This is a genomic window from Streptomyces sp. NPDC051172, assembly GCF_040682555.1.
Lineage (GTDB): Bacteria > Actinomycetota > Actinomycetes > Streptomycetales > Streptomycetaceae > Streptomyces.
In genome coordinates this window covers 1-56,186 of sequence record NZ_JBFBBE010000061.1, presented here as the reverse complement: position 1 = coordinate 56,186, position 56,186 = coordinate 1, and the positions used below count along the sequence as shown (strand labels likewise).

Sequence of the window (56,186 nt, the reverse complement as noted above, 5' to 3'; positions counted from 1 at the left end):
TCGGTAAGCCGTGTGCGGGAAAACCGCACGCACGGATTGAAAGGGGACGGAGGAACCGGGCCTGCAAGGGCACCGCGCCTCCAACTACCAATGGCGATCTGTGAGTGGCGGAGGATGCGTTGAGCCACCTTCGGGTGGACCTTCAGGGCGACCAGGAGCGAGCTGCAGGTGTGCCGGGTGTTCCGGAGCGGGATGACCCGGAGACCGGCACGTCGGGCGCGCAGGGCGAACATGCGGGTGAGGTTGCCGGGTTCGATCGGCGTCCCGTACTTCGTGGTGAAGACCAGGTCGCGGGTGCCCTGCCAGAGCTCCCCGGCCGCCTTCTGGTCACCGGTCTGTTGAGCGCGGCGCATGCGGAGTGCCTTGAGGCAGAACTGCGGGAGGGGAAGGAAGTCGTCCGACTCCTCGGTCTTGGTCTCCCGGTGGAGGATCTGACGGCCCGCGCGCTGGATCTGGTGATCCATGTACAGCTCACCGCTCTCGAAGTCGATGGACTTCCAGGTGAGCCCGAGGACTTCGCCACGGCGGAGCCCGAGGCAGAGCACCAGGACCCAGGCCGCGAACAGCGGATCTTCCCGCGCGACGGAATCGGCGAGGAAGCGCCCCGCCTCGACGACCGACCACGGCTTGATCCTGCGACGACGAGGTTTCGGGACCCTGACCAGAGAGGCCACGTTCTTGCTGGTCTCCTCCTCGGTCACGGCGTGGGTGAGTGCGGCCCGCAGGGCGTCGCGCGCTGCCTGGATCACGCGTCGGGACGGATGTGCCTCACAGCACTCCCCGATGGCACAGCAGCGCTGCCGGTCTCTGGGCCGCTTGGCGTCCTTGCCCTGTGTGCAGCACTGGCAGATGCCGGCCAATTTGGTCAGCCACTCGCGTACGTCCCGGACGGTCAGCTTGTCGAGCCGCTTTGCGCCGAGGTGCGGGACGATGTAGAGCCGCACCGAGCCCTCGTACGAGACGTACGACAGCGGGGCGAGGTTGGGCTTCACGATCGAGTCGAGCCAGTAGGAGAGGAACGCCGCCACCGTGCGGTGACGGGTCTGTACGGGGCCCTTGGTGGCTTCGTTGTGAAGCTTGATCCACTTCTCGTGGGTCTCGTCACGAGTCTTGCCATAGACGTACTTCCGCTTGCGGTCGCCCTCTGGGGTGGTGACCCAGACGTAGGCTGCGAAGCCGCTCTTGTACGGGTAGATGGACCCTTCCCCGTTGGCTCGCTTCCCGCTCATGCCGCCCATCCCTCGTCATCGGCCGCGCAGCGGTTCACGTATTCGTCGACCCAAGCGGGGAGGATGCGCCGGTTGCGGCCGACCTTCACAGAACGGATCTCGCCGCTTAGGACGAGCGCCTTTGTCTTGGAGAGGCCGAAGCCGAGCATCTCGGCGACCTCGGCCGTCGTGTGCCACTTGCGCTGGATCGTCACCGTGGTCACTTGGTCGGTTCTCCTTCCGTTCCGGGGGCGGGTTCGAGGGATGCGGCAAGCCAGGCTTCGGCGGAGGACAGGCCGGTTCCGGCGAAGACCCAGTGCGCGAGGACGTACGTCGTGTCGCTGCCGCGCTCGGGATGTGCGGCGGCTGCTTGCGCTCGGCGCCATTCGGCGCGGGCGTCGCGGAGGGCGCCGAGGGTGGTGGAGTAGCGGCGGGATTTGGTGGAGAAGTGGCCGCGGAAGCCGAGCATGTGGGCCCAGGCGCGCAGGCGGAGGTGTTCGAGGCTCTTGCGTGCGCCCAGGTCCCAGGCGGTGCGGATCAGGCGGCGGGCGTGGTCGCTGATGTCGAGTTGGGCGAGTTCGGCGGCGAACTTCAGGGGCGGTCGAGAGCACCGAAGCGCGTCACGGCTACTGGTGTGAATGCTGGACCCACGAACTTGCAGAACCGGAGCGGCCGACGCTCCGGGCATCCTTCGACGCGTACTCCGCTCCTCAGGCCGACAGATGGGTGGCAGTCGCACTGCGCACGATCTCTCCTGCACTCGACCCCGCAGCCTCAGATGAGGCATGGGGGTGGCTGTACCAAGGCCGCATAACGACACGGCAGGCCCTTCTTCGCGGACACCCCTGCCAGGTCTCAGTGACCCACAGCAGCACCCGCATCACCTGGACCGTCCGCCCAGTGATCTTCCTGCCACTCGCGCACGGCGAGCGCGTCGAACTCCCAGCCTGCGTAGATGACTTCAATCCCCGCGTGTCCAAGTGCGGCGTCGCGTCGACTTTCAAATCGAACGAGTGAAACGGGAAAGGCTTTTCGCATCGAACTCGCCGACATGCGCATTGAGCAGCTCTTCGGGTGCGGCGTGCGGCTCGTCTGCCTTGGTCGTAGCGGGGCGCGCCAGGGCGGGGGAGCATGAAACCCTCCGCTACCGGCTGCCGATTCGGGGCGGAGTGACACGATTTCGCAAAGCCTGCACGCACGTGGCCGCCCAGACTGGCAGGATGTCGCGTCACGCACGGAGATCTCCGCAAAGCGGGGTATCCGGGAGAAGGGGGGCGGAGCGTGCAGCAGGCGATCATTTCGCTGCTCGGTGTAGGACTCCTGATTTTCATCGTCGGCCTGGTCGGCGGGACTCAGCCCGTCAAATGGGTGCCCGTCATCAAAGACATGCATCCGCGGGCCCGGGTAGCCACAGCTCTACTCGGGGTCGTAGTCATCGCGGCGGGAGCTGTCCTTATCTATACGGGGCAGACCTCTGACGGATCGGGCAAGACAAGTACAGCGGACGAGAAGGAGTCCCAGAGTCCTACACCAACTCAGAGCGACACAGACACTGCCCCGCCGGATTCTGCAGAGCCAGCCACGGCTTCCGCCACTGTCAGCAGCGACGCCATTGTGGACGACTCGTCCAGCCCGGACGTGTCACAGGACACGGGCAGCGACGCTTACACCCTGTACAGCAAGCACAGTGGCTCCCTCGGCTACGGCGATCACGCCGTCGACTTCGACGCAGCTCCGCCGGCACCCATGCCGCCATACGGCAATGGAGTGGACGAAGACCTTCGAACCGGCCAACCGGAAGGCAGCAAGATCGACATTCGTCTGACCAACGGTCAGACCATTGCTTCAGTATCAACTGACCATTCGGTCAATGACGCGAAAGGCTGCGTAGACCTTCTTTCTGGGCCTACTGCTACGGAAGGCGGAGACAGTGCCACCAACATCCCTGTGGGTGTCGGGGACTCCGTGTGCTTCCGAACGTACAAGGGTCGCATCGCACTGCTGCGGGTAACGTCCGTGAGTAGCAAAGACGCGGCTGACTGGAACAGCGACCATCTGGAGTACACGGCTCTCGTATGGAACGACCCCAACGCGATGACTCAGCAGTGAGTTGCAACTTTCTCTACTGGTTCAAGGCGGCTCGCTCCGCTCACCGCGCGCGGCCCGGCCCCCGGCCGGGCCTGCGCTCCTGTCTCCGCCCCGCTCCAGCCCGGCCGGTGTCCGTGCCGCGCGCATAGCAGCGAGCCGAAGGCCACGAGGCGACTTGCGCACGGGAGCGGCCACGGTCAGAACGATGCCTCCGGCGGGGGATCGGCCGGCACCGGGATGGGGGGCGCCGTTCCCGACTGCGGGTCCGCTGTGGCATGCGTGGAGTGGCTCCCATCCCGTCCACCGTCGACCCAGGCAGAGCCGAGCAGACGCGGCCCATGGCGTCCAGGTCGTTCGTACAGTGGCGCGCTCCACCTGGACGCCATGAACCACACCCGCTCCACGGTGTGTGGGTCGACGGCGGACGGGATGGGAGCTGGGGTGAGTGGTGGGCTTGAGTATTAGTAGCCCGGCCCGCCTCCACCACCGGACGAAGATGGGGCAGGACCGACGAGCCGAGAACGTGCTCGCCAAGCGGTTCACACGCGGGGAGATCGACGCGGACGAGTTCAAACGTCGGCTCGCTCTGCTCCGGGAGCTCCGATGACCCCGTATCGCCGCCGGCCGGTGTGGCCGGCGGCGATACCGAGAAGGGGAATGGGGCCTGGTGGGCCAGCCGGGCGATCAACTAGGGTTGCGAGCGGAAGGCTGCGGCCATAGCGCTCGCTACACTCCGGCGCTCTACCACGCTGAAGCCCGCCCGTTTCGGGCTGGTGCCGCCACAGCATCGCACTCTGCGCGGGCAGGCTGGAACCGTGGTCGTTCCCTCATTTCTGCGCTCCGTAACCCTCGATTTCGAATACCGCGAGTTCTCGGGAATTGTGCGGCCATCTGGCGCATGATCCAAGTGCGGTCGGCTTTGCGCGCCTCAACGATGGCGCTGAAGGGCGGAGCGCGAAGCTTGTGACAGCCGAGCGTTCCGCTGAGTCATGCGTCAAAGAAAGAGAGAGCCATGACGGCAACGACGGAGACCCCCACTCAGGAAAAGGCCGGGGTAGGCCAGGAAGAGCTGGGTGAGGAATCCGCCTTCGGACCGCTTCTGCTGGCCGCGCTTCTCGCACGGCGCGAGGAGCGTGGTGAGGAACCGATCATCGAGCACCCGCTTCTGCTCGCCGCGCTCATGCGGCGTCGTAAGGAGGGTGGTGAGGAGTCGGGCATCGAGCACCCCCTTCTGCTCGCCGCGCTCGCGCGTCGTAAGGAGCGTGGTGAGGAGTCGGGCATCGAGCACCCCCTCCTGCTCGCCGCGCTCATGAACCGCCGTCGGGAGCGCGGTGAGTCGCTCATCGAGCACCCCCTCCTGCTCGCCGCGCTGATGCACCGCCGTCATGAGGAGGGCGGTGAGGAGTCGGGTATCGAGCATCCGCTTCTGCTCGCGGCGCTGATGCACCGTCGTCGGGAGCGCGGTGAGTCGCTGATCGAGCATCCGCTTCTGCTCGCCGCGCTGATGCGCCGCTGAACGAAAACGGCGACACCCCTGCCCCCCGGGCCCCGGCAGTCGCAGGAATCGGGGGGCGGGTCCCATAGGGAAATCGAGACATGAGGACATGAGGAACGACCATGGCAGCTGAGTCCGGCGGACAATCGGAACGGGATCCCTTGGAGAGCTTCATCGACGAGATCTTCGATGAAATGGTGCGTGATGCCGGAATCCCCCATACCGGCGTCGGTGTGAAGCATGGGAAGGACCCGCTTGCGGGGGCCCTGATGGAGGCGGCCGTGGCGTCCCTGTCTCAGCCGTCCTCCCGTTCCTCGGAACTGGAAAGGGTGCTCTTTGCGCAGACCCTCGCGACCGCACTGGCAGACGCTCTCGCACCCGCTCTGTCGGAAGTACTGGCCTCGGAGATCATGAAGGTGCTGACCCACCACGCGGACTCCCGAAAAGGCCCCACTCATGAACCCGCCGGTGGGACCGGCCGAGGCAGCCGTTCCTCCGGAGGCGGCGAACGTTCCTAGAGGCCACGAGTGACCTCCAGCAGGGCGTCGCACCATGGTCCCGGACCACGTCCCCCGCGCGAGGCGGGAGGCGGTGCGCTATACCTGCTCCGTCAGGGGTGGACGGTGAGGGATGTGGCCGAGGGACTGAAGAGAGCGGTCCTGACAAGGTCGTTAGGCCATGGCGCCGCTCCAAGCTGACGGCAACGACGCCGTTGATCACGGCCATCAGCGATCAGCCGGGGGGAGGGCGGAGCCCCCGCCCAACAGCCTGCCCGATCCTACGGATCAGAAGGTTGCACCAGGTAGAGACGGTCTGGCTCCGTGCCAGGCCGTCTCAGTTTCCGTCTCATTCAGCCAGGTTCACCGCCGTACAGACGGGTCCATCGGTAGTGGCAGCCCCGGCGTTCGTCCGTCCATGAACGCAGGTGAACGGCCGGGGCCGCACCCCTTGACCCCACCAACAGACTTGGAAAGCGTGCACCCCATCCGGCGTAGCGTTCTGGTGGCTGACTCACGGGACTGGAGTCGGTCAGCCGTAGTACCCCTCCAGGTCGGCGATGACGTTGACGGCTCCCTGAGCATTGTTGATGCGGATGCAGCCGTCGGCGCCGACCGGGAGCACGGCCAGGACAGGGCGGGTCTCTCCGGCGGCCAGGTTGTCGTTGTAGACGTTCGGCAGGCTGCCGTCGCCGTAGGCCGTCAGATGCGTGACGGTGGTCGGCCCGACACCGGTGAGGTTGACCAGTACCGCGCCGGCGTCCGCAGGGACGCCGTCGACCCCGGCGACCTTCACCGTGAGGGTGCCGTCCGCGCCCAGCGGCTCAGCCGGGGCACCAGTGCCGTTGCGTGTGTCGAGAAAGCGGGTGGGACTGGTCGGTACGAACGGGCCTCCGCCTGTGGTGTAGAGGCTCTGGAGGTCCGCGATCAGGTTGACGTGTCCGCCGCTGTTGTAGATCTCGATCTTGCCGCTGCAGACGGGCGTGACCACCAGGTTGGAGACGGTCTGCCCGGTGCGGTAGTTGAGGTTCGATGTGCTGGGACGGCTTCCGCAGTAGACGGTGACCACGCCGCCGCTGGTGCCTCCCGTCGCAGTGACGTTGAGGGCGGCGGCCACCGCGGAAGAAGCCTCGCGGGGCAGGGTGACGGTCGTGGTGCTGCCCGGCGCGACCTTGCCCTTGGGGGCGCCGATGCCGTAGCGGGTGTCCAGGATCCGCTCGGGTGTGGTGAGGGGTGACAGGCCGCTCAGGTGTGCACCGGTCCTGGGCACGCTGGTGAAGTAGCCCTGCACGTCGGCGATGAGGTCGACGTCGCCGTGTGCGTTGTAGAGGTCGACGTAGCCGTCGCTGCCGACGCGGACCGTGACCAGGTTCGGGTTGACCCGCCCGGCAGTGAAGTTCAGGTTGGAGGCGGTCGGGCGACTGGTGCCGTCCGGGTACACCGTGACGTAGCTGCTCGCGGTGGCGTCGACGTCGGTGACGTTCATGGTCACCGCGGTCACTCCCGAGGTCGGGATGCCGCCCACGCCGAGAACCTTCAGGCGCACCACGCCGCCGGGACCGACCGGCCGCTGGGGTGCGCCCGTGCCATGGCGGGTGTCCAGAATGCGCTTCGGGCTCGTGACCACGTAGGAGGGGCCGACGGTCGCCGTGGTGGTCGCCGTGGCGGTACGTCCGTCGGAGTCGGTGATGTGCTGCGTGACGGTGTACGTGCCGGCGGTGGCGTAGGTGTGAGCGGTGTAGCCGCTGGAGCCGGTGACTGTGACAGCCGCCGATCCGTCGCCGAAAGTGATCCGGTCGCTGGTCATCTGGTAGTAGCCGGTCGCGGTGAACGCGCAGCCCGCGGTGCGGGGTTCGGACGGGTCCTGGCCGCATGAGAGGCCCGCGTCGGGCCCGGGCGGCTGGGTGACCGCGAAGTTGATGAACCCGCCGGTGCCGATCCGGGTGCCGTCGGCTCTGTCCACGTCTACCGCTGCCTGGAGGTAGCCGCTACCGGAGTCCTGCGTGTAAGTGTGTGTCGCGGAACCGGTGGACGACGTGGTCGTGGTGCCGTCGCCGAAGTCGAACGCGTAACTCGCGCCGTCCAGCGAGTCCGACCACGGGTTGCTCACCTTGGCGGTGAAGGTGGTCGGTACCCCGACGTAGGCGGTGTAGTTCGGTGACATGGCGATTCCGCCAACTTTGAACGGGTCCTGGAACTCCATGGCGCCCCGGTCGTACGAGCTGTCACCCGTGCCGGTGTCCGCGACCAGAGGGTCGTTGACCCTGGGTTTGCCGTAGTAGTCCGTGGAGAGTTCTCCGGGGGCGTTGGCGTCGCCCGAGTCGATGAGCGGGGAGTGCTCCGTCAGCCACTCCGTCACCGGGATGGTCAGGTCCGTCTGGTCCAGGTCGTGGGCGCCCTGCCCGGTGCCGTTCCGAAGGGCCTGGCTGGTGGCGTAGGCGGTGCCGCCCCAGTCGTAGTCGGTGCCGGTCGACAGCGGGTTGACCGCGTTGTAGTCCTCGGTGACCTGCGCGGCGGAGGCGGCGTCCACCGTGATCTCGGCCGGTGTGCCGGTGTCGGAGCAGGTAGTGGTCGTGGCGGGCATCACGACGGTGTTCTCCACCGACCCGGAGCTGCCGTCGGTCAGGCTGATCGCGTTCCCGCACACCGTCGAGATGGTGTCGCCGGCGAGGTGGATGCCGGTGGTGCCCACGGCCGTGACGCCGCCATGCACGGTCCCGGCGAAGCGGTCGTCGGAGAGCGTGACGTCCTGTGCTCCGGCCCCGCTGGCGAAGACCGGCCCGCCCGACTGGAAGACCAGGTCCCGGGTGAGCGCGATACCCGAGGAGGAACCGTCGACCGTGATCGCCGGGATGGTCGCCGCCGTGTGGAGGCCGGTTCCGACGGTGGCGAGGCGGTAGGTGATGTGCTGTGAGTCCGCGAAGGCCAGGGCAGTGGTTCCGCTCGCCGAGGCATAGATACCGGCCATGTCGACGTACTGGGCGCCCGAGAAGGTGATCCCCGTCGTCAGCCCGCCCGCCACCTTGACCTCTGTTCCGGTGCTGGCTGCGGCGAAGAATCTGACGGGCGCGTCTGCCGTGCCCTTGCTCGATATGGTCACCGGGGCGTAGACGGTGTTGTTGCCCGCGATGTGAACGATGTCGCCCGCAATCGCGGCCTGCGCGGCCGGCTCGATCTGGCAGAAGGGCTCCGCCTGCGAGCCGGGGCCGGTGTCGCTGCAGTTGGCGGCGAGGTTGTCGACGTACAGGGCCGTGCCGGTGTCCGCATGAGCTGTGCTGGTGCCGAGGCCGCTGAGCAGGACCGCCAAAACGGCGGATGTCACGAGTGGTTGTCCGTGGCGCACCGGGTGCGCTCCCCCCTGGCCGGTGAGGGCGCAGGATCGCCGACGCGCACGGCCTGTCACATCCAGTCAGCTGTCCGCTGGAGCTGAAGCGAGACTAGATCAGCTATAGGAAGGCGAACAGTTGAGCGGGCGCCTTTTACCCGATCTTGGCCGCCCCGGGCCTGCTTGCTGGATGGCGGTCGTCACGGAGTTGGAGAAGCGCCCTCTCTCGACAGTCCGCTCACGACAGGGCCGACTCGTTCCCCCTGGTCTGAGCACCGCACCACAACCGCACCAGATGGAGCGAGAAATAGCGGGGAGCCACGGTGAAAGCAGCCGAGCAGCTCTGTGCAGGTACCGCGTTGGCCTGTCACGATCAACACGTGGCCAACCTGTCGAAGGTCGTAGATCGTCTGGATGCCGTCATGGACCTGTTGGGCCCAGTGATCGGCGTCTTGTTGCTGGTAGTGGGCATTGACACCTACCGCGACGGTGGATCTGCCTGGCGTCGACTGGCCGGCCGCCGTAACCCGAATGCCTCGTCATAGCGAGGCCACACAACCGCCCATGCTCCCGCAGGTGCCTGATGGGACGTTGTCCGGACCAGGCCCGAGGAACTGCGGTACAGCAACCGTCCTCGCCCAGCAGTGTCCTGCAGAGGCCGTCGAGCGACCTGTATGGCCGTCAAAGACCGATCTCTACAGAGCTACGGATCAGAAGGTTGCAGGTTCGAATCCTGCCGAGTGCACACAGGTGAGAGGCCCCGGAGAGATCCGGGGCTTCTTGCGTTTCGGGGGGCGGTGGCCCGGGGGTGGACACAGCGCTCGGCGCCCGGAGCTGTGCTCCGGGCGCCGAGACCCAAGTCGGTCAGCTACGTGACGCGATCAGTGGCCACCTATTCGCAGGTACTGGAGCCGACGTGGTTGTTCTGGCCGCCCGCGTTGCCCTCACCGTTGAGCGCATTGCCCAGGAGGCCGTTGAGCAGTCCGACCTGGCCGAGGATGTCGACATTCAGGTCGTGGGACCTGCACCCGCCTCCTTCATGCATGGGGCTGGCGGGCTGGGCGGTGGCGGTGCCGGTGGCTATGAGGGTGAAGCTACCGAGGATGGCGGCCGCAACAGCGGCCTTGTGAAGCTTGCGCATGACTCCTCCTTGGGTCGAATGGAGCGCGCCATCAAAGATCCACTAAGCGCTCATTTGGGAGGCTAATCCGATATGTCCCGCCGCGCTCTCCGGAGCTGGCATAAGGGGTCAATTACGCGCAACCGGGCGAACCAGGCATCGTTGCTCCGGTCACGTAGCAGGCCCGAATCCTGTTGATTTCACACACATTTGAGGCCTCGAAGGATTTCAGGGCCTCGTGTCTCTTCGGGATCTGACACCGACACAGATGGGCGGACACATCTGGACGAGTGCAAGCGGCGGCCGCCAGGCGGTGGAAGGCCTGAGTGGTGCGGGGACGGGAGATCTCGTCCAGCGGGTGCCGCCGCTCGGGGTCGGCGAGGACCGGGTGTGCCAGGTCCCAGGCGGCGAGCAGCGGGGCGAGGTCGTTCTCGTGGAGGTGCTCCTCGGTCAGGTCGTCCGTCGGGTCGTCCATGGTGTGCCCGTCCGGGAGGGCGGGAGCGGCTTCATGGCGGTTTCCGTTAGTGTGTTCAGGCGGGCGCAGACCTCGCAGGCGCCGGCCTCCGTGTCCGACCGGGCGGCTGGGCGGACCTGGCGTCGGTCCGCCGGGTCGGGACGGCAGGTGACGTAGCCGGCGCGTTCCAGGCGGTTGAGGGTCGGTGTCCCCTTCCTGCCGCGCCAGGCCGTTGTCAGTGCCCCCACTTACTCTCGTGAGCGATGGCACAGTCATGGAAATGCACGGGACTGCGGTGGTCGGGGGACGGTCCCGTGCTGGTGTGGGACGGCGGGCGGGTGAGCTCGCTGCCGTGGGGGAAACGGGTGGCCTTCGGGGTCGCGGACGGGGGTGTGCGGACATGTGCGGGCGCGCGTGGACATGCGTGTCCGGTACGGGCGGTCGTGCCGGGGCGGAGTACGGGGGCGCGGTGCGGGGAGTGTGCACGGCTGGACCGGGCGCACTCGGTGGCGGCCGACACGATCGCGGACGACCCGCGGCCGTACCACGTGTATCTGGCGTGGTTCGGGCCCGGCATGGTCAAGGTCGGGATCACGGCCGAGGAGCGGGGCTCCGCACGGCTGCTTGAGCAGGGTGCGGTGTGCTTCAGCTGGCTGGGGGTGGGGCCGCTGATGGCGGCGCGGCGCACCGAGGAGTTGCTGCGGGCCGCGCTCCAGGTGCCGGACCGGATTCCGTACGCCGAGAAGCGGGCAGTGCGGTCCGGGTTGCCGGTGGCGCAGGCGGAGCGGGCGGCAGAGGTCGAGGGGTTGCACGGGCGGGCGCTCGCACTCGACGGCTGGCCGGAGTCGCTCGCCCGTGAGCCCTGCCAACCGGTCGATCACGCCGAGGTGTTCGGCCTCGCCGACCTGCCGGCCGCCGTCGGCGAGGTGACCGAGCTTGTCGCGGGCGGGGCGGTGAGCGGGCGGTTGGTTGCTGCGGCCGGGCCGGATCTGCATCTGGTGACCGGGGGACGCGTCGTTGTGCTGGACACGCGGTTGATGCGGGGGTGGGAGTTGCTTCCTGTCGAGGGACCTGTAGGAGAGGGCGAACTCACCCTTCCGGTAAAGGAGTTCAAGTGTGGGTCCAGCCCGCAGGACGGCTTGTTCTGAGTTGTCGGTCGAACCTGGACGGGCCGGCGTGCGGCGCCTCGGCCACTCGGTCGGGGTCTCACCATCGTCCAGACGCGGGCCGACCGGTGGGCCGTTGAGAGGCTCGTCGTCGGCAAGAGGATCTGGGCGGAGCTGGATATCGGCCGCCGGCCACGAGCGGCAACCACTATTTCAACAACCAAGATGAGCAGTCAATTAGCAAACCCGACTATCCTCTGGGCTACTCCGGCTGTAGCAGGCTGCCTCCCCTGGATCTGGGTCTGGGGAGACAGAGGAGGAAATGACAGGCATAAAGCCATCCTCCTCTGCCTTTCCCTATCTCACGCGGGGATAGGTGTCATGCACACTGGTTGCCGACACCGTTGCAGTCGCCATCGTCTCCGCCGTGCCGATAGGCGATCGGGCTGGACTGGACCGTTGTGGCCTTTGTGGCGGTGTGGAGGACGGACGGAGCGGCCATCGCGGATCCGGCCGTGGCAGTCGCCGTTGCGATAGCGAAGCCAAGGACGGCACTGATCGCGAGTATTCGTGACATGGATATCTCCAGGCGTGTTTGGGGTTTTGCCTTCTTGTCCATCACTCTGCAGACTCCTGCGGCAGGTTTCATCTCGGGCGCCGCCAATCGTGTGACCCGACGGAATCGTCCTGCCATGTCTCCGACGAGCGGAAATACCTGTGTTCCTGCTCCCGATTCCCCGACAGCCGCTCTCTGGTAACGCCCCGAGAGAATCTCTCCCAGCACCAGGCTGCGCGTGCCGTAACGCGGGATGGCGTCGCACGGTTCACGGGCCACGGCCAGGTACGCGGAGTGCGACCTCGACAACAGAGGCCCCACCGTGGCCCATTGTTGCCCCGTCAGATCCTCACCGTGGACACCCGCCTCCGACCGGGGCGAGCCTCCCGAACCTCACGCACACCAGAACCGCGACCTGCAACTTCACGATGCGCAGTGCTCAATGGGGCAAGAGGAACGGGTGGCACTGATCAGGGAGTTCGGCGTGCGTCGCTTCGTCGCCACGCTCTACCCGCACAAGCCCGGCATCCCCGCTGCGGCTGGTTGTCGCGACCGGATCCTGCTGGGCGGCGACTTTCCCAACATCCCTTATCCGTACGTCCGTCAGTTGCATGCCCTGGAGCGGCTGGGGCTGGTGAGAGCCCACAGGCAGGTACGGCAGGTCAGGAGGTTCCCAGGGTTTGCCTGAGAGGTGCCTGTGCGTTTCTCAGGGAAATCACAGGTTGCCGAAAGGGCGCTCTCAGAGGATCCCGACAGTGTGTCCACCATGACCACGACCTCGCCCCAGGGGCGCACCGAACTGCTGAGGCCGGACGGGAGCCCCGTCCGAGTGCTTGTGGTGGACGACGAGATGTCGATCACCGAGCTGCTGTCCATGGCCCTTCGCTACGAGGGATGGCAGATCCGGAGTGCGGGGGATGGCACGGGTGCCATCCAGACCGCGCGGGAGTTCCGGCCCGACGCCGTCGTTCTCGACATGATGCTGCCGGACATGGACGGGCTCACCGTGCTCGGGCGGCTGCGCCGTGAGCTGCCGGACGTGCCGGTGCTGTTCCTCACCGCGAAGGACGCGGTCGAGGACCGGATCGCGGGTCTCACCGCCGGTGGCGACGACTACGTCACCAAGCCGTTCAGCCTGGAAGAGGTCGTCGCACGGCTGCGGGGGCTGATCCGGCGTTCCGGTGCGGCCGACCGGCGGTCCGACTCCGTGCTCGTCGTCGGTGACCTGACGTTGGACGAGGACAGTCACGAGGTCAGCCGGGCCGGGGAGGGCATCCATCTCACCGCCACCGAGTTCGAGCTGCTGCGCTTCCTGATGCGCAACCCGCGGCGCGTGCTCAGCAAGGCGCAGATACTCGACCGGGTGTGGTCGTACGACTTCGGTGGGCAGGCCAATGTGGTCGAGCTCTACATCTCGTATCTGCGACGGAAGATCGACGCCGGTCGTGAGCCGATGATCCACACCCGGCGGGGAGCCGGTTATCTGATCAAGCCTGCCGCGTCATGAGCGGACGGCGACGACCGCGTCCGCAGAAGCGACGAGCGGGACAGCCGCGCACCCTGCGGGCCCGGCTCGTCGTCGCGTCCGTGGTGCTGATCGCCGTGGTGTGTGCGGTGATCGGTACGGTGACGACGTTGGCGCTCAGGTCGCATCTGTACGGCCAGTTGAACAAACAGTTGGGCGAGGCCGTGCAGTTTGTGTCGGGCGACTTCCGGCCTCCCGACGGGGGCAGGGACGGTGGTGGGCCCGGCCAGGCCAACCAGCGGACCCAGAACCACAAGCGGACCGATCTCAGTGAGTTCGTCAGGCACGGCCCGCAGCACCCCCCCGGCACGCTCGCGGCCAAGGTCGTCAACGGCTCCGTCGCCGACGGCAAGATCGGCAACAAGTCCTCGGCCAACTTCGAGATGAGCGCCGGGGACCTCACCGGCGCCCAGATGACCGCCCTCGGTCAGGTCTCCCGGGACCGCAACCCGCACACCGTGGACCTTCCTGGGCTCGGCACATACCAGGTCGAGTACAGGAGCGGCTACTACGTCGGCTTTCCCACGGCGGAAACCGACGGCAACATCAACACCCTCATCCTCGTCGAAGTCAGCGTCACCGCCGCCGGCCTCGGTGCCGCCGTCGTCGCCGGTTACGTCCTCGTAGGCGTAGCCACCCGCCCCCTGCGCAGGGTCGCGGCAACCGCAACCCGTGTCTCCGAACTCCCCCTGCACACCGGCGAGGTGAACCTCAGCGAGCGCGTTCCGGAGTCCGAGACCGATCCGCACACCGAGGTCGGGCAGGTGGGGGCCGCGCTGAACCGGATGCTGGACCATGTCCACGGTGCGCTGCACTCGCGGCAGCAGAGTGAGATGCGGGTACGGCAGTTCGTGGCGGACGCCAGCCACGAGTTGCGCACTCCCCTGGCCTCCATCCGCGGGTACGCCGAGCTGACCAGACGCGGCAGGGAGCAGGTCGGCCCCGACACCCGGCACGCCCTCGGCCGTATCGAGTCCGAGGCGGGCCGTATGACCCTGCTCGTGGAAGACCTGCTGCTCCTCGCCCGGCTCGACGCCGGACGGCCGCTGCAGTTCGAGCAGACCGACCTCATCCCGCTGGTCGTCGACACGATCAGCGACTCCCGTGCGGCCGGCATGGACCACAACTGGCGGCTCGACCTGCCGGACGAGCCCGCCCTCGTGTCCGCGGACGCCGCACGGATCCAGCAGGTGCTGGTCAACCTGCTCGGCAACGCCCGCAAACACACCCCGCCCGGTACGACGGTCACTGCACGCGTGCAGCGGCGCGGCCCGTGGATGTGTGTCGACGTGGAGGACAACGGTCCGGGGATCCCGGGGGAGTTGCTGCCGCATGTCTTCGAGCGGTTCGCGCGCGGTGATTCGTCGCGCTCCCGCGCCTCCGGGTCGACCGGCCTCGGTCTGGCGATCGTGCAGGCCGTGGCGACCGCGCACGGCGGTGCCGTGACCGTGGACAGCGTTCCTGGATGCACGGTGTTCACCGTGCATCTGCCCGCGCTTGCCCCGGTGGTGCCCCGCCCGGCCCCCGAAACGAATTGGCAATCGCACTCACAGGCAGACCACAGTGCCAACACACGGGTGCAACAGGGCACTTGACCAGAGTCGGTCCCATGCGAACCGACTCTTCTCCCGGCACCCTGCCGGCGCGGGAGCACCTCCCGGCCGGCGACGCCGGTACGCCTGTCCTGGACGTAGTGATCCCCGTCTACAACGAGGAGAAGGACCTCCAGCCGTGTGTGCTGAGACTGCACGACCACCTCAAGCGCACGTTCCCGTACGCGTTCCGGATCACGATCGCGGACAACGCGTCGACCGACACCACCCCGCTGGTGGCGGCGCGGCTGGGGACGGAGATCCCCGAGGTCTCCGCCTTCCGACTGGAGCAGAAGGGCCGCGGTCGCGCCCTGCGGACCGTGTGGTCCGCCTCCGAGGCGCCGATCCTCGCCTACATGGACGTGGACCTCTCCACCGACCTCAACGCCCTGCTGCCGCTGGTGGCGCCGTTGATCTCCGGCCACTCGGACCTGGCGATCGGCTCCCGGCTGGCCCGCTCCTCCCGCGTGGTGCGCGGGCCCAAGCGGGAGTTCATCAGCCGGGCGTACAACCTGATCCTGCGCGGCTCGCTGCAGGCCCGCTTCTCCGACGCGCAGTGCGGCTTCAAGGCGATCCGGCGTGATGTCGCGCAGGTGCTGCTGCCGCTGGTCGAGGACACCGGCTGGTTCTTCGACACCGAGATGCTCGTCATCGCCGAGCGCGCGGGGCTCCGTATCCACGAAGTGCCCGTCGACTGGGTCGACGACCCCGACTCCACCGTCCACATCGTGAGGACGGCGACCGAGGACCTCAAGGGGGTGTGGCGGGTGGGCAAGGCCCTGGCCACCGGGTCGCTGCCGCTGGACCGGATCACCCGGCCGTTCGGCGACGACCCGCGCGACCGGGACATCCAGGACGTGCCGAAGGGGCTGGCCCGTCAGCTCGTCGGGTTCTGTGTGGTCGGCGGTCTTTCGACCCTCTTCTATCTCGTCCTCTACAGCCTCTTCCGCCAGTTCGGCGGCTCGCAGGTCGCCAACGCGCTGGCCCTGCTGGTCTCCGCCATCGCCAATACGGCGGCCAACCGGCGCCTCACCTTCGGAGTGCGCGGCAGCGGCGGCGCCGTCCGGCACCAGGCGCAGGGCCTGGTCGTCTTCGCCATCGGCCTCGCGCTGACCAGCGGATCGCTCGCCGCCCTGAACGCGGCGACGTCCGACCCCGGGCACTCCACCGAGCTGGCGGTCCTCATCGCCGCCAACCTCGCGGCGACCGTGCTGCGCTTCCTGCTCTTCCGCGCCTGGGTCTTCCCGGACAAGAGCGACCGCGAGCCGTCCACCGTGGTGGCCTCGCACACGCCGGAGCCCGGCCCGTCCTCGCCGACGTACACCACGGCCGCCCAGTACGCCCAGCACCCGCAGCCGTACCAGCCGCTCCCGCAGCGTCCGGTCGCGCAGAACCCGTACCGGACCACCCAGTTCCGCGCCGGTGAAGTCGCGGACCAGCGCTGGGAGGACGCCACCATGCATCTGCCGCCGGTGCGCCCGACCGACACCGAGCCGAGGGACTGACGATGACCACCCACTACGACCGGACGACCCAGCCGGGCCCCTCCGCGTGGGGCCCGCCACAGACGGCGACGACGGACGTGCCGGAGCCCGTCGCTCCCCAGCCCGCCCCGGCTCCCGGATCCGGTGAACCCGAGCAGCCCTTCGTCCGCAGACTCCGGCGCGGCCGCCCCGAGGACCCCCGCTGGGTACGCCCGGCCTTCCTCGGCCTGCTGCTCGCCACCGGCCTGCTCTACCTCTACGACCTCAGCGCCTCCGGCTACGCCAACTCCTTCTACTCGGCGGCCGTCCAGGCGGGCAGCAAGAGCTGGAAGGCGTTCTTCTTCGGCTCGCTGGACGCGGGCAACGCCATCACCGTCGACAAGCCACCGGCCTCCCTGTGGCCGATGGAGCTGGCGGTCCGGATCTTCGGCCTCAACTCCTGGGCGATCCTCGTCCCCGAGGTCCTGATGGGCCTCATGACGGTCGCCGTCGTCCACGCGTCCGTGCGCCGCCGGTTCAGCCCCGCGGCCGGACTGATCGCGGGCGCGGTGCTCGCGCTCACTCCCGTCGCGGCGCTGATGTTCCGGTTCAACAACCCGGACGCCATGCTGGCGCTGCTGATGTCGGTCGCCTGCTACTGCGTGGTCCGGGCCCTGGAGGACGGCCGTACGAAGTGGCTGGTGTGGGCCGGTGCCGCGATCGGATTCGCGTTCCTCGGCAAGACGCTGCAGGCCTTCCTGATCCTTCCGGCGCTCGCGATCGTCTACGCGGTCTGCGCGCCGGTGCCGCTCAAGAAGCGCCTCGGGCAGCTGGCCGCGGCGACGGCCGCGCTGGTGGTGGCCGGCGGCTGGTGGGTCGCGATCGTCGAGCTGTGGCCCGCCTCCTCCCGCCCGTACATCGGCGGCTCGCAGGACAACAGCTTCCTTTCGCTGACCTTCGGCTACAACGGCTTCGGGCGCCTGAGCGGCAACGAGACCGGCAGTGTGGGCGGCGGTGGCGGAGCCGGCGGCACCGGCATGTGGGGGGCGACCGGCTGGAGCCGGATGTTCAACTCCGAGGTCGGCAGCCAGATCTCCTGGCTGCTGCCGGCCGCGCTGATCCTCCTCGTCGCGGGCCTGGTGGCCACCCGCAAGTACCGGCGGACCTCCGTGACCCGTGGTTCGTTCCTGGTCTGGGGCGGGTCGCTGCTCCTGACCATGGTGGTCTTCAGCTACATGGCGGGCATCTTCCACCAGTACTACACGGTGGCCCTCGCCCCCTACCTCGCCGCCGTGGTCGGCATGGGCTCCGCGCTGTTGTGGGAGAGGCGGCGGGAGACCTGGGCGTCCCTGACCCTCGCGGCCGCGGTCGTGGCGAGCGCGGCCTGGGGCTACGTACTCCTCAACCGCACCTCGGACTATCTGCCGTGGCTGAAGTACCTGGTCCTGGTCGGCGGCCTGGGCGCCGCGCTCGGCCTGATCTTCGCGGGCCGGATCAACCGGCAGCTCGCCCTCGGGGCGGCGGCCGTGGGCATCCTGGCCTCGCTGGCCGGCCCGACGGCGTACACCCTGTCCACCGTGAACAGTGCGCACACCGGTTCCATCGTCACGGCGGGCCCGGCCGGCGCGAGCACGATGGGCGGCGGCCGGGGCGGCCCCGGCGGCGGTGGCATGCGGGGCGGCGGCCCCGGCATGCGAGGCGGCTTCGGCGGCGGAATGCCGGGCCAGAGCCAGCAGAACGGCAACGGCAGCACCCGGAACCAGCAGGGCGGTATGCCCGGCGGCCGGACGGGCGGTGGCATGGGCGGCGGCATGCGCGGTGGCGTCGGTGGACTGCTGAACGGTGCGTCCGTCTCCTCCCAGGCCAAGAAGCTGCTGGAGGCGAACTCGTCCCAGTACACCTGGGTCGCGGCGGCCATCGGCGCGCAGAACGCGGCGAGCTACCAGCTCTCCACCGGCGACCCGGTGATGGCGATCGGCGGCTTCAACGGCACCGACCCGTCACCGACCCTCGCGCAGTTCAAGAAGTACGTGGAAGACGGCAGGATCCACTACTTCATCTCCAGCGGCACCGGCGGCGGCATGACGGGCGGCCGCGGCAGCGGTACGTCTTCGCAGATCACGTCGTGGGTCGAGAAGAACTTCAAGAAGGTGACGGTCGGTTCGTCGACCTTCTACGACCTGACGCAGAAGGCGAGCAGCTAGCACTCGGCAGCCGACGAAAAGTGTTGTACACCGTATAGCTACCAGCTATACGGTGTACGGCATGTCTACGTCCTTGCAGAGCCGGCCGCAGGGCCACCCCCGGCGCTGGCTGATCCTCGGTGTCATCTGTCTCGCCCAGCTCACCGTGCTGCTCGACAACACCGTCCTGAACGTGGCGATCCCCTCCCTCACCAGGGAGTTGGGCGCGGCCACCTCCGACATCCAGTGGATGATCAACGCGTACTCGCTCGTCCAGTCCGGTCTGCTGCTCACCGCGGGCAGCGCGGCCGACCGCTACGGCCGCAAGAAGATGCTGATCGCGGGCCTGGCCCTGTTCGGGGTCGGTTCGCTGACCGCCGGACTTGCGGGCAGCACAGGGCAGTTGATCGCCGCGCGGGCCGGCATGGGCGTGGGCGGTGCGCTGCTGCTGACCACCACCCTCGCGGTGGCGATGCAGATCTTCACGACCGAGGAGCAGCCGAAGGCCATCGGCATCTGGGCGGCGGTCAACGCGCTGGGTTTCGCGGCGGGTCCGCTGCTCGGCGGTTTCATGCTGAACCACTTCTGGTGGGGAGCGATCTTCCTGGTCAACCTGCCGGTGGTGGCGCTGGGGCTGATGGCGGTCGTGGCCCTGGTCCCGGAGTCCCGGAACCCGCGCGGGGACCGCCCCGACCTCCTCGGTGCTCTGCTCTCCACGATCGGCATGGCCGCGCTGGTGTTCGCGATCATCTCCGGGCCGGAGCACGGCTGGACGTCGGGGCGGGTCCTCGGCACGGCGGCGGTCGCCGTTCTGGTCCTTGGTGCCTTCGCGTACTGGGAGACCCGGATCCCGTACCCCATGCTCGACCTGCACTTCTTCAGGGACCGCCGGTTCACGGGCGCGGTCGCCGGCGCGGTGCTGATCACCTTCGGCATGGGCGGGGCGCTGTTCCTGCTCACCCAGCATCTGCAACTCGTACTGGGTTACGGCCCCTTGGAGGCCGGTCTGCGGACGGCACCGCTCGCGCTGACGGTCGTCGCGCTGAACTTCTCGGGGCTGTCGGCCAAGTGGGCCGCCAGGTTCGGTACGCCGGTGTCCATCGCGTTGGGAATGGTGCTGATGGCGGGTGGGCTGGTGTCCATCGCGCTGCTGGACTCCGGGGGTTATGCGGGGACGCTGGTGGGGCTGTTGCTGATCGGTGGGGGGTGTGCGGTCGCCAATCCGGCGATGGCGCACGCCATCATGAGCGCGATTCCTCCGGAGAAGGCGGGGGTGGGGGCTGGGATCAACGGGACGTTGGCGGAGTTCGGGAACGGGCTGGGGGTTGCCGTGCTCGGGGCGGTACTCAGCTCCCGGGTTCCGTCGGCCGGGCTGGCCGCGGGTTTGCAGACGGGGCAGTTGGTGGGAGCGGTGGCGGTACTGCTGGGTGGGTTCGTGGCGGCGGCGTTGCTGCGGCGGGCTGAGCGGGCAGACTCGGGGATGGTGGTCGCCCAGTAGCTCGCAGGGTGCGGTTGTTCGGCGGCTTCGCGTTCGTCGTGGTTCTCGCGCGCACGCGGCGGAGCCGCATATCGATGCAGCCCCGCGCTTCTTGAGAGCGGCTGCCACCTAGCATCGTGATCAGTGAACGCAAGTCGAGGAAGGTGCGCCAATGGTGAGGGCAGCCGAGCGGGCGGCGCGGACCAGTGTGTGGCTGGAGGGCAAGGTCCGCCGGGGCGGTCGCGGCGGGCAGCCGTCGGGGCTCGACCGGGACCGGATCACCGAGGCGACCGTCCGCCTGCTCGACGCTGAGGGGCTGGCCAGGTTCTCCATGCGCCGGCTGGCGGCCGAGCTGCACGTCACCGCGATGTCCGTCTACTGGTACGTCGACACCAAGGACGACCTCCTCGAACTCGCCCTGGACGCGGCCTTCGGCGAGATCGCACTGCCGGAGCCGGACGCCGACGAGGACTGGCGCGAGCAGCTGCGCGCGCTGGCCAGGGAGTACCGCTCGCTGCTGGTGCGCCACCCCTGGCTGTCGCCGCTGGCCGGTACCTTCCTCAACATCGGCCCGAACAACCTGGCCTTCGCCCGGGCCGTACAACGCGTCATCCGCCGCACCGGACTGCCCACGCACGGCCTGGCGGCGGCCATCTCGTCCGTCTTCCAGTTCGTGTACGGCTTCGGGACGATCGAGGGCCATTTCAACGCCCGGAGCGCCGACTTCGGCATGACCGCGGACGAGTACTTCAAGCACGCCATGACCGCGGTGACGCAGGACCCGCAGGCCGCCGAGGTCGTCAAGGACTCCGAGGACATCATGGCGGCCCGCGGCGGCGACACCGTGCACGAGATGTGGGAACGGGACTTCGACTTCGCCCTGGACCTGCTGGTGGCGGGCATCGAGGCGATGGTGGCCCGGGGCTGACGCGCTCCTGGCCGGAGGGGGAGCCGCGCCGGTGGGCGACCGGCTCCCGCCTCTGCTTTCTGCGCCAAACGCGTCCGTCGAGTGGCCCCGGGCGGTGGTGACTAGTCCCCGGACGCCAGTCGTGCCGGGAAGCCGCCGGTCGCCACCGGCCCCCACTTCTCCGGTGTGACCCGGATGATCGACTTGCCCTGCTTGACCATCGCCTCCCGGTACTCGTCCCAGTCCGGGTGCTCACCCGCGATGTTCCGGTAGTACTCGACCAGCGGTTCCACGGACTCCGGTGAGTCGATGACCTCCGCTGTGCCGTCCACCTGGACCCACGGGCCGTTCCACTCGTCGCTCAGCACGACGAGGCTGACGCGCTCGTCCCGCTTGGCGTTGCGGGTCTTGGCCCGTTCGGGGTAGGTGGAGACGACGATCCGCCCCGAATCGTCGACCCCGCAGGTCAGCGGCGAGGCCTGCGGGCTGCCGTCGGCCCTGCGCGTGAGCAGGATGGCGCGATGGCGGGGGCGTACGAAGTCCAGCAGTTCGTCGATGGAGACCCGGGTGTTGCTCGCGATGTTCGGTGCCATGGCGTCAGCCTAGGCCCGTGCGGCCCGACAAGCCTGCCTCTGCCGTGCCTACGCCTGCGGCAGCGACTCCCCCTGTACCGCCTGGATGTCCAGCTCCACCTTCAGGGTCGTGCCGATCGCGGCGATGCCCGCCTGGAGCACCTGGTTGTAGTTCATGGCGAAGTCCTCGCGGCGCAGCTCCGTCGTCGCCCGGAACGCGGCCCGCGTCCCGCCCCACGGATCCGCGCCCGTGCCCAGGTAGGCCAGGTCCAGGTCCACCGGCCGTACGACCCCGTGCAGGGTCAGCTCGCCGTGCACGGTCCAGCGGTCCGTGCCCGCGGCCGTGAGGCCAGTCGACCGGTAGATGATCTCCGGGTGCTTCTCGACGTCCAGGAAGTCCGGCGAGCGCAGATGGTCGTCGCGCATGCCGTTGCCCGTGTCGATGGACGCGGCCCTGATCGCCGCCTCGACCCGCGACTTCGCCACCTCGTCCGGGGCGATCTCGATGCGCCCGGCGAACTGCGTGAACCGCCCGTGCACGCTGGAGATCCCCAGGTGCTGGGCGACCGCGCCCACCGAGGAGTGCGCCGGGTCGATGGTCCACGGCCCGGGCGGCGGCAGCTCCGTGCCGCCCTGCCGGGCCAGCGTCACCGCGCCCAGTTCGGCCCGTCCGCTCGCCGTGACGAGCGCGCTGGAGGCCACGGGCGCATACCCGACGGCCGTGACGATGACGGTGTACGCGCCCGGGGCGAGCTCGGTGGCGTCCCGTACGGCCCCGTCGGCGTCCGCCTCCGCGCGCAGCACCTGCGTGCCGGTCATGTCGGTCACCGTGACGACCGCGTGCGACACGGCCCATCCGTCCCGCGTACGGATCTTCGCGGTCAGGCCCATCTTGACTCCCTGTTTCTCCCTGCAGTGCAACTGCTCGTAAAGCTGGTCGTAAGTAGTAGGTCGTAAGCCGTAAAGAGACCGGCCCGTGGCGCCGGGCGCGCACCTCCGCTCAGAGCGCGCACGCCGTCCGCCACGGGCCGGAGTACCGAACTACTCGCCCGGATGGGCCAGTTCGATGTCGTGGTCGTCGACTCCGCGACCGTTCACCGTGAGGGCGGTCGCGACCGGCGGGTAGCCCGTCGCGATGACCGTGTAGTCGCCGCTGTTCAGGTCGGTGAAGGCGTAGGCCCCGTCCGTGCCGGTGGTGGCCGTTCCGACCACGTTGCCCGCCGCGTCGACCAGGGTGACCCGGGCATCGGCCAGCGGGCCGTGCGGGGCGCGGACCACGCCCTGCAGCTGGGCGCCCGAGTCGAGGTCGATCTCGATACGGGTGACTCCGGTGCCGCCCACCTCCACGGGCAGGGCGCGCGGCCGGTACCCGGCGGCGTTCACCGCGACGGTCACGGTCCCGGGCACCAGCTCGGTGAGGGAGAACTCGCCCTGCTCACCGGTGGCGGCGGTGGCCAGCAGCTCCCCGCGGACATCGGTCACGATGACCATCGCGTCCTTGACGGGCAGCGTGGTCTCGGCGGCCCGCACCACACCGCTCAGCCCGCTGGTGCCGCTGAGCAGGATGTCGTACGAGACGGGCTCACCGTTCACCACGACCGTGGACGCCTGCGGCTGGAAACCGTCGGCGGCGGCGATCAGGACGTAGCTGCCCACGCTGGGCGCCTCGACGGCGTAGGAGCCGTCGGTCTGTGCGACCGACCGGCCCAGCTGCCGTCCCGCCAGCGAGATCAGAGTGACGGCGGCCTGCGGCACGGGCGCGCCCTCGTTGCCGCGGACGAAGCCGCGCACCGGGATCCCGCCGGAACCGGCGGACTCCTCGGGCCGGGCGAGGGTGGCCACGGCGGACAGCCGCTGCGTGCCGTCGGCGGCGGCCTCGGTGTCGGAGACGGCCCAGCTCGGGACCTTCTCGGCGACCGGAGCCGCGGCCTCGGCGGCGGTCGGAGCGGCCCCCGACTCGGCCGGCGTCTCGACCGCGGCAGCGGCCTGTGCCAGCGCGCCCTTGGTCTTCAGCGGGACCTCCTTGATGAACAGGGTGATCAGGAACGCGACGGCCGCGAGGGCGCCGGCGATCAGGAAGACATCGGCGATGCCGTGGCCGTAGGAGCTCTCCATGAGGGTGCGCAGCGGCGCCGGGAGCTTGCTCAGGTCCGGGATGCTGTCGGTGGAGGAGCTGGAACCGGCCAGCGCCGCACGGTACTGCGGGTCGAGGGCGGCGATGCCGTCCTTGACGTAGTGCGTGATCCGGTGGGCCATCACCGCGCCCAGCGCGGACACGCCGACCGCACCGCCGAGCGAGCGGAAGAAGGTGACCGTGGAGCTGGCGGAGCCGAGGTCGCTCGGGTCGACCTGGTTCTGGGTGCACAGCACCAGGTTCTGCATCATCATGCCGATGCCGAGACCCAGCAGCGCCATGAAGATCGACATCTTCCAGTACGCCGTGTCGTAGCGGATGGTGCCGAGCAGGCCCAGACCCGCCGTCACCAGCACACCACCGCTCACCAGCCAGGCCTTCCAGCGGCCGGTGCGGGTGATGAACTGACCGGAGACGGTCGACGACACGAACAGACCGCCGATCATCGGGATCGTCATGACGCCCGACATGGTCGGGGACTTGTCCCGTGCCAGCTGGAAGTACTGGCTGAAGAAGACCGTGCCGGTGAACATCGCGACACCGACGAACAGCGAGGCCAGCGACGCGAGGGTGATGGTGCGGTTGCGGAACAGCCGCAGCGGGATGATCGGCTCGCTCGCCTTCGACTCGACGAGCACGAAGACCAGACCGAGGACGATCGAACCGCCGACCATCGTGTACGTCTGCCAGGACAGCCAGTCGTACTTGTCACCGGCGAAGGTGACCCAGACCAGCAGCAGCGAGACGGCCGCGGCGATGAAGAACGCGCCGCCCCAGTCGACCTTCACGTCCCGCTTCACGACCGGCAGGTGCAGCGTCTTCTGCAGCACGATCAGCGCGAGGACGGCGAAGGGGACACCGACGTAGAAACACCAGCGCCAGCCGAGCCAGCTGGTGTCGGTGATGACGCCGCCGAGCAGCGGGCCGCCGACGGTGGCGACGGCGAAGGTCGCGCCGAGGTAGCCGGAGTAACGGCCGCGCTCGCGCGGGGAGATCATCGCGGCCATGACGATCTGGGCGAGGGCGGACAGACCGCCGACGCCGATGCCCTGGACGACGCGGCAGGCGATCAGCATGCCGGCGTTCTGGGAGAGACCCGCGGCCGCGGACCCCAGGACGTAGATGACCAGGGCTATCTGGACGAGCGCCTTCTTGCTGTACAGGTCGGCGAGCTTGCCCCACACGGGAGTGGCCGCGGTCATCGACAGCAGGGCGGCGGTGACGACCCAGGTGTAGGCGGACTGGCCGCCGCCGAGGTCGCTGATGATGTGCGGCAGGGCGTTGGTGACGATCGTGGACGACAGGATCGCCACGAACATGCCGAGCAGCAGACCGGAGATGGCCTCCATGATCTGCCGGTGCGTCATCGGGGCGTACTCGGCGGAGCCTCCCCCGTGCTTGGCATGAGCCCGCACACCGGCTGGTGTGGTCGTTGCCATGGGCTTCCTTCTCTTAAGTGCTTGCGGGTGTACGGGTGGTCGGTTCGAGTTCGAGTGCGGGGGGCGGGAGCCGGGGCGGCAGGGCTCGGCAGTCGTCGAAGCTGGCCCGCAGGCGTTCCATGAGCCTGCTGAGCTGGGCGACCTCCTCGTCGCTCCAGTCGGCGAGCCGCTCGGCCAGCAGCTGGGTGGTCCGCTCGGACAGCGCCTCCAGCTGGGCCAGGCCCGTGGGCGTGAGGTGCAGGATCCGGGACCGCTTGTCCGCCGGGTCGGGGGACCGGTCGATCCAGCCGCGCTCGGCGAGGTGCGCGACATGGCGGCTGGTGACCGACATGTCCACGGCCAGCAGCTCGGCGAGTCTGCTCATGCGCATGTCGCCGTGGCGTCCGAGCAGGGTCAGCACCGCGGCGCTGCCGCTGGAGCAGTCGGACGGCATGATCCGCCCCAGCTCCCGCTTCACCGCGCCGAAGGCGCTGAACTGCCTCAGCAGTTCCTCGTACTGCGCCCGCTCGGCCATCACACCTCCCGCATTCGTTGCTTGGGGCAACCATAGAAGTCGTTGGTTGCTGCAGGCAAACAAAATGACCAGGATGCCGCATAAAAACTTGGCAAAGACAAGTATTGCGAAAGTAAACATGCAGGTGAGGGTGGTTGCGGTAGTGAACCGCCCCCCACTTGGGCCACAACCGGTGATTCGCTAGGGTCTCGGGCTATGGCTAACCCCCAGGGCCCCCAGGGCAACCACGACCCCGCAGGCAACACCCAGATGTTCCGCGCCTTCGTCGACGAGGGCCCGCAGGGCCGCCGTCAGCAGCAGGCGCCCGCGCCGGCCGGACCGCGCATCGGCCTGATCGTCGGCATCGTCGTGGCCGTGGCGGTCGTGGCGGCCGTCGCCTGGCTCGCCCTCATGTAGGGCGTACCGCTACTTCCACTGGACGGTGGCGTCCCGCGTCTCGATGTGCATGCCGAGCGGCACGCGCCAGGCGTCGACGCACACCGTCCAGGTCTTCTCCTTCCGCACCCCGGCCCCGATCGGCACCGGAAGCCCGGCGGTCGACTCGACCGTCCCCCAGTCGATGCCGAGCGCCCCGATGATGTGCGTCCCGAAGGTCACACTGCCGGAACGCACCGCGCTGCCGCCGGAGTTGGCGAAGTCCAGGCTGACGTCTTCGCACCAGCGTTTGTCGGTGGCTTTCCAGGCCGGGTCGCTCCAGGTGAGAGCGGCGGGCCCGGCGGGTGCCGTACGGCTGGGAGTTGCCGTCGGTGGCGGCGAATCCGACCTCGTACGACCGGACTTGTCGCTGCTGCCCGACAGGCTGCCGTCTCCTACGGGTGCCGCTGCCGGAGTGCTGGGCGAAGCCCCGCTCCCGGACCCGGTGTCGCCCTCGGCGGCAGGGGCGGCCCCGCTGTCCTTCCGCGGTCCGTCCAGCGGTACGAACGTCACCCCGCCCGTCGGCGTCACGGTCGTGGCGGACGCCTGGGGCGCACCGTCCACAGGGCCGGTGGCGACGTAACCCTCCGCCCCGCCGCCCCCGCACGCGGCCAGCGCGGCGCCCAGGCAGACGACGGCCGCCGACGCGCCGATCACGGCGCCTCGACGGCCAGGTGTCCATGTCGTCCGAAGCATCGCGCCAGTGTGGCTGACACTCCGTCAGGAAGGAAGGGCTCAGTCGGAGATGAGCCCCTCCCGCAGCTGCGCCAGCGTCCGCGTCAGCAGCCGGGAGACGTGCATCTGCGAGATGCCGACCTCCTCGCCGATCTGCGACTGGGTCATGTTGGCGAAGAAGCGGAGCATGATGATCTGCCGCTCCCGGGGCGGGAGTTTGGCCAGCAGGGGCTTGAGGGACTCGCGGTACTCGACGCCCTCCAGGGCGGTGTCCTCGTAGCCGAGCCGGTCCGCGAGGGAGCCCTCGCCGCCGTCGTCCTCGGGTGCCGGGGAGTCCAGCGAGGAGGCCGTGTAGGCGTTGCCGACCGCGAGGCCGTCGACCACGTCCTCCTCGGAGACGCCGAGCACGGCGGCGAGCTCGGGGACGGTCGGGGAGCGGTCCAGCTTCTGGGAGAGCTCGTCGCTGGCCTTGGTGAGGGCCAGGCGCAGCTCCTGCAGCCGGCGCGGGACGCGCACCGACCACGAGGTGTCGCGGAAGAACCGCTTGATCTCACCGACGACCGTCGGCATCGCGAAGGTCGGGAACTCCACGCCCCGTTCGCAGTCGAAGCGGTCGATCGCCTTGATCAGGCCGATGGTGCCGACCTGGACGATGTCCTCCATCGGCTCGTTGCGCGAGCGGAAGCGGGCCGCCGCGTAGCGCACCAGCGGGAGGTTGAGTTCGATGAGGGTGTCCCGGACGTACGCGCGCTCGGGGCTTGTCTCGTCGAGTGCGGCGAGCCGCAGGAAAAGGGAGCGGGACAGGGTGCGGGTGTCGATGGCATCCGAGGCCGGAGGGGCCGGGATGTCAGCGGCCGTAAGGGCCGGGGCCGGTGCGGTGTCGACGGCTGCCATCTCGTCGATGGAGCCGGGCACGGCGTCGGCGGGCGCTGACTCGCTCTTCGTGAGCGTGAGCACCTTCGAGCTGCCCTGATCTGCGGACATGCCACCCCCTCTGGGTCGCGGGACGGTCGTGGCCGAGCCTCCTCATGGCGAGGAGTTCAGCCTTCACCTGAATACCGGAGCCGAAGCCGCGGCAAACGCGCTTGGGGAAGAATGTCACATGTCGGCAACACGCTGTAGTGACATGTCGACATGCAAGACACGAATCAGCCCTGGAAAAAGGGGGTCTGATGCTTTTTCAGCGCAGAACTGTCGGGAACGGCCCTGGTGAGCGATTCGCTCGTGCCGGTTACGCCTCGATCCTGTTTGCGGATCGTAGCCGCTGGAAGCTACGCGCGAGTAGCCGTGAGACATGCATCTGGGAGACGCCGAGTTCCGCACTGATCTGCGACTGGGTGAGGTTGCTGTAGTACCGCAGAAGAAGGATTCTCTGTTCCCGTTCCGGCAGTTGTACGAGGAGATGGCGGACGAGGTCCCGGTGCTCGACGCCGTCCAGGGCCGGGTCCTCGTAGCCGAGCCGGTCCAGGAGCCCCGGCAGCCCGTCGCCCTCCTGGGCGGCCTCCAGGGAGGTCGCGTGGTACGAGCGGCCGGCCTCGATGCAGGAGAGCACCTCCTCCTCGGTGATGCGCAGCCGTTCGGCGATCTCGGCGGTCGTCGGGGTGCGTCCGAAGGCGGTCGTCAGGTCCTCGGTCGCGCTGTTGACCTGCACCCACAGCTCGTGCAGCCGGCGCGGGACGTGGACCGTGCGGACGTTGTCCCGGAAGTAGCGCTTGATCTCGCCGACGACGGTCGGCATCGCGAAGGTCGGGAACTGCACGCCTCGGTCCGGGTCGAAGCGGTCGATCGCGTTGATGAGCCCGATGGTGCCGACCTGGATCACGTCCTCCATCGGCTCGTTGCGGGAGCGGAAGCGGGCGGCCGCGTAGCGCACGAGCGGGAGGTTGGCCTCGATGAGCGCCCCGCGCACCCGGTTGTGCTCCGGTGTGCCCGGCCCGAGCCCCTTGAGTTCACCGAAGAGCACCTGGGTGAGGGCCCGGGTGTCGGCGCCGCGGCTGCGCGGCGGTGCGGGCTCCGGTGGGGCCTCGGGGGCCTCCAGGGGCGGTGCTTGAGGCGCAGTACTGGCCGGCACGGTCAACTCCACCTCGCAATCGATCAACGTATTCGGCAAAAGCGGTCATAGCATCACAAGAGATGTGCACTGTGTGCAAGCACCGCATAACGCCGTGTTGAGGGCAAGTTGGGTAAGTTGTGCTCAATACGCATAAAGGCCCTGCGCCTTTCCGGCGCAGGGCCCAGTGGGGTCCGGCTCAGTACTCGTAGTCGGCGATCACCCAGGTGGAGAACTCCTTCCACAGCGTCACTCCCGCCTGGTGCTCCGGGTGCTCGACGTAGCGGCGCAGCGCGGCCGCGTCGTCGAAGCCGGAGTTGATGGCGAAGTCGTACGCGATGGGGCGGTCGCTGATGTTCCAGCCCAGCTCCCAGAAGCGGATCTCGGGGATCTTCCCGTCCAGCGACCGGAAGGCGTCGACGCCCTCCAGGACACGCGGGTCGTCGCGCTCGACGCCCTCGCCGAGCTTGAACAGGACGAGGTGGCGGATCATGTGCGCTCCTAGCTGCGGGCCTAGTGGGCGCCGTTGGCGAGCCAGGTGAAGAAGTCGCCTATGGCCTTGGCGGCGTCCGATATGCCCTCGAACCCTATCTGGACGTAGCTGGCCGCCTTGGCCGGGTCCGTGATGATGACGTACAACGCGAAGACCACGAGCACATAGACGGCGATCTTCTTGGCATTCACCGCCATTGCGGCCTCCCCAGTCACTGTTGCCCCACGACCGCACATGATCGCACGAAGGGCCCCGTCTCTCGACGGGGCCCTTCTCAAAGCGGTAGCGGAGGGATTTGAACCCTCGGTGACTTGCGCCACACTCGCTTTCGAGGCGAGCTCCTTCGGCCGCTCGGACACGCTACCGAGGGAGACCTTACAGCACGCCGGGCAGTGCTCTGAAATCGGTATTCGGGGGTCGGTGTGCAGGGGGCGCTGGTCAGCGGGAGCGGAAGAATTCGGTGAGGATCCGGGCGCAGTCCTCGGCGAGTACGCCCTCGATCACCTCGGGGCGGTGGTTGAGCCTGCGGTCGCGTACGACGTCCCAGAGGGAGCCGGCCGCCCCGGCCTTCTCGTCGCGGGCGCCGTAGACGACCCGGTCCACCCGGGACTGCACGAGCGCGCCCGCGCACATCGTGCAGGGTTCGAGGGTGACGACCAGCGTGCAGCCGGACAGCCGCCACTCCCCGAGGTCGGCCGCGGCCCGGCGGATCGCGAGGACCTCGGCGTGCGCCGTCGGATCACCGGTGGCCTCGCGTTCGTTGTGTCCGGCGCCGAGCACGGTCGTACCGTCCGAGGCCAGTACGACGGCGCCCACGGGCACGTCGGCGCCGGCCCGCCCGGCCTCGTCCAGGGCGAGCCGCATCGCGGCCCGCCAGCGGTCGCGTACCGGGTCGGTGCCTCCTGTTGTGGTCACTGCAGCTGTCAGCGGACGGTCTCCAGGACCTCCGAGGCGCCCAGGGCCTCGGCGATCGCGCTCAGGGCGTCCTCGTCGAGGGTGCGCAGCTCCTTGGCGCTGACACCGAGGTCGTCGAGGATCTCGACGTCGCCGACGGGGCTGTGCGGCACGGACTCGGCGGACGGCGTGTCCTCGTCGCCGTCCTCCTCGTCCTCACCGTCCTCGGTGCCGTCGAGGTCGAGGGAGTCCAGGTCGGGGACGTCCTCGCCGGGCTCCCTTCCGAGCAGTTCGTCGGTGAGCAGGATCTCCCCGTAGCTGCTGCGGGCAGCGGCGGCGGCGTCCGAGACGTAGATACGAGGGTCGTCCTCGCCGTCGACGCGGACGACACCGAACCAGGTTTCCTCCTGCTCGATCAGGATGAGCACCGTGTCGTCCTCGGTCGAGGCTTCCCGGGCGAGATCGGCCAGATCCGACAGGGTTTCCACATCGTCGAGCTCTGTGTCGCTCGCTTCCCACCCGTCTTCGGTGCGCGCGAGCAGTGCGGCGAAGTACACCGTGACTCTCCCACTGGTCTTAGGCGTGCCGGTTGGAGGTCCCCCCGGCGGGGCTCAGGGCGGGGAGAGCTGTGCTCCGAGCCCCACCCACTCGGAATCGTGGCAGAAACAAGGCGTTCAGGGGACGTCTTCGGCACCCTGTGTCCGCCGTCTTTGATCGGCCACGAGCGGGATCGTACGCGGCGATCGGCGTGTGCACGCAACGGGTTGCCCTCAGGCGCGTCCCGAGTCGGACCCCGGGCTACCAGCGGAAGGTGCGCATGCGCATGGCGTGGCGCAGCCGTGCGGTCTTGGCGCGCCTGGGCTGCACACGGTCCCGCAGCTCCCGGGCTTCGGCGAGGTCACGCAGGAACTGGGCCCTGCGGCGCCGGCGCTCCGCGTCGGTCTCGGCCGACGGCGAGTCCTTACGGGTTTCACGCTCAGGCAGGTCAGGCATAGGCACACCACCCCCCCGGTACGTCCTTCCACTTTCCCTCTGATGGGCGGTTTGATGCCAGCGCGAGGGCTGCGGGGGCGCGGTTACTGTTAGGGCATGCGTCTCCACGTCGTCGACCACCCCCTGGTCGCCCACAAGCTCACCACGCTGCGCGACCAGCGCACCGACTCCGCGACCTTCCGCCGTCTCGCCGACGAGCTGGTCACCCTGCTCGCCTACGAGGCCACGCGCGACGTGCGCACCGAACAGGTCGACATCACGACGCCGGTCTCCTCGACCACCGGCGTCAAGCTCGCCCGCCCGCGCCCCCTGGTGGTGCCGATCCTGCGGGCCGGGCTCGGCATGCTCGACGGCATGGTCCGGCTGCTGCCGACGGCCGAGGTGGGCTTCCTCGGCATGATCCGCAACGAGGAGACGCTGCAGGCGTCCACGTACGCCTCCCGGATGCCCGAGGACCTGTCCGGGCGTCAGGTGTACGTCCTGGACCCGATGCTGGCCACCGGCGGCACGCTGGTCGCGGCGATCCAGGAGCTGATCAAGCGCGGCGCGGACGATGTGACCGCGGTGGTGCTTCTTGCGGCCCCCGAGGGGGTCGAACTCATGGAACGCGAGCTGGCGGGCACGCCGGTGACCGTTGTGACGGCGGCCGTCGACGAACGGCTCAATGAGCACGGGTACATCGTGCCGGGGCTCGGGGACGCGGGCGATCGCCTCTACGGGGCGGCTGAGTAAGGTTCGCCTTTCGCCGTAGGAGTGCGGGTTCCTTTGCGGCTGCGGGTCCGTTGTGGCTTGTCGCGCCCACGCGGCGGAGCCGCAAATCGACACAGCCCCGCGCCCCTTATGGGGCGCTCTCAGCAGCCCTTTGTCGAAGAAGTGGGCGCCGGGCTGGGGTTGGCCAGGGCCGCCAGGGCCTGGTCAGCGGCCGCCTTCGGGGTGAGGCCCTTGAAGGCCGTGCCGAGGATCAGGTCGACGGCGGCGCCCTTGCGGGTGTCGGCCCGCTTCTCGGCGCCGGCGAGCTGTGTGGCGAGCACGGGCAGCGAGCTGTTCAGGGCGGACGGGGCGCCGAGCAGTATGCCGGTGCCCTTGACCTTCTTGTCGTACTCCTTGGACGCGTTGCCCACATCGCCGATCTTGAAGCCGCGCTTCTGCAGCTCGTCCGCCGTGCTCTTGGCCAGACCGCTGCGGTCCGTGGCGTTGAAGACGTTGACCGTGATCGTGCCGGGCTTGGGCACGGGGGCCTTCTTGGTGTCGGCCGACGGGCTCGCCTTGGTCGCGCAGTCCGCCTTGGGGCCGGCCGCCGAGGCCTTCTCGCCGCCGCCGGTGAAGAGGTCGATGAGCTGCAGCGTGCCCCAGCCGACCAGGCCGAGTGCGGCGACGGAGGCCACCAGGGCGACTCCGAGCCTGCCGCGCCTGCGCCTGCGCATCCGTGGGTATTTGTCCCCCGTGATCCGGTACTTGCCACCCATGCCCGGGGGAGTCAGCATGCTCATGAGCGCAGCGTAGTGCGCCCGGGCGGCGATGCCTACTAGATGATCATTCGAGGCCGCACAGGTGAACCCGAAAGGGCCAAGCAGTCAGCGGCAGGCCTTCGGGGTGTGCGTCAGTCGAGTTCGAGCACGCGCGCGTGCAGCACCTGGCGCTGCTGCAGCGCGGCCCGCACCGCGCGGTGGAGGCCGTCCTCGAGATACAGGTCGCCCTGCCACTTGACGACGTGTGCGAACAGATCGCCGTAGAAGGTCGAGTCCTCGGCCAGGAGGGTCTCCAGGTCGAGCTGTCCCTTGGTGGTGACGAGCTGATCGAGGCGGACCGGGCGCGGCGCGACGTCCGCCCACTGCCGGGTGCTTTCCCGGCCGTGGTCGGGGTACGGCCGGCCGTTTCCGATGCGCTTGAAGATCACACGGAAAGCCTACCGGTCAAGACCTTCCGGGCGCAGCCATGGCGACGCAGTGCGGGGACCGAAAAGAAGTTGCAAATCGGGGCAAAGGATCCGTACGGGTGTTACGCACAGGCTGTGGACGGCGGGTGTCGGCCCGGCGGAGGCGGTGGTTCACAGGGAACGTCCGCCTCCGCCGGCGGATTCAGCGGTCCCGTTCCTTCGGGGTCTGCTCGGGTTCCGGCTTCTTCAGGTTCTGCTTCGGTGCGTTGCGTGCGGCCTCGGCGCGCAGCAGCGCGCGCAGGACCGCGTACGGGTCGGTGGGCATGGCTGTGTCCCCTGGTTCCTTGCGTGGTGACTGACTTCTTCCGGGAGGCCGGGGTCTGTCAGCAGCGCAGGACCACGGAGCGCAGGGCATGCAGGGCGTGCGGCGGCCGGGGCGGCGTGGGGAGGGGGTGGTCCGCCGGGGTGTCGAGGGGCGGGGCCTGGAGCGGTGCGGGGCGCAGGGCCACGACGGTGCGGTGCAGGGCGTCGGCCGGTGGCCGCACGGCCGCGTCCAGGGCGTCGTACTCGACGATCTCCGTGGCGGAGGGCGGTGCCGCATGCACCTCCGCATGGGCGCCAGGGAGCAGCAGGGCGAGCAGCAGGACGAGCGTCCGCAGCCAGGCGTGGCCGCGGGAGAGGCTTCGTACGGTGCTCACGAGAGGTCATTTGCCCATGCTTTGTCCCGCCTTGAGCATGTCGGGGCCGAGAACCGCCCGTTCGGGGGACCCGGTACGGCTCAAAGGGTGCGTGGCACCTCCTGGGCCCGGCCCCGGATGCGGATCGCGGTGACGATCTCGACCACGCCGACCGCGACCGGCAATGTTCCATGCTTGGACCCGCCGCGGGCGGCGTGCCACCTCTGGGAGCCGGCCGACCGACGGCCGTCTCCCGGCTGCCTTCGGCTATTTCCCGGTGGCCTTCGCGGCCTTCGCGGCCGCCTTCGTCTCCTGCTTGTGCGCCCGGACCTTCGCCAGCGAATCGGGCCCCTCGATGTCGGCGACGGAACGGTGGCAGTTCGCCTCGCCGTATCCGCCCGCGGCCTCACGCCAGCCCTTGGGCCGCACGCCGAGCTGCTTGCCCAGCAGCGCCAGGAAGATCTGCGCCTTCTGCTTGCCGAAGCCGGGCAGCTCCTGGAGGCGTTTGAGGAGCTCACGCCCGTCGGTCACGCCCATCCAGACGAGCTCGGCGTTGCCGTCGTAGTGCTCGACGAGGTACTGGCACAGCTGCTGGACGCGCTTGGCCATGGAGCCCGGGTAGCGGTGCACGGCCGGTTTCTCGGAGAGCAGCGCGGCGAAGGCGTCCGGGTCCATGACGGCGATCTCGTGCGCGTCCAGGTCGTCGGCGCCGAGCCGGTCCGCGATCGTGCGGGGCCCCTTGAACGCCCACTCCATCGGGACCTGCTGGTCCAGCAGCATCCCGACGAGGGCGGCGAGCGGGGAGCGTCCGAGGAGCTCGTCCGCCTTGGGGTCCTGGGCGAGGTGCAGGGTGACGTCCATGCCTCCGATCATGCCGCTTTCACGCCGCGCGTACGATTCCGGCCCGAATCACCAAGGCACGGCTTGCTTTGATGTGCAGAAGGCATGCCCGCGCCCAAGATCTGGTGACCGCCCGTTTCCTGCGGCAGGGCTTCGAAGGCGGGGCCGGGCCCAATTGGCCTGTCTGCGGCGGGAGGTAGCCTTCCCCGAATGACCCCTGAGGACCTCGTCGCGCACTACGGACTGGAACCGATCCCGCGCGAGGGCGGCCTGTTCCGGCAGACCTGGGCGGGTCCCGAGCGCCCCGACGGACGGCCGGAGGGCACCGCGATCGTCGCCCTGCTGACGGCGGACGACCACTCGGCCCTGCACCGCCTGCCCACCGACGAGATCTGGCACTTCTACCTGGGCGACCCACTGGAGCTGCTGCTCCTCGCCCCGGACGGCACGTCCAGGACGGTGGTGCTCGGACCGGACGGGCTGGGTGGCCAGCAGCCCCAGACGACCGTGCCGGCCGGCACCTGGATGGGCGGGCGGGTCGTCGCGGGCGGCGCATGGACGTTCTTCGGGTGCACGATGGCGCCCGGGTTCACCTATGAGGACTACGAGCACGGGGACGCGGCCGAGCTCACGGCGCGGTATCCGGCCGAGGCCGACCGGATTGCGGAACTGTGCCGTCCATGAAGCTGCTGGAGGGACAGGTCGCCCTGGTCACGGGCGCGAGCGGCGGTATCGGCCGGGGCATCGCGCTGCGTTTCGCCGAGGAGGGCGCGGCGGTCGCCGTGCAGTGCCGTACGGCCGTGGAGGCGGCACGGGCGGTGGCCGCGCGGATCGAGGAGCTGGGTAGACCGGCCGTCGTACTGCAGGGCGACCTCACCGACGAGGACGTGTGCCACCGGGTGGTCGGCGAGGCGGCCGAGTGGGGCGGCGGGCTGACCGCGCTGGTCAACAACGCGGGCGTGCAGCCGACCCGGGAGCTGCCCGGGATGACGGTGGCCGAGTGGCGGGCCGTCGTGGACGCCGACGTGTCCAGCGTCTTCGCGTGCACCCAGGCCGCCGCGGAGGCCATGCGGGAGCGCGGCGGCGGAGGCTCCGTGACCCACATCGCCTCGATCGAGGCCCGCCAGCCGGCGCCGCTGCACGCCCACTACAGCGCCGCCAAGGCCGCCGTCGTGATGCATGCGCGCTCGGCGGCCCTGGAGTACGGCGCGTACGGCATCCGCGTCAACACCGTCTCCCCCGGCCTCATCGACCGCGAGGGCCTGGCGGACGCCTGGCCGGAGGGCGTCGGGCGCTGGCGAACAGCGGCCCCACTCGGCCGCCTCGGCCGACCGGAGGACGTGGGCGACGCCTGCGTGTTCCTGGCCTCCCGACTGGCGTCCTGGGTGTCGGGACACGACCTGGTGGTCGACGGAGGGGTGTCGGCCCGGCCGACCTGGTGAGGTGGGGGCGGTTCGGGTGCGGTGCAGTGAGGCGTGAGCGGCTCGGCTCGATGAGTGCTCCGCGGTTTGTGTCCGTACCTCTTCGGGAGGTGGCCGGGGCCGGGACGGAGGGTGGCGTGGGGTGTGATGGTGAGCGCAGGGGGCGGCAGCGGCGTCGGGGAGTTCGAGGGCTGGTGCTGCTCGGTGCCGTGCTGGTCCTGCTCGTCCTCGGGGGTGCGGGGCCCGCATCGGCGCACGCGGCGCTCAAGTCCACCGACCCCGAGGACGGAACCGTCCTCAGGTCGGCCCCCCGCTCCATCACCCTGACGTTCACCGAGTCCGTCGGTCTGCTGGACGATTCCTTCCGCGTCCTGGACCCCGACAACCGGCGTGTGGGCATTGGTGAGGCCCAGCACGCGAGGGGCCGCTCCGACACGGCGAGCGTGACCCTGCCGAAGAAGCTTGCCAAGGGCACCTATGTAGTGGCCTGGCGGGTCGTCTCGGCGGACAGCCACCCGGTGGGTGGCGCGTTCACCTTCTCCGTCGGCAAAGCCTCCGCGACGGCCGCCACCGTGAACACCGGACCGGTCGAGAACCCGGCGACCGCCAGTCTCTACAACATCGCCCGCTATCTGGCGTACCTGGCGGCGGCGCTGCTGATCGGCACGGCCGCCTTCGTCGCCCTGTGCCGCCCGACGGACCGCGGCCCGCTGCAAATACCCATGGTCGTGGGCTGGTGGACGCTGCTGGGGACCACCCTGGCGCTGCTGGCGCTGCGCGCCCCGTACGAGACCGGCACGGGCCCCGGGACCGTCCTCGACGCCGCCGCCTTCACCCGCACCCTCACGGGCCGCCCGGGGCTGGCGCTGCTGGCCCGGCTCACCCTGCTTCTGGTGGCCGCCGTGTTCACCGTACGAATCCGCAAACGCGACGCATGGCCGCGGCCGCTGCTCGCCGCCGGTGGTGCCCTGGCCGTGGCCCTCGCGCTCACCTGGGCCGCCTCCGAGCACGCCTCGGCGGGCATCCAGGTGCCCCTGGCGATGGCGTCCGCCGTGCTGCACCTGCTGGCCATGGCGGTCTGGCTGGGCGGCCTCACATCGCTGCTGCTCCTGCTCCACCGCACCGAACTCCCCCCGGCCGTCGTGGCCCGCTTCTCCCGGATCGCCTTCGCCTCCGTGACCGTCCTGGTCGTCACCGGCGTCTACCAGTCCTGGCGCGGCCTCGGCTCCTGGAGCGCGCTCACGGGGACGACGTACGGCCGCCTGCTGGTGGTCAAACTGGCCGCTGTGGTGCTCCTGCTGGCGGCCGCGGGGCTCTCGCGGCGCTGGACCGCGCAGCTGGTCGCGGCGGACGCCGAGACGGCCGTACGGGAACGGGTCCCGGAGCCCGTGGGCGGGCCCCCCGCGACCGCCGCGGAGGGGCCGCCCACGGCGGAGGGCGGCACGAGCCGCCGCAGTCTGCGCCGCAGCGTACTCGCCGAGGTCGCCGTCGGGGTCGTGGTGCTGGTGCTCACGACCGTGCTCAGCAGTACGCTGCCGGGCCGCGCGGCCGCCGAGGCGGCGGAGGCACCCGCGACGGCCGGCGGGCTGCCTGCCGCGTCGGTCACGACGATCCCGTTCGAGGTCGGCCGCGCGCGCGGCAAGGTGCAGATCACCCTCGACCCCGGTCGCGTCGGCGACAACACCGTGCAGGCGGTCGTCTTCGGACCCGACGGCGGCATCGTCACCGTCCCTGAGCTGCGGCTCTCCCTCAGCCTCCCCGCGCAGAAGATCGGCCCGCTCGACGCCAGGTTGACCAACCGGGGTGGCTACTGGGGGACCGGTTCGGTCACTGTGCCCCTCCCCGGAACCTGGGCCATGAAGGTCACGGTCCGGACCTCCGAGATCGACCAGGTCAGTGTGGCGAAGGCGGTCCGGATCGTCGCCTAGCCGGCCCTGGCCGCGACGCGAATCCGGCATTTACTCTCATCTCCGTGCGGGGTCGTTCGATTGCACGGACGGAAACGATCACGAACATGTCGGTCACATTTCCACAAAGGTCCCCGGCGGCTCTTGACGCATGACCGGACATAGGACTGATATAAGCGCCACGATGTTCGGTCGAGTTGATTTCTGGTCGGTTTCGACTTTTTTCGACGTGGCGTTGTGACCGAACCCCTGCCTTCAGGAGCCGCACATGGACCTCTCCCCCTCGGGTCTCTCTCTTCCCGCGACCAGTCGTCGCAGTCTGCTGCGCGGCGTCGGTGGCGCAGCCCTGCTCGCGGGTGCGGGCATACCCCTGCTGTCCGCGTGTGGCAGCAGTGGGAGTGGCTCGGACTCGAAGACCGTCAGTCTGGGCTCCAACTCCTCGGACGCGGTGCCGAAGAAGGCGTTCGCCGAGATCTACGCCGCCTTCACGAAGCAGTCCGGCATCAAGGTCAACGTCAACACCAAGGACCACAACACCTTCCAGGAGCAGATCAACTCCTACCTCCAGGCCACGCCGGACGACGTGTTCACCTGGTTCGCGGGCTACCGCATGCAGTTCTTCGCGGCGAAGAAGCTCGCGACCCCGATCGACGACGTGTGGACGAAGATCGGCGGCAACTTCCCCGACGCGATGAAGCAGCTGTCCAAGGGTGAGGACGGCAAGTACTACTTCGTGCCGCTGTACACGTACCCGTGGGCGCTCTTCTACCGCAAGAGCGTCTTCAAGCAGCACGGCTACCAGGTGCCGACCACCTGGGACCAGCTGGTGGCCCTGTGCAAGCAGATGAAGAAGGACGGCCTGGTCCCGATCGCGTTCGGCGACAAGGACGCCTGGCCGGCGATGGGCACCTTCGACCAGATCAACTTCCGGCTCAACGGCTACGACTTCCACAAGTCGCTGATGGCGGGCAAGGAGGCGTGGACGGACCCGAAGGTCAAGGCGGTCTTCGACCACTGGTCCGAGCTGCTGCCGTATCACCAGGACGGCTTCATGGGCCGCACCTGGCAGGACGCCGCCCAGACCCTGGTGTCGAAGAAGGCCGGCATGTACGTCCTCGGTTCCTTCGTGGCCCAGCAGTTCACCAACAAGGCCGACCTCGACGACCTGGACTTCTTCGCCTTCCCGGAGATCAACCCCCAGTTCGGGCAGGACACCGTCGAGGCGCCGACGGACGGCTTCATGGTCTCCAAGGCGCCGAAGAACCACGACGGTGTCACCAAGCTGATGGAGTTCCTGGGCACGCCGGAGGCCGAGCAGATCTACCTCAAGGCCGACTCCAGTGTGGTGGCCGCCTCCAGCAAGGCCGACACCTCGTCGTACACCCCGCTGCAGAAGAAGGCGTACGACATGATCAGCAGCGCCAAGAGCCTCACACAGTTCATGGACCGTGACTCGCGGCCGGACTTCACCTCGACGGTGATGCAGCCGGGTCTGCAGAAGTTCCTCCAGAACCCCAAGGGCGTGGACAGCCTGCTGTCCTCGATCGAGCGCCAGAAGAAGACGATCTTCGCGTCCTGATGAGCTCCGAAACGACTACGAAGAGCCCGGAGGCGGCCGCCGTGCCGCCTCCGGGCCATGCGCCTGAGACGAAGCGGGTCCCGCGGGGGCACAAGCGCCTGCTGACCCGCCGTGACCGCATCACGCTCGGCTTCATGGCCGGCGTGCCCACCGTTCTGCACGTGGCCCTGGTCTGGGTGACCGCGCTGGCGTCGATCGCGCTGGCGTTCACCACCTGGGACGGCATCGGCTTCGACTCGATCAAGTGGGTCGGGATGGACAACTTCAAGCAGTTGTTCACCGACAACCCGCAGTTCTGGCCGGCCGTCGAGCACAACATCATCTGGTTCGTGGTGCTCATCGCGATCCCCACCCCGCTGGGGCTGTTCCTGGCCGTGCAGCTGGACAAGAAGATCCGCTTCAGCCGGGTGTACCAGACCGCGTTCTTCCTGCCCGTCGTCGTGTCCCTGGCGGTGACCGGGTTCGTGTGGCAGCTGGTCTACAACCCGGACACCGGTCTGATCAACAGCCTGATCGGGGCGAACAAGCCCGGCCACTACATCGACTGGATCGGCGACCCGCACCTGAACCTGTGGGCGGTGCTGATCGCCGCCTCCTGGCGGCACACCGGCTACATGATGATCCTCTACCTGGCCGGGCTGAAGGGCGTCGACCCCTCGCTGCGCGAGGCGTCCTCGCTGGACGGGGCCAACGAGTGGCAGACGTTCAAGAACGTCATCTTCCCCACCCTGCGCCCCACCAACACGGTTGTCCTGGTCGTCACGATCATCGAAGCCCTGCGGGCGTTCGACCTGGTGTTCGTGTTCAACAAGGGCGCCCAGGGCACCGAACTGCTGTCGATCCTGATCACCAACAACATCATCGGCGAGTCCAGCCGGATCGGTTACGGCTCCGCGATCGCCGTGGTGCTGCTGGTCATCTCCCTCGCGGTCATCATCCCGTACCTGATCGCGACGTTCAGGAAGGAGCGGCGCGCATGAGCACGGCTGTCATCGCGAAGCAGCGCACCCCCGTCCGCCCGGCCCGGATCCTGCTGCACACGTTCCTGGTCGTCACCGCGCTGGCCTGGCTGGCCCCGCTCCTGTGGGCGGTGTTCGCGGCCCTGCGGCCGTACTCGGAGACCAGCAACCGGGGCTATGTCTCCTGGCCGCACAAGCTGAGCCTGGAGAACTTCACCAACGCCTTCGAGCAGTCGGACATGCTGCACTACTTCGGCAACACGCTGATCATCGCGGTCCCGGCCGTGCTGATCACGCTGCTGCTGTCGTCGATGGTGGCGTTCTACGTCAGCCGGTTCGACTTCCGGCTGAACGTCTTCCTGCTGCTGGTGTTCACCGCGGGCAACCTGCTGCCCCAGCAGGTCATCATCACCCCGCTGTACCGCATGTACCTGCTGATCGACCTGCCCGGCATCACCGCCAGCGGCAAGCTCTACGACTCCGCCCTCGGCCTGGTGCTGATCCACGTGGCGTTCCAGTCCGGGTTCTGCGCCTTCGTCCTGTCCAACTACATGCGGATGCTGCCGCACGAACTGACCGAGGCCGCCCTGGTGGACGGGGCGTCGGTGTGGCGGATGTACTGGCAGATCGTGCTGCCGCTGTGCAAGCCCGCCATGGCCGCGCTGGCCACCCTGCTCTCGATCTGGATCTACAACGACTTCTTCTGGGCGATCGTGCTGATCTCCACCGGCGAGAACATGCCGATCACCTCGGCGTTGAACAACCTCTCCGGGCAGTACTTCACCGACCCCAACCTGGTCGCCGCGGGCGCCCTGCTCACCGCGATCCCCACCCTGATCGTGTACTTCGTACTGCAGCGCCAGTTCGTCAGCGGACTGACCCTGGGCGCCAACAAGGGCTGACGCCCTCCCTCTTGAAAGAGACCTCCGTGCAGCAGCACCCCTTCACCGTCGTCGCCTCCGTCCCCGTGGACCCGGCCAACGCCCGGGTCCACGAGGAGGGCTGGCAGTCCTGGAGCCCCAGCGGCGCCTACGCCCTCGGCGACGAGCCGTACCGTCCGACCAACGACAACTGGGCGAGGGTCTGCTACCGCCCCGGCGTGACCGTCCCCGAGGGCACCTTCCAGGGCGAGGGCCTGCTGGCGCTCGACCCCGGCGACGGCTCCCCGGTCCGTCTGTGGGCGGCCGTCGACCCCGCCGCCGAGGTGCCGTCCATCCGTCTGACGGTGACGGACGGCATCGCGGAGGTCACCGCCGACGGCTCGGTGAAGGAGTGGACGGGCGCGGACGTCCAGACGGTGCTGGGCAGTTGGGCCGACAGCCTCGGCGTCGAGCCTCCGCGCCCGGCGCCGACCGTCTGGTGCTCCTGGTACGAGTACTTCACGAACGTCACCGAGGACGACATCCACGAGAACCTCCGTGCGATGGACACCCTCGACCTGCCGATCGACGTGGTCCAGATCGACGACGGCTACCAGAAGGCCCTCGGCGACTGGCTCACCCTCTCGGGCCGCTTCCGCTCCCGCGAGGGCATCGCGGACGCCATCCGGGCCCGCGGCCGCCGGGCCGGCATCTGGACGGCCCCCTTCCTGGTCGACCCGGCGAGCGACCTGGCCACCGAGCACCCCGACTGGCTGGTCCGGGACGCGGACGGCGGCTTCACCCACGCCGGCCGCAACTGGGGCCACGACCTGCGCGTCCTGGACACCACCCACCCCGAGGCGGCGGCGTATCTCACCGAGGTCTTCCGCACCCTCCGCGCCGAGGGCTACGACTACTTCAAGGTCGACTTCCTGTACGCGGGCGTGCTGGAGGGCGTACGGCACGCCGCCGTCGACGCGCTGACGGCGTACCGCTCCGGGATCGAGCTCATCCGTGAGGCGATCGGCCCGGACGCGTACCTGCTCGGCTGCGGGGCGCCCGTCCTGCCCTCCATCGGCCTGTTCGACGCGATGCGGGTGAGCCCGGACACGGCCCCGCACCGCCGCCCCGAGGCCGACGACTTCAGCCAGCCCGGCCAGGACCCGGCCGAGTTCACCGGCGCCGGACGCCAGTGGCAGCACGGCCGGTTCTGGGTCAACGACCCCGACTGTCTGATGGCCCGCCCGGCCGTGGAGACACGGGAACGCTGGGCGGCCCACGTGGAGGCGACCGGCGGCCTGATGGCCTCCAGCGACCGCCTCCTGTCCCTGGACGAGTGGGGCGCGACCACCACCCGCCGACTGCTCTCGGGAGCCGAGCGATGACCCGCGCCCTGAACGTCCCCGGCATCGCCTACGGCGGCGACTACAACCCCGAGCAGTGGCCCGAGGAGGTCTGGGCCGAGGACATGCGTCTGATGGCCGAGGCCGGGGTCACCATGGTCAGCGTCAACATCTTCTCCTGGGCGCTGCTGGAACCCTCCGAGGGCACCTACGACTTCTCCCGCCTCGACCGCATCCTCGACCTGCTGCACGCCCACGGGATCGCCGCCGACCTGGCGACCCCGACGGCGGCCCCGCCGGCCTGGTTCTTCGTGAAGCACCCGGAAGCGCTGCCGGTGGACAAGGACGGCCGCAGACTCTCGTACGGCAGCCGTCAGACGTTCTGCCCTTCGAGCCCCGCCTACCGCGAGGCGGCCCTGCGCATGGCTGGCGAGCTGGCCGGGCGGTACGCGGACCACCCGGCGGTCGTGATGTGGCACGTCCACAACGAGTACGGCTGCCACAACGCGGAGTGCTACTGCGACGTGAGCGCGGAGGCGTTCCGCGGCTGGCTGCGCGACCGCTACGCGAGCCTGGACGCCCTCAACCACGCCTGGGGCACCACCTTCTGGAGCCAGTGGTACTACGACTGGGACCAGATCCTGCCGCCGCGCGCCACCGGCGCGGTCCCGAACCCCACCCACCAGCTGGACTGGCGCCGCTTCTGCAGCGACGCCCTGCTCTCGCTGTACGAGGCCGAGCGGGACGTCCTGCGGGAGGCCGCGCCCCGGACCCCCGCCACCACCAACTTCATGGTGATGTTCAACTTCGACGCCCTGGACTACTGGCGTTGGGCGCCCGAGCTGGACATCGTCTCCAACGACCACTACCTCCAGTCCGCCGACCCCGAGTCGCAGATCGACATCGCCCTCAGCGGCGACCTGGTCCGTTCGCTCGCGGGCGGCCCGTGGCTGCTCATGGAGCACTCGACGGGTGCGGTGAACTGGCAGCCGGTCAACCGGGCCAAGACGGCGGGGGAGTTGCGCCGCAACGCCCTCGCCCATGTGGCGCGCGGCGCCGACGGCATCGCCTACTTCCAGTGGCGGGCGGCGAAGGCGGGCGCCGAGCAGTGGCACTCGGCGATGCTGCCGCACGCGGGCACCGACAGCCGGATCTGGCGGGACGTGGTGCGACTGGGTGCGGATCTGCGGGCGTTGGCGGAGGTACGGGGCGCCACCGGCACCGCCGAGGTCGCCGTCGTCTGGGACTGGAACGCCCGTTGGGCCATGGAACTGCCCTCGCAGCCCAGCGGCGAGCTGCACTTCCAGGACCTGGTCCGAGCCTGGTACGAGCCCCTGTGGCGGTCGGGCGTGGCGGTGGACTTCGTACGCCCGGACGCGGACCTGTCGCCGTACCGCCTGGTCCTGGCCCCTTCGCTGTACCTGATCGACGACACGGGCGCGGCCAACCTCACCGGCTTCGCGGAGCGCGGCGGCACTCTGGTGGTCGGCTTCCACAGCGGGATGGTCGACGCCAACTGCCATGTGCGGCTCGGCGGCTACCCGGGAGCGTTCCGGGAGGCCCTCGGCGTCCGCACGGACGAACTGTTCCCGCTGCTGCCCGGGCAGACGGTGGCCCTCAGCGACGGCACCACGGGCACGCTCTGGTCGGAGCGGGTACGGCTGGAGGGCGCGCAGGCGGTGACGTCGTACACGGACGGACCGCTCGCCGGGGTGCCGGCGGTCACCCGCAACCCGTACGGCACGGGCGCGGCCTGGTACGTGGCCACCCACCCGGACCCGGAGGCCCTGGCAGGCCTCCTGGAGCGCATCCGCGTCGAGGCCGGGGTCGAACCCGTGCGTTCCGCTCCGGCGGGCGTGGAGGTGGCCCTGCGGCGGGGCACCGAGGCCGACTACCTCTTCCTGATCAACCACACGGACCAGGACGCGCAGGTCGCCGTCTCCCCGGGGGCGACCGAGCTGCTGTCCGGCAAGCCGGTGGCCGGCGGGAGGGTGACGGTGGCGGCGAGGGAGGCCGTGGTGGTGCGGGAGCCACGGGCGGGTACCCGGTAGCCAAGTCGCCGGAGCCTCCCCTGGCGAGGTGAGCCGCCATGCCTGAGTTGCCGGACGTAGAGGGATTCCGGCAGGTCTTCGCGGACTGCGCCAAGGGAAGGGTGATCCGGCACGTCGAGGTCCGTGACGCGGGCGTACTGCACGGGGTGGGCGCGCGGCGGCTGCGGGAGGCGCTGGAGGGGCGGCGTTTCACCGGGGCGGAGCGCCACGGGAAGTGGCTCCTGGCCCGTACCGGCGGGCCCACCGTCGCGCTCCACTTCGGCATGACGGGCCTGCTGGTCTGCGCCCGCCCCGACGAGGAGGTCGCGCCCCACGACCGCGTCCTGTTCACCGTGGGCACAGGCCGCCAGCTCCGCTACCGCGACCAGCGCAAGCTCCAGGGCCTGTGGCTGGCCGACGACGAATCCGCTGTCGAACGGCTGCTGGCGCGTCAGGGCCCGGACGCGCTGGCCGTGGACCGCGAGCGGTTCGAGGCCGCGCTGTGCGCACGGCGCGGCACGATCAAGACGGTCCTCACCGACCAGTCCGTCGTCGCCGGCCTGGGCAATCTGCTGGCCGACGAGATCCTCTGGCGCGCGAGAGTACGTCCCGGCGCACACTCGAACGATCTCACCGAGGACGACCGCCGCCGCCTCTACACCCAGATGCGCCGCACCCTGCGCTCAGCGCTCCCCACCGGCCGCGTCCCGCCCCGCGGCTCCTGGCTCACCGGTCACCGCGACACCCCGTCCCCGCACTGCCCCCGCTGCGGCGAGCCGCTGCGCCGCTCCCGCCTGGGAGGCCGTACGACGGTGTGGTGCGCCAAGTGCCAGTAGCGCCGATCGGGTGCGGCACCACCGGCGCACGAGTGTTTTGTGACCGAGGGGTACTCGCCGCGTGCGCTGCGGGCAAGAGATGCCCGGAGCAGGCGGTGTCGAAGGGAGAGCGGCCGTGAGGTGGGTGCCGTACGAGGAAGCCGTCGGCCGCGTCATGGGCCCGTCGTGACCGCGTCCGGACCGGCTCGCGCTTCCCGCCCCGGGGAGCGGCTGGCGGACGCGGTGGACGCCCGGCTGCCCGTGTACGACGGCGGCGGCCGGCTGTTGCGCAAGGCGTTCCCGGACCACTGGTCGTTCCTGCTCGGCGAGTTGGCGCTCTACAGCCTGCTCGTCCTGGTGCTGACCGGGGTGTGGCTGACCCTCTTCTTCAAGCCGGAGATGCGGGAGGTCGTCTACGACGGGCCGTACACCCCGCTGCGGGGCGTGCGCATGTCGCAGGCCTTCGACTCCACCCTGCACATCAGCTTCGACGTGCGGGGCGGGCTGCTGATCCGTCAGCTGCACCACTGGGCCGCCCTGGTGTTCGTCTCCGCGATCGGCCTCCATCTGCTGCGGATCTTCTTCACCGGCGCCTTCCGCAGGCCGCGGGAGCTGAACTGGGTCATCGGCGTCACCCTGTTCATGCTCGCCCTGGCCGAGGGCTTCGCCGGCTACTCCCTGCCGGACGACCTGCTCTCCGGCACCGGACTGCGCATCGCCGAGGGGATCATGCTCTCCATCCCGGTGGTGGGCACGTACATCGCCTTCTTCGTCTTCGGGTCCCAGTTCCCGGGCCACGACGTCGTTCCGCGGCTGTACGGCCTGCATGTGCTGCTGCTGCCGGGAGCGCTGATCGCCCTGGTCACCCTGCATCTGATCCTCGTCTTCCACCTCAAGCACACCCAGTGGCGCGGCCCGGGCCGCACCAACGCGAACGCCGTCGGCAGGCCCCTCTACCCGAGCTTCACCGCCTCGTCAGCCGGCCTGTCCCTGACCGTGTTCGGGGTGCTGGCCGTCCTCTCCGGCGTCGCACAGATCAACCCGGTCTGGGTGTACGGCCCCTACCGGCCGGACCAGGTGTCGACCGGGTCCCAGCCCGACTGGTACGTCGGCTTCCTGGAGGGCTCGCTGCGGCTCGTACCGTCGTGGGAGACGACCCTCGCCGGCCACACCCTGATGTGGAACGTCCTGCTGCCCGCGGTCGTCCTGCCCGCACTGCTCTTCGCCGTCCTGTACGCCTACCCCTTCGTGGAGCAGCGGCTGACCGGCGAGTGGCTCACCGAACAGCACCTGTGCGACCGGCCCCGCGAACGGCCCGTCCGCACCGGCCTCGGCGTCGCGGGCATCACCTTCTACGGCGTCCTGCTGCTGGCCGGCGGCAACGACGTACTGGCGGCGACCTTCCGCATCTCGGTCAACACCCTCACCTGGACCCTGCGCGTCGCCCTGATCGTGGGCCCGGTGCTCGCCTTCGTGGTCACCCGCGCGCTGTGCCACGCCCTCCTGGAGGCGGAACGCGAACGTCTCGCCGAGGGCGAGGAGACCGGCGAGGTGCGGCAGAGCGTGGCCGGTGGCTACGAGAGCGGCCACCGCCCCGTCACCGACTTCCGGCCGGGCGCCCCGCGCGTCCCGCTCACTCCTGTGGACCGGCACCCCGGTCCACGTACTGGAACACCAGACCGAGAACACCCCGGCCCAGTACGCCGAAGCCGATGAGGAACAGCCACAGGCCGTAGACCACGCCGGTCGCCGTGAGCGCGAAACCGAACGCGGTGACGATCGGCCAGGGGCTGTGCGGCGGGAAGAACTCCAGGGGCCCGGCGGCGTCGGCCACCTCGGCGTCCGCGCGGTCCTGCGGGCGCCGGCCGTGCCGGGCGTACTGCACGGCGCAGAAGAACGACACCAGCCCGGCCATCGCGAACGCCACGGCGAGCGCCGCGGTGCCGGCCGGGTCCCAGCGGGACCACACGCCGTAGAGCGCCGCGGAGCCGCCGAAGAAGGCGGCCACGACACCGAAGAGCACGGCCTCCACCTTCACTGGAGTCCCTCCTGCCTGGCCTGCTGGACGACGTCGGGGTGGTGCAGGTCGAAGGCCGGGGACTCCGAGCGCACCCGGGGCAGCGCCGTGAAGTTGTGCCGGGGCGGCGGACAGGAGGTGGCCCATTCCAGGCCCCGCCCGTACCCCCAGGGGTCGTCCTCCTCGACGGTCCGGCCGTGCCGGGAGGTGTGCCACACGTTGTAGAGGAACGGCAGCGTGGACACACCGAGCAGGAAAGCACCCGTCGACGACAGGGTGTTGAGCAGGGTGAACCCGTCGGACGGCAGGTAGTCGGCGTACCGGCGCGGCATGCCCGACTCGCCCAGCCAGTGCTGCACGAGGAACGTCAGCTGGAACGCCGGGAACAGCAGCCAGAAGTGCAGCTTGCCCAGGCGCTCGTCGAGCATCTTTCCGGTGATCTTCGGCCACCAGAAGTAGAAGCCCGCGAACATCGCGAAGACCACAGTTCCGAAGAGCACGTAGTGCAGATGGGCCACCACGAAGTACGTGTCGGTGACGTGGAAGTCGAGCGGCGGCGAGGCCAGCAGCACTCCGCTGAGCCCGCCCAGCAGGAACGACACCAGGAATCCGAGCGACCACAGCATCGGCGTCTCGAAGGACACCGAGCCGTGCACCATCGTCCCGATCCACGCGAAGAACTTGATGCCCGTGGGCACCGCGATCAGGAACGACATCACGGAGAAGAACGGCAGCAGCACGGCGCCGGTGGCGAACATGTGGTGCGCCCACACCACCGCCGACAGCATGGTGATGGTGGTCGTCGCCCCGATCATCGGCAGATAACCGAAGAGTGGCTTGCGCGAGAACACCGGGATGATCTCCGAGATGATGCCGAAGAACGGCAGCGCGACGATGTAGACCTCGGGGTGCCCGAAGAACCAGAACAGGTGCTGCCACAGCAGGGCGCCGCCGTTGGTGGCGTCGAAGACGTGCGAGCCGAACTTCCGGTCGCACTCCAGGGCCAGCAGCGCGGCCGTGAGCACCGGGAACGCGGGCAGCACCAGGATCGACGTGAACAGCACGTTCCAGGTGAACATCGGCATCCGGAACATCGTCATGCCGGGGGCGCGCAGACACAGGATCGTGGTGATGAAGTTGACCGCGCCCAGCGTGGTCGACACCCCGGTGACCACCAGTCCCATCACCCACAGGTCGCCGCCGGCGCCGGGCGAGAAGTACGCGCTGTTCAGCGGCGCGTAGGCGAACCAGCCGAAGGCCGCCGCGCCGCCCGGCACCACGAACCCCGACACCACCATCAGACCGCCGAACAGGTACATCCAGTACGACAGCGCGTTGAGCCGGGGGAACGCCACGTCAGGGGCGCCGATCTGCAAGGGCATCACGGCGTTCGCGAACCCGGCGAACATCGGGGTGGCGAACAGCAGCATCATGATCGTGCCGTGAATGGTGAACAGCTGGTTGTAGGTGTGCTCGTTCATGAACTGCAGCCCCGGGCGGGCCAGTTCGGCACGCATGCCGAGGGCGAGCAGGCCGGCGAGGAGGAAGAAGCAGAACGACGTCACCATGTACAGGCGGCCGATCACCTTGTGGTCCGTCGTAGAGGTCCAGGCGAGCAGCGTGCGCCCCAGCGGGACGGCGGCGCCGCGAGACGCACGCCTCGCGCCTTCGTCGAGGCGACTCGACGCTTCGGTCATGGTTCTCCTCAGCCGTGTTCTCCTCAGCCGTGCCGAGAGCGAGAAGCGCCTCGCGAGTGCCCGACCCGACCGACGGGAAACCAGCGACTCCTCTGCGTGACGACGCTACCGACGTGCCGGCCGGTGCAGCGTCTGCCACGCCTCCGGGACCGGACCGGATCGCCCGGCCGCGCCGACTCCCGTCGTCATCGGGGTCGTCACCAGGGCGTCGACGATTCATGGGCCGGGGGTACCCGGTCCCGGCGGCGCCAGTCCGCCAGCAGCCTGGCCGCCAGGGCGTCCTCCAGACGGCCCGTCGTACGGATCCCGAAGACGACATCGGCCTCCAGGTCCGGATCGCTCTCCAGCAGCCCGCCGACGACGTCGTGCCGTACGACCTGTTCGTGCACGGCGTCGGCCTCGACGTGCTCGGTGTAGAACCGCACGGCCGCCGGTCCGGCGCCGGCCCGGCGCATCGCTTCGGCGAGGCGGCGGGAGGCCGGGGACGAGGTCACCTCGACGGCGGCGAAGTGCCCGACGAGCGCACCGCGCAGCGCCCGGTGCAGACCGAACAGGGACATCAGGTTGACGGTGGCGAGCGCCTCGGCGGGCGCGGTGTCGACATAGTGCCCGTACGCCGTCTCCAGCCCCAGGTCCGCCATCAGGTCGGCGTACAGCTGCGCATGGATCTCGTCCGCGCGGCCCGCGCCGAACTCGTCGAACTCGACCGCGACCATCGCCGCCTTGGCCCGACCGTGCAGCCGGGGGATGACCCAGGCGTGCGGATCCGCTTCCTTGAGGTGGTAGAGCGAGCGCAGGGCCGCATACTCCCGCAGATGGCCGAGCTCGCCCTCGTCGCACAGGAAGTGCGAGAGGCTGCCGACGGGGTCCACCGGCTCGACCTGCAGTTCGTCCAGCGCCTGCCGGGCCGTGTCGGTGCCGTCGACCGGCACGTCCGCGCGCAGTGCGCCCAGGAAGCGGTCCTCGATCGCAGCGCGGCAGGCCAGCAGTCCGCTGTCCCACTCGAGCCCGTCGGGCACGCCCTGGAAGCCCTCGTAGTGCAGCTCGTAGAGCACGTAGAGGGCGAGTTGCAGGTCCTCGCCGTACGGTGCACGGTCCGCGGCAGGCGGGATGCTCCCGGGGGCCGAGCCCCGCAGCAGGGCCAGCACGGCGGCGGAGAGCGGGCCCCGGGGTTCGGGCAGGGGCGGTGGCCGGTGCCTCGACTGGTCCCGGGGGCGGGTCGCGCTCATTCGGGCCCGCCTTCGCAGGGGCGCCTGCCGCGGCGGCGATGGCTGGTGTCGCACCAGGGGAACGTGCGGCTGCGGCGGCAGGTGCAGACGGCCACGGTGAAGCGCCGGGAGACCGTCACCTCGCCGTTCTCGTCCACCACTTCGACCGGTCCCTCGATGAGCAGGGGCCCGTCGCGCTGGACGCGAACCCGGCGGGGCCGGTCAGATGTGTTCGGCACGGATCACCACCAGCTCCTCCGTCGCATCGCCGGCCGTCAGCCCTCGTTCGCGCAGCCAGTCGAGCCGTGAACGCAGCACGCGGCCGAACGGGAGCCGGGTCCGGTCGACCACCTCGGCCCGCAGACCGGCGCCCGCGAGGCGGTCCAGCGTGGCGTCGATGCCGCACAGATGCGAGTGGACGATCAGCAGCGCGCCCGTCGGCCGCAGGAACGTCGACGCGGTGTCGCAGATGCGGTCGATCAGCAGCCGGCCGTCCGGACCGGCGTCCCAGGCCCGGGCGGCGCCCACGGGCGGCGTCTCGTCCTGGGCGGGTACATAGGGCGGGTTGGCGACCACGAGGTCGAAGCGGCGGCCCGGCACGGCCGAGGCGAGGTCGCCGTGGCGCACCCGCAGGGTCTGGCCGTTCAGCAGGGCGTTGAACCAGGTGGCCACGACCGCCCGCCAGGAGATGTCGACCGCGGTGACCCGGCCGCCGAGCCGCGCCGCCTCAACCGCGAGCACTCCGCTCCCGGTGCCCAGGTCCAGCACGTCCGTACGTTCCGTGATCGCCTCACGGTGCATCGCCTGCCGCAGCAACCGGGTGTCGGTCTGCGGGGCGTAGACACCCCGCGGGACCCAGCAGCGGAGCGGGGCGGGCACGAACGGGCGGCTGGTGGTCAGAGGTGTCTCCATCAGCCTGAGCCTTCCGCCTGGGACGAGTGCCACGAGTGCCACCGGGACGAACCGGCGGCATCCCACGGGTACCCCCTGGCGGCAGAGGTAACGACTGCCTCTCGATGCACCAGCCGTTCCATTGGTTCTGTCGGTCGACCGTGTCATGTAACACAATCGATCGACATTGTCGGGTGACAATGTCGCGTGTATGTTGATCGCAAGCGACAGCCGGTGCGGCACGAAAGGCAGACCCATGACCAAGACGCCCCTGCGTGGAACCGAGCCGATCCCCCAGCGTCCGGCCCTCCCGCTGGTCGGCCACGCCTTCAGCGTCCCCAGCGGTGCCGACGGCCTGCTGCATGTGATGAAGGAGGCCAAGGAGCTGGGGCCGCTCTTCCGGCTCCGGATCTTCGGCAACGACATCAACTTCGTCTCCGGCCTCGACCTCGTCACCGAACTCGCCGACGAGACCCGCTTCCGTAAGAACGTCCACCCGGACCTCGTCGTCCTCCGGGAGATCGGCGGAGACGGGCTGTTCACGGCCTTCAACGACGAGCCGAACTGGCGCAAGGCGCACGACATCCTCATGCCGGCGTTCTCGCTCGGCGCGATGCGCGGCTACCACGCGACGATGCTCAAGGTCGCCCGGGAGCTGATGGGGAAGTGGGACCGGGCGGCGGGCACCGAGCCGGTGGACGTCGCCGCCGACATGACACGGCTCACCTTCGACACGATCGGCCTGTGCGGCTTCGGCTACGACTTCGAGTCGTTCGCCCGCGAAGAGGCCCACCCCTTCGTCACCTCGCTGTCACGGGCGCTCGGCTTCGCCCAGGACAAGGGGGAGTCGATCCCCGGTACGGACATCTTCAAGTGGAGGCAGGCCGAGCAGTTCCGCGGCGACGTCACCCTGATGCAGGACCTGGTCGACGACGTGATCCGGCAGCGCCGGACATCCGGCGACCGGAGCACCGAGGACCTGCTCGGGCGGATGCTGCACACCCGTGACGCCGTGACGGGCGAACCGCTCGACGACGTGAACATCCGTCACCAGGCGATCACGTTCCTCATCGCCGGGCACGAGACCACCAGCGGGGCGCTGTCCTTCGCGCTGTACTACCTGACCAAGCACCCCGAGGTGCTGGCCCGTGCCCAGGCGGAGGTCGACGCGCTGTGGGGCGACACGGACACGCCCGAACCGGACTACGCGGACATCGGGAAGCTGACGTACATCCGTCAGGTGCTCAACGAAGGCCTGCGGCTGTGGCCCACGGCGCCCGTCTACGCGGTGGAACCGTTGGAGGACACGGTCATCGGCGGGAAGTACTCCGTGCGCAAGGGCGAGTCGCTGCTGGTGCTCATTCCGCAGCTGCACCGGGACCAGGCCTGGGGCGACAACGTGGAGCTGTTCGATCCCGACCGGTTCCTGCCCGAGCGGGAGGACGCACGCCCCGTCCACCTGTTCAAGCCGTTCGGCAACGGCGAACGCGCCTGCATCGGCCGCCAGTTCGCGCTGCACGAGGCGACCCTGGTCCTCGCGCTCCTGGTGCACCGCTACCGCCTGATCGACCACACCGACTACCAGCTGAAGATCAAGCAGTCCCTCACCCTCAAGCCCGACGAGTTCACCCTCCGCCTGGCCCGGCGGACCGCCGCGGAGCGGCGCCGTCCCGCCGTCGTGACCGGCCAGGCCGCGCTGGAGCAGCCCGCGGCCCGGCGCGTCGCCGGCACCGCACTGACCCTGCTGCACGGCTCCAACCTGGGGACCTGCGCGGGCATCGCCCGGGATCTGGCCGAGGACGGCGGCGAACGCGGATTCACCGCGACGGTCTCACCGCTCGACGAAGCGGTGGGCAGGCTGACGCCCGGCGCCGGACCCGTGGTGATCGTGGCCGCCTCCTACAACGGCAGGCCGACCGACGACGCCGCGGAGTTCGTCGCCTGGCTGGAGGGACTTGAGCCCGGCTCGCTCGACGGAGTCCAGTACGCCCTGCTCGGCGTCGGAGACCGCAACTGGGCCGCCACCTACCAGCGCGTCCCCACGCTCATCGACGAACGGCTCACCGCCGCGGGAGCCACAAGCCTTCTGGAGCGCGGTGCCGCCGACGCCTCCGGGGACTTCGGCGGCACCGTCGACCGGTGGACGGGCGACCTGTGGACCGCCCTGGTCGACCGCTACGGAGCCGAAGGGGAGACGGCCGCGGGGGAGACGGCGGCCGACCAGGATGCGGGGCTGTACGAGCTGCAGGACGCGACCGACTCGGTCGTCGGCGGGCTCGCGGCACGCCACGGCGTCCAGCCGATGGAGGTGCTGGAGGCGTACGAACTGGTCGACACGGACCATCCGCTCGGCCGCTCCAAGCGGTTCGTGCGGCTGCGGCTGCCCGCCGGCGTCACCTACCGCACCGGGGACCACCTGGCCGTACTGCCACGCAATCCCGACGCCCTGGTCCAGCGGGTCGCCGACCGGTTCGGCCTGGACCTGGACCGCACCGTCCGGCTGCGCGCCCGCCGCCGCAGCCGGGGCGCGCTGCCCGTCGACCGCCCGCTGACCCTGCGCCGGCTGCTGAGCGACTTCGTCGAACTGCAGGACGCGGCGACCCGGGAGCAGGTCGCGGTGCTCGCCGAGCACACGGCCTGCCCACCCGAGAAGCGCCCCCTGGCGGAGCTGGCGGCGGCGGAACCCGAAGCCTTCCGTGAGCAGGTGACGGTCGCCGGGCGGAGCGTCCTGGACCTCCTGGAACGCCACCGCGCCTGTGAGCTGCCCTTCGAACGCTTCCTGGAACTGCTGCCCGTACTGCGCCCGCGTCACTACTCGATCTCCTCCTCCGCGCCGGCGGCTCCGGGCGAGGTGGACCTGATGATCTCGCTGCTGGCGGCACCCCACCGCGGTGGCGAAGGAACCTTCCGGGGCATCGCCTCGCACTACATCCAGACCGTCCGGGCCGGGGACACCGTCCAGGCCAGGGTGCTTCCGTGCAGCGAGTCCTTCCGCCTGCCGCAGGACCCGTCCACACCCGTGATCCTGGTCAGCGCCGGCACCGGCCTTGCCCCCTTCCGCGGAGCCGTCCTCGACCGCAGGCACTCGGGAGCGACCGGAACGCTGCTGTGCTACTTCGGCTGCGACCACCCCGACGTCGACTACCTCCACCGCGAGGAGTTCGCGGCGGCGGAGGCGGCGGGAGCCGTCAGCATGCGGCCCACCTTCTCCTACGCCCCCGAGGACGGCGCCCGCTTCGTGCAGGACCGCATCGCGAAGGAGAGCGACGAGGTCTGGGCCGCGCTGGAGGCCGGCGGACGCGTCTACATCTGCGGCGACGGCCGCCGCATGGCCCCCGCCGTGCGCGAGGCGTTCATGGCCGTCTACCGGAAGTACACGGGCGCGGACGACGAGGAGGCCACCGCCTGGCTCGCCGCACTGATCGAGTCCGGCACCTACGTCGAGGACGTCTGGGCCGGCTGAACACGCCGGATCCCCTCCACCGGGCACGGGCGTTCCGCAGCGCCCGTGCCCCGTGCCCTCCGCGTTCCGAACGCCACCCGCTCTCCCCCACATGAGGTTCCCATGCTTGTCGTACGCTCGGCGGTCCGCCCAGGGCCCGCGCTCTTCCCGTACTCGGTCTCGTTGCAGCGGAGCGGGCGGTGAAGGCGCGCGGCGGCACCGTTCTCACCTTCGGTGTCGCGGTGGCGCTCATCGCCGGAGTGACGCTCGGCAACGGCGGCGCGAACGTGATGCCCGTCTTCGTCGACGACTTCGCCTCACGCTTCGCCATGTCCAACTCCGGTGCCGGACTCGTCGCCGCGACCCAGCTGCTGGCGACCGCCGTCGTGACCTTGCTGCTGGCCCGGCGGGCCGCGCGGCCGGGCCGTGTGCGGCTTACACGCCTCGGCCTCGGCTGCGCGGGAGTCGGCTTCCTGGCCGCGACGGCAGCGCCCGACGCGGTGACCCTGATCCTGGCGAACCTGGTCCTGGGAGCAGGACTCGGTGCGGTCTACGCCGCTGCCACAGCGGCGCTCGCCGCCACCGACGACGCGGACAAGGCGTCCGCGGTCACCATCTCGGGGACGGTCGGGGTGACGGCGCTGCTGATCATGGCGGTTCCGGCAGCCAACCACGATCTGGGCGAGGGCACCGGATTCGTCCTCATGGCCTTGTGCTGCCTGGTCGCCTGGCCCCTCGTGCGCCGGCTTCCGGACGGCCCGCCGGCCTCCGGTGGTGCCTTCGACGGCCCGGCGGGCAAAGGCGCCGCGGCCCGCCCTTCGGCGATCCTGCTGGCCGGAACCGCGCTCCTGTGGGCGGTCACCCAGGGGGCCTGGTCGTACGCCTCGGTGCTGGGACGTCAGCACACCGCCATGTCGGACTCGCTCGTGTCGGCGGTCCTCGCGGTCTCGAGCGTCGTGGCACTCGTCGGCGCGGTCGTCGGCCCCGCGGCCGCACACCGCTTCGGGCGCATGCGGTCGATGGCCGCGTTCGTCACCGCACAGGCCCTGGCGATGGCCGTCCTGATCTCCACCCACGACACCGTGCTCTTCATCGCCGCAGCCGTGATCTGGCAGGGCTGCCAACTGGCCGTCCTGGTGCAGATGCTGGCCGCCGCCGCGCTCATCGACCCGACCGGGCGCCTGGTCGCATCCCTCAGCGGTGCGGGCGCGCTGGGGACCGGCATGGGACCACTGGCCGTCGGTGCCGTCCTGGACGCGGCGGGAGCCGGCGTCCTCAGCATCACTCTGGCCCTCGGAACCTTCCTCGCCTCGCTGCCGCTGCTCAGGATGACGGTGGCGGGCGCGAGTGCCTCCGCCGAGCGGCACCCGGCGCCGTCGCCTGCTGCCGAGGCGGGCTGAGAGCATCCGGCACTGCGGCCGGGTTCCGGCCGGCGGCATGGCCGCCGGCC

At 69.7% G+C, this 56,186-nt stretch carries 53 protein-coding genes, 1 tRNA gene and 3 pseudogenes; 27 read left to right on the top strand and 30 right to left on the bottom strand.

The features are described 5' to 3' along the window. The 3 genes and pseudogenes from AB0N07_RS30875 to AB0N07_RS30865 form a co-directional block, all read right to left on the bottom strand. Positions 1-1,238: site-specific integrase (locus AB0N07_RS30875; RefSeq protein WP_365840629.1), on the bottom strand; the 1,238-nt coding region annotated here is incomplete at its 3' end. Beyond that, on the bottom strand, positions 1,226-1,432 hold the full coding sequence (locus tag AB0N07_RS30870; RefSeq protein WP_365840627.1) for a helix-turn-helix domain-containing protein: 207 nt from the start codon (positions 1,430-1,432) through the stop codon (positions 1,226-1,228). The genes AB0N07_RS30875 and AB0N07_RS30870, both read right to left, overlap by 13 nt. Then, a pseudogene (locus AB0N07_RS30865) lies at positions 1,429-1,806 on the bottom strand (replication initiator); the annotation flags it as partial. The gene AB0N07_RS30870 and the pseudogene AB0N07_RS30865, both read right to left, overlap by 4 nt. A gap of 17 nt (positions 1,807-1,823) precedes the next feature. Between AB0N07_RS30865 and AB0N07_RS30860 the strand changes: the two are divergent. The 4 genes and pseudogenes from AB0N07_RS30860 to AB0N07_RS30845 all read left to right on the top strand — a co-directional run. Beyond that, positions 1,824-2,225 (top strand): annotated as a pseudogene (locus AB0N07_RS30860) (hypothetical protein); the annotation flags it as partial. A 264-nt stretch (positions 2,226-2,489) separates the two neighbouring features. Continuing rightward, complete coding sequence (locus tag AB0N07_RS30855) at positions 2,490-3,317, top strand: hypothetical protein (protein WP_365840625.1); 828 nt, start codon at positions 2,490-2,492, stop codon at positions 3,315-3,317. Between the two features lie 991 nt (positions 3,318-4,308). Beyond that, on the top strand, positions 4,309-4,812 hold the full coding sequence (locus tag AB0N07_RS30850; RefSeq protein ID WP_365840623.1) for a hypothetical protein: 504 nt from the start codon (positions 4,309-4,311) through the stop codon (positions 4,810-4,812). Positions 4,813-4,913: 101 nt separating this feature from the next. Beyond that, a complete protein-coding gene (locus AB0N07_RS30845) occupies positions 4,914-5,309 on the top strand; it encodes a hypothetical protein (RefSeq protein WP_365840621.1) in 396 nt (131 codons plus the stop codon). 511 nt (positions 5,310-5,820) lie between these two features. Here the strand turns inward: AB0N07_RS30845 and AB0N07_RS30840 are convergent. Continuing rightward, a complete protein-coding gene (locus AB0N07_RS30840; protein ID WP_365840619.1) occupies positions 5,821-8,610 on the bottom strand; it encodes a PKD domain-containing protein in 2,790 nt (929 codons plus the stop codon). 326 nt (positions 8,611-8,936) lie between these two features. Here AB0N07_RS30840 and AB0N07_RS30835 point away from each other — a divergent pair, with 326 nt between their 5' ends. Beyond that, positions 8,937-9,158 carry a hypothetical protein gene (locus AB0N07_RS30835; protein ID WP_365840617.1) on the top strand — a complete coding sequence of 74 codons (222 nt, stop codon included), beginning with the start codon at positions 8,937-8,939 and terminating at the stop codon, positions 9,156-9,158. Positions 9,159-9,505: 347 nt separating this feature from the next. Here the strand turns inward: AB0N07_RS30835 and AB0N07_RS30830 are convergent, their stop codons facing one another. The 3 genes and pseudogenes from AB0N07_RS30830 to AB0N07_RS30820 all read right to left on the bottom strand — a co-directional run. After that, complete coding sequence (locus AB0N07_RS30830) at positions 9,506-9,754, bottom strand: hypothetical protein (protein WP_365840615.1); 249 nt, start codon at positions 9,752-9,754, stop codon at positions 9,506-9,508. A 112-nt stretch (positions 9,755-9,866) separates the two neighbouring features. Continuing rightward, entirely contained in the window at positions 9,867-10,208 is a 342-nt protein-coding gene (locus AB0N07_RS30825) for a hypothetical protein (RefSeq protein ID WP_365840613.1), read from the bottom strand. 92 nt (positions 10,209-10,300) lie between these two features. Beyond that, positions 10,301-10,387 (bottom strand): annotated as a pseudogene (locus AB0N07_RS30820) (MarR family transcriptional regulator); the annotation flags it as partial. 63 nt (positions 10,388-10,450) lie between these two features. On the opposite strand from AB0N07_RS30820, the gene AB0N07_RS30815 reads away from it, so the two are divergent. The 8 genes from AB0N07_RS30815 (at position 10,451) to AB0N07_RS30780 (ending at position 21,017) form a co-directional block, all read left to right on the top strand. Further along, complete coding sequence (locus AB0N07_RS30815; RefSeq protein WP_365840611.1) at positions 10,451-11,335, top strand: DUF2797 domain-containing protein; 885 nt, start codon at positions 10,451-10,453, stop codon at positions 11,333-11,335. A gap of 974 nt (positions 11,336-12,309) precedes the next feature. Further along, on the top strand, positions 12,310-12,537 hold the full coding sequence (locus AB0N07_RS30810; protein WP_365840635.1) for a hypothetical protein: 228 nt from the start codon (positions 12,310-12,312) through the stop codon (positions 12,535-12,537). A 78-nt stretch (positions 12,538-12,615) separates the two neighbouring features. After that, entirely contained in the window at positions 12,616-13,356 is a 741-nt protein-coding gene (locus tag AB0N07_RS30805; RefSeq protein WP_311736776.1) for a response regulator transcription factor, read from the top strand. After that, positions 13,353-14,969, top strand: a complete 1,617-nt coding sequence (locus AB0N07_RS30800) for a HAMP domain-containing sensor histidine kinase (RefSeq protein ID WP_365840609.1) — start codon at positions 13,353-13,355, stop codon at positions 14,967-14,969. The genes AB0N07_RS30805 and AB0N07_RS30800 overlap by 4 nt, the downstream gene beginning before the upstream one ends. A 14-nt stretch (positions 14,970-14,983) precedes the next feature. Further along, entirely contained in the window at positions 14,984-16,471 is a 1,488-nt protein-coding gene (locus AB0N07_RS30795; RefSeq protein ID WP_365840607.1) for a bifunctional glycosyltransferase family 2/GtrA family protein, read from the top strand. A gap of 2 nt (positions 16,472-16,473) precedes the next feature. Then, positions 16,474-18,633, top strand: a complete 2,160-nt coding sequence (locus AB0N07_RS30790) for a glycosyltransferase family 39 protein (protein WP_365840606.1) — start codon at positions 16,474-16,476, stop codon at positions 18,631-18,633. Positions 18,634-18,694: 61 nt separating this feature from the next. Beyond that, entirely contained in the window at positions 18,695-20,110 is a 1,416-nt protein-coding gene (locus AB0N07_RS30785) for an MFS transporter (RefSeq protein WP_365840604.1), read from the top strand. Between the two features lie 151 nt (positions 20,111-20,261). After that, positions 20,262-21,017 (top strand): TetR/AcrR family transcriptional regulator, encoded by a 756-nt coding sequence (locus AB0N07_RS30780; RefSeq protein WP_365840602.1) that lies wholly within the window; start codon positions 20,262-20,264, stop codon positions 21,015-21,017. Between the two features lie 101 nt (positions 21,018-21,118). Here AB0N07_RS30780 and AB0N07_RS30775 read toward each other — a convergent pair whose 3' ends face one another. From AB0N07_RS30775 to AB0N07_RS30760, 4 genes are all read right to left on the bottom strand, one after another. Beyond that, positions 21,119-21,589: a PPOX class F420-dependent oxidoreductase gene (locus AB0N07_RS30775; RefSeq protein ID WP_365840600.1), complete on the bottom strand. Its 471-nt coding sequence runs from the start codon at positions 21,587-21,589 to the stop codon at positions 21,119-21,121. A gap of 48 nt (positions 21,590-21,637) precedes the next feature. After that, positions 21,638-22,459 carry a YceI family protein gene (locus AB0N07_RS30770; protein ID WP_365840598.1) on the bottom strand — a complete coding sequence of 274 codons (822 nt, stop codon included), beginning with the start codon at positions 22,457-22,459 and terminating at the stop codon, positions 21,638-21,640. Between the two features lie 150 nt (positions 22,460-22,609). Beyond that, a complete protein-coding gene (locus AB0N07_RS30765) occupies positions 22,610-25,141 on the bottom strand; it encodes an MFS transporter (RefSeq protein WP_365840596.1) in 2,532 nt (843 codons plus the stop codon). Positions 25,142-25,154: 13 nt separating this feature from the next. Further along, entirely contained in the window at positions 25,155-25,655 is a 501-nt protein-coding gene (locus tag AB0N07_RS30760) for a MarR family transcriptional regulator (protein WP_365840594.1), read from the bottom strand. Between the two features lie 195 nt (positions 25,656-25,850). Between AB0N07_RS30760 and AB0N07_RS30755 the strand changes: the two genes are divergently transcribed. Then, positions 25,851-26,051, top strand: a complete 201-nt coding sequence (locus AB0N07_RS30755) for a hypothetical protein (RefSeq protein ID WP_266682315.1) — start codon at positions 25,851-25,853, stop codon at positions 26,049-26,051. Positions 26,052-26,060: 9 nt separating this feature from the next. On the opposite strand, the gene AB0N07_RS30750 is transcribed toward AB0N07_RS30755, so the two are convergent. The 9 genes from AB0N07_RS30750 to AB0N07_RS30710 form a co-directional block, all read right to left on the bottom strand. Further along, positions 26,061-26,765, bottom strand: coding sequence for a hypothetical protein (locus AB0N07_RS30750; protein WP_365840592.1), 705 nt, complete (start codon positions 26,763-26,765; stop codon positions 26,061-26,063). Between the two features lie 39 nt (positions 26,766-26,804). After that, the gene (locus AB0N07_RS30745) at positions 26,805-27,728 is read right to left on the bottom strand and encodes an RNA polymerase sigma factor SigF (RefSeq protein WP_115907172.1); all 924 of its coding nucleotides are present in this window, start codon (positions 27,726-27,728) and stop codon (positions 26,805-26,807) included. A gap of 247 nt (positions 27,729-27,975) precedes the next feature. Continuing rightward, a complete protein-coding gene (locus AB0N07_RS30740) occupies positions 27,976-28,815 on the bottom strand; it encodes an RNA polymerase sigma factor SigF (protein ID WP_344403322.1) in 840 nt (279 codons plus the stop codon). A 178-nt stretch (positions 28,816-28,993) separates the two neighbouring features. Beyond that, positions 28,994-29,287 (bottom strand): Dabb family protein, encoded by a 294-nt coding sequence (locus AB0N07_RS30735; protein WP_266957404.1) that lies wholly within the window; start codon positions 29,285-29,287, stop codon positions 28,994-28,996. Positions 29,288-29,307: 20 nt separating this feature from the next. Further along, positions 29,308-29,484: a hypothetical protein gene (locus AB0N07_RS30730; RefSeq protein WP_181922395.1), complete on the bottom strand. Its 177-nt coding sequence runs from the start codon at positions 29,482-29,484 to the stop codon at positions 29,308-29,310. An 83-nt stretch (positions 29,485-29,567) separates the two neighbouring features. Next, positions 29,568-29,652: transfer RNA gene (locus tag AB0N07_RS30725), tRNA-Ser, on the bottom strand. Between the two features lie 73 nt (positions 29,653-29,725). Continuing rightward, positions 29,726-30,151: a tRNA adenosine(34) deaminase TadA gene (gene tadA, locus AB0N07_RS30720; RefSeq protein ID WP_365840633.1), complete on the bottom strand. Its 426-nt coding sequence runs from the start codon at positions 30,149-30,151 to the stop codon at positions 29,726-29,728. 59 nt (positions 30,152-30,210) lie between these two features. Beyond that, positions 30,211-30,738 (bottom strand): hypothetical protein, encoded by a 528-nt coding sequence (locus AB0N07_RS30715; RefSeq protein WP_365840589.1) that lies wholly within the window; start codon positions 30,736-30,738, stop codon positions 30,211-30,213. Positions 30,739-30,979: 241 nt separating this feature from the next. Beyond that, a complete protein-coding gene (locus AB0N07_RS30710; RefSeq protein WP_365840587.1) occupies positions 30,980-31,174 on the bottom strand; it encodes a hypothetical protein in 195 nt (64 codons plus the stop codon). A gap of 96 nt (positions 31,175-31,270) precedes the next feature. On the opposite strand from AB0N07_RS30710, the gene upp reads away from it, so the two are divergent. Beyond that, complete coding sequence (upp, locus tag AB0N07_RS30705; protein WP_030938597.1) at positions 31,271-31,906, top strand: uracil phosphoribosyltransferase; 636 nt, start codon at positions 31,271-31,273, stop codon at positions 31,904-31,906. Positions 31,907-32,025: 119 nt separating this feature from the next. Here the strand turns inward: upp and AB0N07_RS30700 are convergent, their stop codons facing one another. The 5 genes from AB0N07_RS30700 to AB0N07_RS30680 form a co-directional block, all read right to left on the bottom strand. Next, a complete protein-coding gene (locus AB0N07_RS30700; protein ID WP_365840585.1) occupies positions 32,026-32,664 on the bottom strand; it encodes a LytR C-terminal domain-containing protein in 639 nt (212 codons plus the stop codon). Positions 32,665-32,774: 110 nt separating this feature from the next. Next, positions 32,775-33,071 (bottom strand): type II toxin-antitoxin system VapB family antitoxin, encoded by a 297-nt coding sequence (locus AB0N07_RS30695; RefSeq protein ID WP_003999914.1) that lies wholly within the window; start codon positions 33,069-33,071, stop codon positions 32,775-32,777. A gap of 181 nt (positions 33,072-33,252) precedes the next feature. Continuing rightward, the gene (locus AB0N07_RS30690) at positions 33,253-33,375 is read right to left on the bottom strand and encodes a hypothetical protein (protein WP_365840583.1); all 123 of its coding nucleotides are present in this window, start codon (positions 33,373-33,375) and stop codon (positions 33,253-33,255) included. Positions 33,376-33,433: 58 nt separating this feature from the next. Next, positions 33,434-33,748, bottom strand: a complete 315-nt coding sequence (locus tag AB0N07_RS30685; protein ID WP_365840581.1) for a hypothetical protein — start codon at positions 33,746-33,748, stop codon at positions 33,434-33,436. Positions 33,749-33,994: 246 nt separating this feature from the next. After that, complete coding sequence (locus tag AB0N07_RS30680; protein WP_365840579.1) at positions 33,995-34,588, bottom strand: HhH-GPD-type base excision DNA repair protein; 594 nt, start codon at positions 34,586-34,588, stop codon at positions 33,995-33,997. A 189-nt stretch (positions 34,589-34,777) separates the two neighbouring features. On the opposite strand from AB0N07_RS30680, the gene AB0N07_RS30675 reads away from it, so the two are divergent. From AB0N07_RS30675 to AB0N07_RS30630, 10 genes are all read left to right on the top strand, one after another. Continuing rightward, a complete protein-coding gene (locus AB0N07_RS30675; protein ID WP_365840577.1) occupies positions 34,778-35,251 on the top strand; it encodes a cupin domain-containing protein in 474 nt (157 codons plus the stop codon). Continuing rightward, positions 35,248-36,009, top strand: a complete 762-nt coding sequence (locus tag AB0N07_RS30670; RefSeq protein WP_365840575.1) for an SDR family NAD(P)-dependent oxidoreductase — start codon at positions 35,248-35,250, stop codon at positions 36,007-36,009. The genes AB0N07_RS30675 and AB0N07_RS30670 overlap by 4 nt, the downstream gene beginning before the upstream one ends. A 173-nt stretch (positions 36,010-36,182) precedes the next feature. Beyond that, complete coding sequence (locus AB0N07_RS30665) at positions 36,183-37,916, top strand: copper resistance CopC family protein (protein ID WP_365840573.1); 1,734 nt, start codon at positions 36,183-36,185, stop codon at positions 37,914-37,916. Between the two features lie 247 nt (positions 37,917-38,163). Continuing rightward, on the top strand, positions 38,164-39,474 hold the full coding sequence (locus AB0N07_RS30660; RefSeq protein ID WP_365840571.1) for an ABC transporter substrate-binding protein: 1,311 nt from the start codon (positions 38,164-38,166) through the stop codon (positions 39,472-39,474). Beyond that, on the top strand, positions 39,474-40,454 hold the full coding sequence (locus AB0N07_RS30655; protein ID WP_365840569.1) for a sugar ABC transporter permease: 981 nt from the start codon (positions 39,474-39,476) through the stop codon (positions 40,452-40,454). Before AB0N07_RS30660 ends, AB0N07_RS30655 begins: the two co-directional genes overlap by 1 nt. Continuing rightward, positions 40,451-41,335, top strand: coding sequence for a carbohydrate ABC transporter permease (locus AB0N07_RS30650; protein WP_365840567.1), 885 nt, complete (start codon positions 40,451-40,453; stop codon positions 41,333-41,335). Before AB0N07_RS30655 ends, AB0N07_RS30650 begins: the two co-directional genes overlap by 4 nt. A 26-nt stretch (positions 41,336-41,361) precedes the next feature. Further along, the gene (locus AB0N07_RS30645) at positions 41,362-42,678 is read left to right on the top strand and encodes a glycoside hydrolase family 36 protein (RefSeq protein WP_365840565.1); all 1,317 of its coding nucleotides are present in this window, start codon (positions 41,362-41,364) and stop codon (positions 42,676-42,678) included. After that, complete coding sequence (locus tag AB0N07_RS30640; protein ID WP_365840563.1) at positions 42,675-44,687, top strand: beta-galactosidase; 2,013 nt, start codon at positions 42,675-42,677, stop codon at positions 44,685-44,687. Before AB0N07_RS30645 ends, AB0N07_RS30640 begins: the two co-directional genes overlap by 4 nt. Before the next feature lie 38 nt (positions 44,688-44,725). Next, positions 44,726-45,502 carry a DNA-formamidopyrimidine glycosylase family protein gene (locus tag AB0N07_RS30635; RefSeq protein ID WP_365840561.1) on the top strand — a complete coding sequence of 259 codons (777 nt, stop codon included), beginning with the start codon at positions 44,726-44,728 and terminating at the stop codon, positions 45,500-45,502. Between the two features lie 222 nt (positions 45,503-45,724). Beyond that, positions 45,725-47,197 (top strand): ubiquinol-cytochrome c reductase cytochrome b subunit, encoded by a 1,473-nt coding sequence (locus AB0N07_RS30630; RefSeq protein ID WP_365840631.1) that lies wholly within the window; start codon positions 45,725-45,727, stop codon positions 47,195-47,197. Here AB0N07_RS30630 and AB0N07_RS30625 read toward each other — a convergent pair. The 5 genes from AB0N07_RS30625 to AB0N07_RS30605 all read right to left on the bottom strand — a co-directional run bounded on the left by AB0N07_RS30625 (position 47,115) and on the right by AB0N07_RS30605 (position 51,315). Then, positions 47,115-47,519 (bottom strand): cytochrome c oxidase subunit 4, encoded by a 405-nt coding sequence (locus AB0N07_RS30625; RefSeq protein ID WP_365840559.1) that lies wholly within the window; start codon positions 47,517-47,519, stop codon positions 47,115-47,117. The two genes, AB0N07_RS30630 and AB0N07_RS30625, sit on opposite strands and share 83 nt — an antisense overlap. Beyond that, positions 47,516-49,195: a cytochrome c oxidase subunit I gene (gene ctaD, locus AB0N07_RS30620; RefSeq protein ID WP_365840558.1), complete on the bottom strand. Its 1,680-nt coding sequence runs from the start codon at positions 49,193-49,195 to the stop codon at positions 47,516-47,518. The genes AB0N07_RS30625 and ctaD overlap by 4 nt, the downstream gene beginning before the upstream one ends. Positions 49,196-49,392: 197 nt before the next feature. Further along, positions 49,393-50,424, bottom strand: a complete 1,032-nt coding sequence (locus tag AB0N07_RS30615) for an iron-containing redox enzyme family protein (RefSeq protein WP_365840556.1) — start codon at positions 50,422-50,424, stop codon at positions 49,393-49,395. Further along, entirely contained in the window at positions 50,421-50,642 is a 222-nt protein-coding gene (locus tag AB0N07_RS30610; RefSeq protein ID WP_344403346.1) for a CDGSH iron-sulfur domain-containing protein, read from the bottom strand. The genes AB0N07_RS30615 and AB0N07_RS30610 overlap by 4 nt, the downstream gene beginning before the upstream one ends. Beyond that, the gene (locus AB0N07_RS30605; RefSeq protein WP_365840553.1) at positions 50,626-51,315 is read right to left on the bottom strand and encodes a HemK2/MTQ2 family protein methyltransferase; all 690 of its coding nucleotides are present in this window, start codon (positions 51,313-51,315) and stop codon (positions 50,626-50,628) included. Before AB0N07_RS30605 ends, AB0N07_RS30610 begins: the two co-directional genes overlap by 17 nt. 235 nt (positions 51,316-51,550) lie before the next feature. Between AB0N07_RS30605 and AB0N07_RS30600 the strand changes: the two genes are divergently transcribed. Both AB0N07_RS30600 and AB0N07_RS30595 read left to right on the top strand, forming a co-directional pair. After that, positions 51,551-54,757 carry a cytochrome P450 gene (locus tag AB0N07_RS30600; RefSeq protein ID WP_365840551.1) on the top strand — a complete coding sequence of 1,069 codons (3,207 nt, stop codon included), beginning with the start codon at positions 51,551-51,553 and terminating at the stop codon, positions 54,755-54,757. A 179-nt stretch (positions 54,758-54,936) separates the two neighbouring features. Continuing rightward, positions 54,937-56,136 carry an MFS transporter gene (locus tag AB0N07_RS30595; RefSeq protein ID WP_365840549.1) on the top strand — a complete coding sequence of 400 codons (1,200 nt, stop codon included), beginning with the start codon at positions 54,937-54,939 and terminating at the stop codon, positions 56,134-56,136. The last annotated feature ends 50 nt before the right edge of the window (positions 56,137-56,186 follow it).

Bases quoted from the DNA above. Each gene is read 5' to 3' on its own strand.
- ctaD (WP_365840558.1), bottom strand. From the start codon at position 49,195: ATGACCGAAGCGTCGAGTCGCCTCGACGAAGGCGCGAGGCGTGCGTCT.
- AB0N07_RS30785 (WP_365840604.1), top strand. From the start codon at position 18,695: ATGTCTACGTCCTTGCAGAGCCGGCCGCAGGGCCACCCCCGGCGCTGG.
- AB0N07_RS30615 (WP_365840556.1), bottom strand. From the start codon at position 50,424: ATGAGCGCGACCCGCCCCCGGGACCAGTCGAGGCACCGGCCACCGCCC.
- AB0N07_RS30805 (WP_311736776.1), top strand. From the start codon at position 12,616: ATGACCACGACCTCGCCCCAGGGGCGCACCGAACTGCTGAGGCCGGAC.
- AB0N07_RS30760 (WP_365840594.1), bottom strand. From the start codon at position 25,655: ATGGCCGAGCGGGCGCAGTACGAGGAACTGCTGAGGCAGTTCAGCGCC.
- AB0N07_RS30750 (WP_365840592.1), bottom strand. From the start codon at position 26,765: ATGCTTCGGACGACATGGACACCTGGCCGTCGAGGCGCCGTGATCGGC.
- AB0N07_RS30605 (WP_365840553.1), bottom strand. From the start codon at position 51,315: ATGGAGACACCTCTGACCACCAGCCGCCCGTTCGTGCCCGCCCCGCTC.
- tadA (WP_365840633.1), bottom strand. From the start codon at position 30,151: ATGCGGCTCGCCCTGGACGAGGCCGGGCGGGCCGGCGCCGACGTGCCC.
- AB0N07_RS30755 (WP_266682315.1), top strand. From the start codon at position 25,851: ATGGCTAACCCCCAGGGCCCCCAGGGCAACCACGACCCCGCAGGCAAC.
- upp (WP_030938597.1), top strand. From the start codon at position 31,271: ATGCGTCTCCACGTCGTCGACCACCCCCTGGTCGCCCACAAGCTCACC.
- AB0N07_RS30745 (WP_115907172.1), bottom strand. From the start codon at position 27,728: ATGTCCGCAGATCAGGGCAGCTCGAAGGTGCTCACGCTCACGAAGAGC.
- AB0N07_RS30845 (WP_365840621.1), top strand. From the start codon at position 4,914: ATGGCAGCTGAGTCCGGCGGACAATCGGAACGGGATCCCTTGGAGAGC.
- AB0N07_RS30735 (WP_266957404.1), bottom strand. From the start codon at position 29,287: ATGATCCGCCACCTCGTCCTGTTCAAGCTCGGCGAGGGCGTCGAGCGC.
- AB0N07_RS30780 (WP_365840602.1), top strand. From the start codon at position 20,262: ATGGTGAGGGCAGCCGAGCGGGCGGCGCGGACCAGTGTGTGGCTGGAG.
- AB0N07_RS30640 (WP_365840563.1), top strand. From the start codon at position 42,675: ATGACCCGCGCCCTGAACGTCCCCGGCATCGCCTACGGCGGCGACTAC.
- AB0N07_RS30850 (WP_365840623.1), top strand. From the start codon at position 4,309: ATGACGGCAACGACGGAGACCCCCACTCAGGAAAAGGCCGGGGTAGGC.
- AB0N07_RS30765 (WP_365840596.1), bottom strand. From the start codon at position 25,141: ATGGCAACGACCACACCAGCCGGTGTGCGGGCTCATGCCAAGCACGGG.
- AB0N07_RS30730 (WP_181922395.1), bottom strand. From the start codon at position 29,484: ATGGCGGTGAATGCCAAGAAGATCGCCGTCTATGTGCTCGTGGTCTTC.
- AB0N07_RS30690 (WP_365840583.1), bottom strand. From the start codon at position 33,375: ATGCCCACCGACCCGTACGCGGTCCTGCGCGCGCTGCTGCGCGCCGAG.
- AB0N07_RS30795 (WP_365840607.1), top strand. From the start codon at position 14,984: ATGCGAACCGACTCTTCTCCCGGCACCCTGCCGGCGCGGGAGCACCTC.
- AB0N07_RS30600 (WP_365840551.1), top strand. From the start codon at position 51,551: ATGACCAAGACGCCCCTGCGTGGAACCGAGCCGATCCCCCAGCGTCCG.
- AB0N07_RS30670 (WP_365840575.1), top strand. From the start codon at position 35,248: ATGAAGCTGCTGGAGGGACAGGTCGCCCTGGTCACGGGCGCGAGCGGC.
- AB0N07_RS30650 (WP_365840567.1), top strand. From the start codon at position 40,451: ATGAGCACGGCTGTCATCGCGAAGCAGCGCACCCCCGTCCGCCCGGCC.
- AB0N07_RS30790 (WP_365840606.1), top strand. From the start codon at position 16,474: ATGACCACCCACTACGACCGGACGACCCAGCCGGGCCCCTCCGCGTGG.
- AB0N07_RS30800 (WP_365840609.1), top strand. From the start codon at position 13,353: ATGAGCGGACGGCGACGACCGCGTCCGCAGAAGCGACGAGCGGGACAG.
- AB0N07_RS30700 (WP_365840585.1), bottom strand. From the start codon at position 32,664: ATGAGCATGCTGACTCCCCCGGGCATGGGTGGCAAGTACCGGATCACG.
- AB0N07_RS30770 (WP_365840598.1), bottom strand. From the start codon at position 22,459: ATGGGCCTGACCGCGAAGATCCGTACGCGGGACGGATGGGCCGTGTCG.
- AB0N07_RS30635 (WP_365840561.1), top strand. From the start codon at position 44,726: ATGCCTGAGTTGCCGGACGTAGAGGGATTCCGGCAGGTCTTCGCGGAC.
- AB0N07_RS30655 (WP_365840569.1), top strand. From the start codon at position 39,474: ATGAGCTCCGAAACGACTACGAAGAGCCCGGAGGCGGCCGCCGTGCCG.
- AB0N07_RS30825 (WP_365840613.1), bottom strand. From the start codon at position 10,208: ATGGACGACCCGACGGACGACCTGACCGAGGAGCACCTCCACGAGAAC.
- AB0N07_RS30675 (WP_365840577.1), top strand. From the start codon at position 34,778: ATGACCCCTGAGGACCTCGTCGCGCACTACGGACTGGAACCGATCCCG.
- AB0N07_RS30830 (WP_365840615.1), bottom strand. From the start codon at position 9,754: ATGCGCAAGCTTCACAAGGCCGCTGTTGCGGCCGCCATCCTCGGTAGC.
- AB0N07_RS30710 (WP_365840587.1), bottom strand. From the start codon at position 31,174: ATGCCTGACCTGCCTGAGCGTGAAACCCGTAAGGACTCGCCGTCGGCC.
- AB0N07_RS30660 (WP_365840571.1), top strand. From the start codon at position 38,164: ATGGACCTCTCCCCCTCGGGTCTCTCTCTTCCCGCGACCAGTCGTCGC.
- AB0N07_RS30815 (WP_365840611.1), top strand. From the start codon at position 10,451: ATGGCACAGTCATGGAAATGCACGGGACTGCGGTGGTCGGGGGACGGT.
- AB0N07_RS30680 (WP_365840579.1), bottom strand. From the start codon at position 34,588: ATGGACGTCACCCTGCACCTCGCCCAGGACCCCAAGGCGGACGAGCTC.
- AB0N07_RS30775 (WP_365840600.1), bottom strand. From the start codon at position 21,589: ATGGCACCGAACATCGCGAGCAACACCCGGGTCTCCATCGACGAACTG.